The sequence below is a fragment of the Dyella sp. genome (assembly GCF_035503745.1).
GTDB lineage: Bacteria > Pseudomonadota > Gammaproteobacteria > Xanthomonadales > Rhodanobacteraceae > Dyella_B.
The window spans coordinates 115,344-171,863 of the sequence record NZ_DATJTC010000025.1 but is presented as its reverse complement, the minus strand read 5'-3'; the positions used below and the strand labels follow the sequence as shown (position 1 = coordinate 171,863).

Here is a 56,520-nt window from a genome sequence, read left to right as displayed (position 1 = left end):
TGAAGCTGCCGTACAAGATCGGCGTGAAATCGGAAATCAACGGACGCTCGGTGATGCGTTCGAGCTACCTGTTCGCGCCGACCGTGGTGGTGCTGGATGACGCCTTCCAGCCGATCGACTCCCAAGACGTGAAGCTGTGCGAATACATGGGCTGGACCAACAGCGACAGCGGCGCATTCGGCAGCGTGCAAGTCTCGGACAAGCGCGCACGCTACGTGGTGGTCTATAGCTCCAGCAAGCAGCAGTCGAGCAACACCTACTGGGAACAATCGGCCAGCACCTTCTCCACCGCCAGCAGCACCACGCCGACCGCCGTCAGCACCGGCGGCAGCTATAAGATCGCGCATGGCCCCGACGGCGTCGTGTGGGTGGGTATGATGGACCGGAAATACGACGAGGCAGTGAGCAAGGCGGTCTGCGGCAAGCCGCCGCAAGGCGATGGCGTGCTGCATTCCCTGCGCACGGATCTGCCGCGCATCACCTGGAGCAGCCTTTGATCCTGTTGGCGGTCTACATCGGCCTGCTGCTGATCGGCCTGGCCTGCTTCATCGCCTATGCGGTATTGCCCTTGCGTATCGCCAAGCGTCTGCGCGAGGGCTATCCACAACACTGGCAGGTGATCGTGGACACCGGCACCGGCGCAACCGCACGTGGGCCGCAGCTGTGGTTGCGCATGCAAAGCGTGTTGCGTTCGCCCGCCATCGCCGCGATCGACGATGCCGCCATCACGCGCTTATGGCGGATGTGGCGCTACAGCCAATGGGTGGCGTGGACGTGCTGGATCGCCGCACTGGCATTGCAATGGCGTAGCCGGGCCTGAGCCGGCCCTCCAAGGAGACCTCATGGAGTTGAATCTCAGCGGGCGTCACGCGGTGGTATGCGGCGCATCGCAAGGCATCGGCCGCGCGACGGCGATCGAGCTGGCCGGACTGGGCGCCGACGTCACTGTACTGGCGCGCTCGGTCGATGTCCTTGAAGAACTGGCGCAAAGCCTGCCACGCAACCATCCCGCGCAACGGCACGACTGGCGCGGCGTGGACATGCACGACACCCATGCCCTGCACGCCGTGGCGCACGATATCGTGGCCACGCATCCGGTGCATATCCTCATCAACAACACCGGCGGACCGCCGGGCGGCCCCGCGCACACCGCCGAGGCCGCCGCCTTCGAAAACACCTTCCGCCAACATCTGCTGGCCGGCCAGGTATTGATGCAAGCCATGCTGCCCGGCATGCGCGAGGCGCGTTTCGGCCGTCTGGTCAACGTGATCTCCACGTCGGTCAAGGAACCCATTCCCGGCCTTGGCGTCTCCAACACCGTCCGCGCCGCCGTGGCCGCGTGGGCGAAAACCCTTTCCGGCGAACTCGCCGCCGACGGCATCACCGTCAACAATGTGCTGCCAGGCTACACCCGCACCGCGCGACTCGCCGGCCTGCTGTCCGCCCAATCGAAAAAAAGCGGCCGCAGCGAAGAAGAACTGGCAGCGGAGATGGCCGCCGCGGTGCCGGCACGGCGCTTTGGCGAACCGGGCGAAGTGGCCGCGGTGATCGCGTTCCTGTGCACGCCGGCGGCAGCCTACGTCAATGGCGTGAGCATCGCGGTCGATGGCGGTCGCACCAAGGCCCTGAGCTAGGGCCTGTTTACGCGATGGGCGTAGCCCGCGTTGTATTGGAATTGGAGTGGCTGTCAGGTGACAGCGCGTGGCGCCGGCGCATGATGGCCACGCCCATAGTGTAAACAAGCCCCAGGGATGCCCTGATCCGTTCTTCGCAAGTGTCGCCAGCAACCGATACGCACGCGTCCGGTGCAATCGGCGCCCGCAGGCTCTAAGCTTGCATGGATGCCAAGCACACGCCTCGCCAATCTGATTGACGGTCGCCTGCAGGCGCCCATCGACAACCGCTGGCTCGACGTCCATGAGCCCGCCACCGGCGCGGTATTTGCGCACTGTCCCGATTCCACCCGCGCCGATGTCGAAGCCGCCGTGCAGGCCGCGCAGCGGGCGGCACCGGCATGGATGGCGACCCCGTCGGAGGAACGCGCCCGCCTGCTTCATCGCCTGGCCGACCTGATCGAAGCACGGCTCGATGAATGGGCTGAGCTGGAATCGCGCGACAGCGGCAAACCGGTAGCGCTTGCCCGGCGGCTGGACATCCCGCGCGCGGTATCCAACCTGCGCTTCTTCGCCGCCGCCGTGATGGCGTGGGATAGCCAATCCCATGCGATGGAAAGCGGTGCGATCAACTACACCTTGCGCCGCCCGCTCGGCGTGGTGGGCTGCATCAGTCCGTGGAATCTTCCGCTGTATCTGTTTACCTGGAAGATCGCCCCTGCGCTCGCCAGCGGTAACGCGGTGGTGGCAAAACCGTCGGAAATCACGCCATGCACGGCAGCGCTGCTGGGCGAGTTGAGCATCGAAGCCGGCTTTCCCGCCGGCGTGCTCAACATCGTGCACGGACGCGGCCCGACGACGGGCCAGGCCATCGTCGAGCATCCGCTCGTCAAGGCCATCTCCTTCACCGGCAGCACGCGCACCGGCGCCGGCATTGCCGCGACGGCCGCACCGCATTTCAAGAAAATATCGCTGGAACTTGGCGGAAAGAATCCTGCCATCGTCTTCGCCGACGCGGATTTGAGCGAGGACAATCTGGACATCATCGTGCGTTCGGGCTTCGCCAACCAGGGCGAGATCTGCCTGTGCGGCTCGCGCCTGCTGGTGCAGCGCTCGATCTATGACAGCTTCCGCCAACGCTATCTGGAACGCGTCAACGCCTTGCGCGTGGGCGACCCGCAGGACGCCGGCACGGACTTGGGCGCGCTGGTATCGCGCGAACACTTCGAGAAAGTGATGGGCTGCATCCAGCGCGCGCGCGACGAAGGCGGGCAGGTGCTCACCGGCGGGCATGCGCTGACGCTCAACGGTCGCTGCGCGGAAGGCTGGTTCGTCGCGCCGACCGTGGTGGAAGGCTTGTCGAACGACACCGCCACCAATCAACAGGAAATCTTCGGCCCCTTCGTCACGCTGATCCCGTTCGACGACGAAGCCCAGGCGCTGGCCATCGCCAACGGTACTGGTTATGGCCTGGCCGCTTCGGTGTGGACCGGCGATCTGTCGCGCGCCCACCGCATGGCCGCGCAATTGGAATTTGGCATCGTGTGGATCAACTGCTGGCTGCTGCGCGATCTGCGCACGCCGTTCGGCGGCAGCAAGCAATCGGGCGTCGGGCGCGAAGGCGGCACCGAGGCGCTGCGCTTTTTCACCGAGCCACGCAACATCTGTATTCGCTATTAAAGGAACGTGCCGTGAGCAGTCCCCTGCAAGATCTGATCGACAGCAACCGCCGCTGGTCGAGCGCCGTAACAGAAGCCGATCCGCAATTCTTCGAGCGTCTGGCCAAGCAGCAATCGCCCAAGTACCTGTGGATCGGCTGCTCCGATTCGCGCGTGCCGGCCACGCAGATCGTGGACCTTCCGCCCGGCGAGATCTTCGTGCAGCGCAACGTCGCCAACGTGGTCTCGCACACCGATCTGAACTGCCTCAGCGCCATCCAGTTTGCCGTGGACGTGCTCAAGGTCGAGCACATCATCGTGGTCGGCCACTATGGCTGCGGCGGCGTGCAGGCGGTGCTGGACGAACGGCGCCTGGGCCTGGTCGACAATTGGCTGCGTCACGTTGGCGACGTGGCGCACAAACACGCCGGCACGCTCAACGCGATCGGCTCGATGCCCTTGCGCAACACCCGTCTGTGCGAACTCAATGCGATCGAGCAGGTGCTCAACGTGTGCGCCACCACCGTCGTGATGGATGCCTGGGAACGCGGCCAGCCGCTGGCCGTACATGCCTGGTGCTACAGCCTGTCCAACGGGCACATGCACGACCTGGACATGCACGTAGACTCGCGCGAAACGGTGCGCCCCAGCTACGAGCAAGCGCTGGAACGACTGATGCGCCGTGCCGGAGAGCCGCGGTGAGCGAGGCGATCCGCACGGATACGGCGCCAGCCCCTGTGGGCGCATATCCGCATGCGCGGCGCGTAGGCGATCTGCTGTTCCTGTCGGGCGTCGGCCCCCGCCAGCCCGGCAGCAACGTCATTCCCGGCAACGTTCACGACGCCGACGGCAAGTTGATCGCTTACGACATCGAGCAACAATGCCGGCAAGTGTTCGCCAATGTCCGCGCGGTGCTGCATGCCAGCGGCGCGCGCTGGGAAGACCTGGTCGATGTCACTGTGTACCTTACCGACATGGCGCGCGACTTTGCGGTCTACAACCGCCTTTATACGGAATATTTCGCGGGCGTCGATGCCTGCCGCACGACGCTGGGCATTACCGCCCTGCCAACACCCATCGCCATCGAACTGAAGTGCGTCGCCGCGTTGCCGGCGACCGGCAGCGGACATTAAAAACCCCGGCTGGCCGAGCCAACCGGGGTTATCGGTATACCGAACCGTCTTGCTTGCGCGATTACTTGCCAGCCGTACCGCTGGAAGCCGGCGCGCTGCTGGTCTTCTTGTGGGACTTGTGGCTGGTCGAGGACGAAGATTTGGACTTGTGGTGCTTGGCGGTCGTCGAAGAGGACGACGATGCCGAGGACGGAGCGGTCGACTGGGCAAAAACGGAACCGGACAGAGCCACACCTGCAACGAGCAGAGAAGCGATCGCAAGTTTACGGATCATGATCATGAGCCTCGAGATTTTAATTGCCACGGACCCGGCCGGAACCCGGCAACCTCGGGCGGCATGGCGGTATCAACAATGCCTTGGATTCGGCATACCGGAACTGAACGGCGAGAAAAATTCATCAATAAATGCTGATGATTTAAACAATCGGTCAAATTTGGCGTTTAAGCCCCGCCCCTCACTCTAGACATTTTTGTAACAACTGGCGGATCGTGCCCTGCACCATCGGCGCCTTGGTCGTATCCCAGGCAAAGCTCTCCTCATTCATGTACTGGCTCTGCGCCAGCTCCAGTTGTACCGCCTCGATACCATGTGCAGGATTGCCGTAATGGCGGGTGATATAGCCGCCCTTGAAGCGGCCGTTGAGTACGAAGTCGTAGCGTGACTGCGCTTCCATCACGCCGGTCAGGTTCCACTGCAGCTGGGCACCGCAACTGGCGCCATCGGCGGTGCCGAGATTGAAGTCCGGCAGGCGCCCCTCGAACAGCATGGGCACATGGCTGCGGATCGAATGCCCGTCCCACAGCACGACATGGCCGTGCTGCGCTTTAAGGCGTTCGAGTTCCGCCGCAAGAGCTTGATGATAGGGACGCCACCAGGTTTCGATCCGCTGGCCGATCTCCTCGGCGTCCGGTTCCTGGCCGTCCAGATACAACGGCTCGCCATCGAAGCCAACGGTCGGCACCAGGCCGGTTTCGCGGCGGCCCGGATACAACGCATGCCCGTCGGCAGGTCGATTCAAATCGACCATGTAGCGCGACACCACCGGCTTGATCACGCTGGCGCCCAGGTCCTTGGCAAGCGGTTCGTAGAGCTTGGCCACGTGCCAGTCGGTATCGGGCGCTCGGCGCGCGGCGGGGCGCAGGCGCTTGGCAAGATCGGCAGGAATGTGGCTGCCATCGTGCGGCAGGCTGATCAAAAGCGGCGCAGTGCCGCGCTCGAGGTTGAAGGTCTCCATGTCCGGAGTGTGACCGGTTACCCACTAACGCAGCAACAGCAACTCCTCCGCCGCGGTGGGGTGGATGGCTATCGCCGCCTTCAGGTCGTGCCAGTACAGACCCTTTTGCAGAGCGATCGCAAAACCTTGCAGCAATTCGTCGCTACCTGGCCCCAATACGTGGATTCCTACGACGCGGCGCTCCGCGCCAACGGTCAGCAGCTTCACGACGCTTTGTTCCGAACGGCCCGCCACCATCCATTGCAGCGGGGTATAGCGGCCGCTGTGCACGTTGACCGCATCGCCATGGCGTGCGCGTGCCTGCTGTTCGGTCAGTCCGACCATGCCCAGCGGCGGTTCGGAGAAGACCACGCTGGGAAGGACGCTATCGTCCAGACGGGCATCGGCATGGCCGCCGATCAGGCGATCGGCCAGGGCGCGCCCGGCCGCCACCGCCACCGGCGTGAGCGCCTTGCGATCGGTGACGTCGCCGATGGCGTAGATGCCCGCCACGCTGGTGTTTTGATAGGCATCGACCAGCACGTGGCCGCGCTCGTCGCATGCCACGCCAAGGCTTTCCAGCCCGATGCCGTTGCTGTTGGGCGTGCGGCCGATCGCCCATAGCACCGCGTCGTAGCCTTCGAATGCCGCACCGCCGCCGGTCTCCAACGTGACATCGCCGCGAACGCCGCGTGCGCCTGTCACCTGCACGTCCCGCAGCAGGCGAATGCCTCGCGCCTGCATGTGCGAGGACAGCGCATCGACCATCTCGCGGTCGAATCCGCACAAGAGGTCGTTGCGCACGAACATATCAACCTCGCAGCCGAGCGCATGCAGGACGCCGGCGAATTCCACCGCGACGTAACCACCGCCGACGACACCGATGCGCCTGGGCGCAGATTCCAAAGCGAAGATGTCGTCCGACAGCATGCCCAGCTCGAAGCCGGCGATATCCAGGCGGCGCGGGCGCGCGCCAGTGGCGATCACGATATGCGGTGCCCTCGCGCGCATGCCGGAGCCGGTCGCGACCGTATCGGCCGACACCAGGCTGGCGGCTTCCGGCACGACGGTAATGCCGGCTTGCGCCAGGCGCGCGTCGTAGCGCCGGCGGATGCCGGCGATGTAGTCATCGCGTAACCGCCGCAAGCGCGCCCAGTCCAATTGCATCGGCGTGGTTTGGAAACCGTATTGCGCGGCGAGGCGATGCATGTCGGCCATTTGTGCGGCAAACCACATGGCCTTCTTGGGTACGCAACCGCGATTGACACAGGTACCGCCCATTTCGTGCGGCTCGAACATCGCAACCTTCGCCCCAAGTCGCGCGGCGTGCTGGGCAACGCTCAATCCGCCGGAACCCGAACCCAGGACGATCAGGTCGAAACTATCGCTCATCATCCTTCTCCCTTGCCGCGGCGAGTCTGCCCTTGCGGGATTACAACCAGCCTGATTACAACATGCCCGATCGGCACAGGCGTGATCACAGACCGAAGCGGGCAGGTGCGTAAGGCGCCGGGTCGAAGGCCGGCGTCGTGCCGCCCAGTTGCGCGGCGACCAGCTCCCCGGTCGCGGCCGACATGCTGACACCGAGCATGCCGTGCGCAGTCGCCAGATGCAGGTTGGACCAGCGCGTGCTCGGGCCGATGATCGGCACTTCGTCCACGCTCATCGGCCGCCAGCCCCACCACTCTTCCTGCAGTTGCGGCCCTTCCGGCTCGTGCAGGTTGGCCGCGGCGCTGCGGCGCAAGGCATCGATGCGGGTGCGGTTGAGCCCCTGGGCGTAACCGGAAAACTCCATCGTGCTGCCCAGGCGAAAGCCGCTGTCCCAGGTGGTGACGCACACCGCCGCCTCTCGCAACACCAGCGGATACCGGGGTACGCGTACCGGACGGCTATAGGTAAGCGAATAGCCTTTGCCCGGCTGCATGGGCAGGCGCAACCCAAGCTGCCGGCCCAGCAAGGGCGACCAGGCGCCGAGCGCAAGCAGCACGCGTTCGCCCGAAAAATCACCGCCGGTAGTGCCCACGCTTGCGATGCGCGGGCCATCGGTTTGCAATCGCTCGATACGCGCACCCGTTTCGATCACGCCTCCGCGTTCGAGCACCCGCCGCGCGAGCTCGGCCACGTAGCGATCCGGACGCAAGCGCGCGTCTTGCGGATGCAGCAGGCCGCCCTGCACGCCCGGCTTGAGCGCCGGCTCGATCGCCTGGACCTCTTCGCCGCGCAAGCGCTGCACCGCAATACCCAAACGATCGAGCAGCTCGGCATGATGGCGCTCGTCCGCCGCCAGCCGGGCCGCGCTGCGATAGACGTAGAGCCCCCCCGATTGGACGAATTCACAATCGAGCTTTTCCGCACCGATCAGTTGATCGAGCAGATCGCGGGACCGTTGCAGGATGGCTGCCCGCGCTTTTGCGGCAGCTTCGAAATCGCGCCAGTTGCAGTGCCTGGCAAAACCCAGCAACCAGCGCAGGCGCGGGCCATCGAAGCGGGGGTTGAGGTAGAGCGGTGCGTCGGAGCGAAGCATCGAGCGCAACGCCACGCCCACCATGCCCGGCATCGCCAGCGGTGCCGCATGGCTGGGGGTGATCGTACCGCAATTGCCATGCGAGCTGCCGCAGCCGGGCGTGCCCTGCTCCAGCACACGCACGCTGGCGCCGTTGTTGAGCAGATAGAGCGCGCTGGCAAGGCCAATGACACCGCCACCGAGAATCAATACATCACTGCGGGAAGCATCCATCAGGCCATTGTAGCGACCTGGACCGCGGAAATTGGTACTTGCGCCCGGCCGGGCAACGTCGCAGGCTGGTATCGCGCAACCACGACATCACCGCCATGCCGATGCGTATACCGTTTGTGATGTGCCTGTTTTGCACGACCGTGCTACTGGCAGCCGCCGGTGCGCGCGCGCAGACTCCTGCGCCGTCCACCCGCGAACTGGTGACCCGCTTCGGCGCCGCGCCCAATGGCCTGGCGCGCTACAACTACCTGAAATCGGTCATGCCCTTGCTCGACAAGGACGAAAAAGTCTTGGCGCTACAACTGCTCGCCACCGTGGAAAGCGAACTGGGGTTGTACACCGAAGCAACGATAACCTTTCCGTTCGACAACCGCATCGCGCCCCCCAAGTCAACGGTCCTGCCGCAAGACGACGACTGGCAAGCCGTCAGTGCCAGCGAAGCGGTAGCCGAGCTTGCCGCGCAGCGCCACATCGTGATGATCAACGAGGCCCATCACGATGCGCACACGCGCGAGCTGACGCTGGCCTTGCTGCCGCGCCTGCGCGCGCTGGGTTATCGCTACTTCGCCGCCGAGGCGCTAAGCACTCAAGACGTGGACCTGATGCGGCGCGGCTACCCCATCGACACGTCCGGCAGCGAATACCTGCTTGAACCGCTTTACGGCGAGATCATTCGCCAGGCCATCAAGCTCGGCTACATCATCGTGCCGTACGACTCCGACGATGCCTCGCTCGAGGACCGCGACACGCTGCAGGCACGCACGCTCTACGAGAAGGTGTTCGCCAAGGATCCGCAAGCCAAGCTGTTCGTGCACGCGGGCTACTCGCATATCGACAAAGCCCCCGGCAATCTGGGCGATGACATCAAGCCGATGGCCATGCAGCTGCAACAGCTGAGCGGCTATGACCCGCTTTGCGTGGACCAGGTGCAATTTCGGGACGTGGCGCCAGGCGGCCTGGACTTCGGCTATTACGCCGAGGTTGCCTCGCGTTTTTCCTCGCAGTTGCCCATCGTTCTGCAGAATCGCAGCACGCATGCGTACTGGAGTTCCGATCCACGCATGCACGACATCTCCGTCATTCTTCCACCCGCTTCGCCAATGGATCTGCGCAGCGGCGACGGAACCAGCACCGACGTCTTGCGGCGCATCATCGTGCTGGTGCAGCCGCCCCTCAACCTCGACATACGGCCCTACTGGCTGTCGCTGGGCGGCACGCGCTTTACCTACAAGATTGACACCGATCTATGCGCCGGGCAGATCCCCTGCGTGGTGGATGCCTACTATCCGAACGAGCCCGACAACGCCATCCCGGCCGACCGCTACACCTTCATCAAGGCCCGCGCCCATAACGTGCTGTACCTCTACCCCGGCCATTACCGCCTGCGCGCCTGGGATGCCCAGGGCAAGACGCTTTCCGAGCAGCCGATCGACGTGCTGGCGCACTGATCGCTTTCGCGGTACTTGCGCCCCAAGGATTACGCATGTAATCTCGATTCGAGACTACACTTGTAATCCAATCGGAGCCGATCGATGCCACAGGCCCATACGCCCATCAGCGACGCCGAGAGCCGCGTCATGGAAGCACTGTGGAAGACAGCGCCGCTGTCCTCCGAACAGATCGTCGCCGCCGTGCAGGCCAACAGCGACTGGCACGAAAAAACCATCCGCACCCTGCTCAATCGCCTGCTGGGAAAAGGCGCCGTAGAAGCCACGCGCGATGGCCGCCGCTATCTCTACGCGCCCTTGCTCAGCCGCGCGCAATGGCAGGCGCAGGAAAGCCGCAGCCTCTTGGACCGCGTGTTCGGCGGACGTGTCGGTCCGTTGCTTGCGCATTTCAGCCAGCACGAAAAGTTGTCCCCCAATGACATCGCCCAATTGCGCAAACTGATCGATGCCATCGAGCGCAAGGAACGATGATCATGAACGCAATGCTTTTACGGATGCTGCTTACCGCCACCTTGGGCCTGGTGCTGGTCCTGGTGCTGCGCAAGCCATTGCGCCGCGCGTTCGGCGCCGGCCCCGCGTTTACGCTGTGGGCGTTGCCCTGCGTGATGGCGGCGATGCCGTGGCTGCCCGCGCCCATCAAAGCGTCGCCGTTGCGGCCGGTCATTTCCATGCTGCCGACGCCGTCGCTGCCGATCACTTACGTCGCCGTGTCCGATGCGTATGCCTGGCTCGTGGCGATATGGCTGCTCGGCGTCGCCTACGGCGCATTGCATCTGGCCTTGCGCTACATGCGCCTGGCACGCGGTTGCACCGCGATGCCGCCTGCCATGCGTCGCCAACTGATCGCCGAATATCCGGCGCTGCTCACGCGGCGATTGCGCTTGCATGCGGCCGGCCCCGCCGTGATGTGGGCACCGCGCGCGCGCCTGCTGCTGCCCGCGGACTTTCTTGAGCGCTACGACACCGATGCACGCGAGATGGTGCTGCGTCACGAATGCGCACATCTGCGCCGTGGCGATGCGTGGTGGAGCCTGCTGAGCGAATGCATTCTCGTGTTGCTGTGGTTTCACCCGCTGGCCTGGTTCGCGCTACCCCGCTTCCAGCTGGACATCGAGCTTGCCTGCGACGAAAGCGTGCTGCGTGCAGCGCCCCAGCACGAGCTGTGCTACGCACAAACGCTTATGCGCAGCACCAGCGTGGATGCCCAACCCGCCATGATCCCCTGGCTTGCCGAACCCCAATTGAAGGAGCGCCTCACCATGATCAGCCGTCCATTCCTAAGTTCCTGGCGCCGTCGATCCGGCTATGTCGCCTTGACGGCGCTGCTTGCCTGCGGCGCCGCCATGGCGCAATCGGCATCGGCGCCGCCGGCCGACACACCACCCAAATTGGACTGGCACGACCGCGGCCCCATGCCGCCGCCGTACCCGCCTGATGCGGTGAAGAATCGCGAGCAAGGCACGGTGATGTTGAAAGTGCTGGTGGCCGCCGATGGCACGGCGCGCAAGGTGGATGTCGACAGCGAAGGCAGCAAGACGTCTCCGGAACTTGCCAAGGCCGCCAGTGATGCGGCCATGAAGTGGCACTTCCATCCGCAGATGGCGGACGGCAAGGCGGTGGAGGGATGGGTGAAGGTGCCGGTGCTGTTCAGCCTGTCGCCGTTACCGCCCAAGCCGCCTGGCGCGCCGGTGCCGCCACCGCCACCCGGCGTCATGCCGCTGCCTCCGCCCTCGCCGCCGCCTCCGCCTCCAGTCCCGGCGGCCGGCTCGACTTCGTCCAACTCCTGAGAACTTCCCTTCAACTTATTGATTTGATATAACCTCGGCGCAGCCAACGCCGAGGTTTTTTTATGACCCTGGCTAACACAGGGGATTGGAGCAAGCACCACTTTTTCCGCCGCGCACTGCGCGCGGCGGCACTCGCCGGCGTGCTGCTGTTGCTCGCCGCGTGCGCCAGCAGTCCGAGGCGGGAAGCCACGTTCAAGCCGTCGCATTCGGAACTGGCCGACGAGCCGGCCCGTGCACCGGAAAATTCCATCGGCACCGCCAATGACGTGCTGTTCCGCGCCATGGCCCTGGTCGGCACGCCCTACCACTATGGCGGCAACACACCCGCAGGCGGTTTCGACTGCAGCGGACTGGTTGATTACATCTATCGAAACGCCGCCAACATCCTTCTGCCGCACAGCTCCCGCGACATGTCCGAAATGAACGGCCAGAAGGTGCGCCGCATGGATGAGCTGATCAGCGGCGACCTGGTCTTTTTCAGTATCGGCGGCGGCATCAGCCATGTGGGCGTCTATGTCGGCAAGGGCCGCTTCGTGCATGCGCCCAACAGCGGCGGCACGGTGCGCCTGGACGATATCGACGGCCCGTATTGGCGCGACCACTTCGCCTACGGCGAACGCCTGCTCGACTGATTTGCACCCCTCTGCCACCTTCCCGCCATCTCATGCAAAAAATTATATTGTGCACAATTAAATTTGATGCTATTGTTTTCCCATGATGGCAACCCCCGAACCCACCCTGCTTCTGGACGAACAGCTCTGCTTCGCGCTGTACGCTGCCTCGCGCCGCATGACGGCCACCTACCGCCCCATGCTGGAGGCGCTGGGTCTGACCTACCCGCAATACCTGGTCATGCTGGTGCTGTGGGAGCGCGACGGCCTCACCGTGCGTGAACTCGGCGAACGGCTGCAGCTCGATTCAGGCACCTTGACGCCTCTGCTCAAGCGCCTGGAGCAAGCCGACCTGGTCGGCCGCCGCCGTCGCCAGCGTGACGAGCGCGAGGTGGAAATCACCTTGACCCAGGCCGGCCGCAACCTGCACGAGCGTGCGCTGGACGTGCCGCGCTGCCTGGCCAACCGTCTTTGCATGTCCGCCGACGACTTCATCCGCCTGCGCGACGAACTCAAATCCCTGGCGGCCCAGCTGGCCGCACCCACCCAAGAGCGAGACCAAAACCCATGAGCAACCCCGCCAAGATCCTCTATACCGCCACCGCCACCGCCAAAGGCGGCCGTGAAGGCCACATCCACAGCAGCGACGGCGTGCTGGATTTCGACCTGAAACTGCCCAAGGAATTGGGCGGCCCCGGCGGTCACGGCAGCAACCCGGAACAGCTGTTTGCCGCTGGCTATTCGGCGTGCTTCGAAGGCGCCATCCGTTTCGTGGCGCGTGAGAAGAAAATCGCGCTGAAGGAAGCCTCGGTGACCGGGCACGTCGGCATCGGCCCGCGCGAACCCACCGGTTTCGGCATCGCCGTGAAGCTGGAAGTGAGCCTGCCGGGCATCGACCGCGCCGTGGCGCAAGAGCTGATCGACATCGCGCATCGCGACATCTGTCCGTACTCGCACGCCACGCGCGGTAACGTGGACGTGCAGATCACGCTGGTCTGATCGCACGCACGATCGGAAAACGGCAACGGCGCCTGGGGGCGCCGTTGCTTTTTGCTCTTTATGCTTTCCGTGCCGACACGGGAAGGAGCCAGCGTTCAGTGTGCCTGGGCACCCGGCGGATGCGCGTGGCCGTGCTGGATTTCTTCCTCGGTGGCCTCGCGCACATCCTGCACGCTCACGTCGAAGTTGAGCGTTTTGCCGGCCATGGGGTGATTGAGGTCCACGTCGATCGTGCTCATGCCCACCTTCTGCACCGTCACCGCGCGCTGTCCGCCTTCCTTGAGCGAGAGCACCGTCACCATGCCGGGCTTGAGGCGATTGCCTTGCTGGAAGTATTTCTTGGGTACGCGCTGGATCTGGCCTTCCTGGCGCTCGCCATAGCCTTCGGCCGGCGGAATTTCCACTTGCAGCGTGTCACCGGCGGCGTGATCTTCCAGGGCCTTTTCCAGGCCGGGAATCAGCTGGCCATGGCCCAGCAGGATCCACAACGGCTGCCCGCCCTCGTGCGAGCTTTCCACCTTCTCGCCGTCCACGGTAAGCGTGTAGTGGAACGCGATGACCTTGTCCTTGCCAGCCTTCATTGCCTTTCTCTCGGTAGATAACGAAAACCGCCATTCTATCAGCTGCCGGGCCGGCCCAAGCCGACGCCGCGCGCCTCCGGCCCCAGCCAGACCAGCAACGCCAGCAACACGGCCACCGCGGCAATCCATAGTGACATCACCAGAGGCAGGTTCAGGCCATCCCGGCTGGCCAGCCACGATTGCGCCGTCGCGGTGCCGGCCGCCAGCAGGTTGCCCATCTGGTAGGCAAAGCCCGGCAGCGTGCCGCGCACGCCATCGGGCGAAAGTTCATTCAGATGCGTGGGCACCACGCCCCACGCGCCCTGCACCATCACCTGGATCAGGAACGCACCGACGCCCAGCCATAGCAGCGAGCCGCCATAGGTCCACAGCGGGATCACCGGAATGGCAAGCAGCGCGGCGATGATCATGGCGCGGCGACGGCCGATCTTTTCCGACCAGGCGCCGAAGTAAATGCCACCCACCAGCGCGCCCAGATTGAGCAGCGCCACCAGCACGAACGCCGCGCTGGAGCCGGTCGGCAGATGCAGGCTCACTTCCTCGAAGGTGTGATACATGTCCTGCGAGCCATGGCTGAACATGTTGAACGCCGCCATCAAACACATCAGATAGATGGCCAGTTTCCATTGGCCGCGCATCGCTTTCCACAGACTGAGCTTGCCCTGGCTTGCCTGCCACCCCGGCGATTCGGGCACCTTGCGCCGGATGTACAGCACCAGCAGCGCCGGCAATGCGCCCACCACAAACAAGCCGCGCCAGCCGATGTGATCGACCAGCAGCCAGTTCACCAGCGCACCGAGAAAGAAGCCGCAGGGATAACCGCTCTGCAGCAAGCCTGACACCAGTCCGCGCGACTTCGGCGGAATCGACTCCATCACCAGCGATGCACCGATACCCCATTCGCCGCCCATCGCCACGCCAAACAGGAAGCGCATTACCAGCAGCACCGTGATCGAGGGCGAAAACGCGGTCGCCAGTTCAAACAGCGAAAACAGGATCACATCCACCATCAGCACCGGCCGGCGGCCGAAGCGGTCGGCAAGCCGGCCCAACAGAAAGGCGCCGATGGGACGCGCCGCGAGCGTCAGGAAAATGCCCAGCGTGACCCGGGTCCGGTCCACGTGGAATTCGTTGGCGATGGCCACCACCACGAAGGTGTAGATGAAATAGTCGAACGCATCGAGCGTCCAGCCCAGGAAGCTTGCCAGCACGGTATGCCGTTGCTCGTGATTCAACTCGCGCAGGGCGGACAGGACGGACATGCACAACTCCCGGTTCGTGACCGCAGGACGCTATCACGCCCCACCCGCCGACCGGCGAAGCATGCCCCGTTCATGTATAATGGGCTTTCGGACCAGGCCCGTTCGGGCCAAAAACCCCGGTCCTAAACGGTAAATTTCAACGAGGCGACGCGGTTCTGCATGAAGGCTCCGGGTTGCATGGGAGCTATGAATGTCATTCGAATCGCTGGGCCTGGCGCCTGCGTTGCTGCGCGCGCTTGCCGAACAAGGCTATACCGAACCCACCCCGATCCAGGCCGGCGCCATTCCGGTGGTGCTGGAAGGCCATGACCTGCTCGCCGCCGCGCAAACCGGCACCGGCAAGACGGCCGCCTTCTCGCTGCCGCTGCTGCAGCGCCTGTCCAGCGCGGCGGGCACCGGCGCGCGCCGTCCGCGTGCGCTGATCCTTACGCCCACCCGCGAGCTGGCCGCGCAGATCAACGACAACATGCGCGACTACGGCAAGCATTTGCGCGTAAGCACGGCAACGATCTTCGGCGGCGTGAGCATGGGCCCGCAGGTGAATGCGCTGCGCCGTGGCATCGACATCGTCATCGCCACCCCCGGCCGCCTGGTCGATCATATGCAACAGCGCACCATCGACCTGCGCGGCATCGAGGTGCTGGTGCTGGACGAAGCCGACCGCATGCTGGACATGGGCTTTCTGCCCTCGCTCAAGCGCATCATCGGTGCGCTGCCCGCCGAGCGTCAGACGCTGCTGTTCTCGGCCACGTTCGCGCCGCAAATCAAGTCGCTGGCCATGCAGTTCATGAACGCGCCGCGCGAAGTGTCGGTGACGCCGGCCAACACCGTCGCCACCACGGTGAGCCATCAGGTGCATCCGGTCGATGCCGCGCGCAAGCGCGATCTGCTGCTGCACGTACTGAGCCAGGACAGCCGCCGCCAGACGCTGGTGTTCAGCCGCACCAAGCACGGCGCCGACAAGCTGGTGCGCTACCTGGAGCAATCGGGCCTGCGCGCCGCGGCGATCCACGGCAACAAGAGCCAGAACGCGCGCACGCGCGCGCTGGCCGATTTCAAGAGCGGCCGCGTCACGGTACTGGTGGCGACCGATATCGCCGCACGCGGTATCGACATCGACCAGTTGCCGATCGTGATCAACTACGACCTGCCGATGGTGGCCGAAGACTACGTGCACCGCATTGGCCGCACCGGCCGCGCCGGTGCCGACGGCGTTGCACTGTCGCTGGTCTCGCACGAGGAATCGGGTCTGCTGCGCGACATCCGCAAGCTGCTTGCGCAGGACATCGCCATCAACGAAGTGCCCGGTTTCGAGCTTTCCTCGCCGCTGCGGCTGGACGCGCAGGCACCTCGCCCCAAGCAAGGCCAGCGCCAGCCGCGTCCGCAGCGCCAGGGCGGTTCGTCGCATCGTCCGCATGGGCATGCACAGAACAAGAGCAACGGCTCGGGCGAACATGCGATGGGCAATCGCAAGCATCGTGCGCGTCGCGGGCGACCGGCGGCGAAGGCGTAAGCCTCTTTAACTTGCGCAAACCCGTATCCATGCCATCACTCCGGTGCCCACCGGGGTGATGGCGCGATGCATGCGGTTTGCGTACAAACGCTAGGCGTCGGGGCGAACCCGCGCAGTAAGCACGTGGTCTTCCCACACTCCCGCAATCTGCAGATAACGCTTGGCGTACCCTTCACGCTCGAAGCCAAGCTGCGCCAGCAGGCGCGCGCTGCGCACGTTGCGCGGCATGTAATTGGCCATCACCCGATGCAGGCCCAGTTCGCCCCACGCCCAGGCGATGCCCGCCTCCAGCACTTCGCGCATCAGTCCCTGCCCCTGCATGCGCGCCGCCACGCCATAACCGAGATGGCAGGCTTGAAACGCACCGCGCACGATGTTGGCGAAGGTCAAGGTGGCCAGCACGGCTTCTTCGTCGACGTCCAAAGCCATCAGCGGATAAGCGCGATCGAGGCTTGCCTGCTCACGGCCGTGCTCGATCGTCTGCAGACAATGGGACAACGTGAAGTAATCCGATTCGCGCAACGGTTCCCACGGCGCCAGGTGCGCGCGATTTTCCACCCTGTATTGCAGCAGCTTCAGCGCATCGGACGTATCGGCCATGCGAATGCGCGCACGCGGCGTCTGCAGATCAGGCCATGCGATCACAGCGTCTCCCAGGCGACCGCTTGCAACGAAAACGGGTCGGCGTTGCCGGGCTTGCCTCGGCTTCCGTGCCACGCCGCGATAGCTACCCTGCCCCCGATCGGCCAGGGCCGGCGCGGCGGCGTCCGGATGCCCGAAGAAACCTCGGTCACCCGAGCAACACGGCCTTTCAAGCGGTTGGGCATGGCGTCTTCTCGATCGCTGAATATGGCAGCGGGTGAAATCCAGGGCCTGTTTACCCTATTGGCGTAGCCCACGTTGCATGGGAGTGGCCGCCAGGTGGCAGTGCGTGGCGAGGGCTACGCCAATAGGGTAAACAGGCCCAAGGGTATGAGCGCCGCGGGCTGTTACAATAGCGCCTATTCTCCCGCATGCCCTCGCGCATGCCATGTCGAGGTTTCCCCATGTCTTCCCCGTCCTCCGACTCCGCTCCGGCCTCCGCTGGATTCTCTGCGCTTGCGCTCAAGCCGGAAGTGCTCAAGGCACTGGCCGACGTGGGCTATGAAGCACCCTCGCCGATCCAGGCCGCGACCATCCCGCCGTTGCTGGAAGGACGCGACGTGCTTGGCCAGGCGCAAACCGGCACCGGCAAAACGGCCGCATTCGCGCTGCCGATCCTCTCGCGCATCGAGTTGCGTCCCGGCAAACCGCAGGCACTGGTGCTGGCGCCGACGCGCGAATTGGCCATCCAGGTGGCCGAAGCCTTCCAGCGCTACGCCGCGCACATGCCCGGCTTCCAGGTACTGCCGATCTACGGCGGCCAGAGCTACGGCCCGCAGCTGCATGCGCTGCGGCGCGGCGTGCACGTGGTGGTGGGCACGCCTGGCCGCGTGATCGATCACCTTGACCGCAAGACGCTCGATCTTTCGGAGCTGCGCTTCATCGTGCTCGACGAAGCCGACGAAATGCTGCGCATGGGTTTCATCGACGACGTGGAAAAAGTGCTGCAGGCCACGCCGCCGGAACGCCAGGTGGCGCTGTTCTCCGCCACCATGCCCCCGCCGATCCGCAAGATCGCCCAGCAGCACCTCAAGGATCCGGTGGAAGTCACCATCAAGGCGGCCACCACCACCGCGGCGAATATCCGCCAGCGTTACTGGTGGGTAAGCGGCATGCACAAGCTCGACGCGATGACGCGCATCCTGGAGGCCGAGCCGTTCGACGCGATGATCATCTTCGCGCGCACCAAGCAGGCCACCGAGGAGCTGGCCGAAAAACTGCAGGCGCGCGGCCTCGCCGCCGCGGCCATCAACGGCGACATCGCGCAACCGCAGCGCGAGCGCGTGATCCAGCAGCTCAAGGAGGGCAAGCTCGACATCCTGGTGGCCACCGACGTCGCCGCACGCGGCCTGGACGTGGAACGCATCAGCCACGTGCTGAACTACGACATTCCCTACGACACCGAAAGCTACGTGCATCGCATCGGCCGCACCGGCCGCGCGGGCCGCAGCGGCGAGGCGATCCTGTTCGTCACCCCACGCGAAAAAGGCATGTTGCGCGCGATCGAACGCGCCACGCGCCAGCCGATCGAGGAAATGAAACTGCCCACGGTCGAGGCGGTGAACGATCGCCGCATCGCGCGCTTCAAGCAGAGCATTGCCGATTCGCTCGCCGTCGGCGGACTGGAGCAGTTTCAGCAGCTGATCGAACAGTTCGAGCAGGAACACAACGTGCCGGCCGTCGAGATCGCCGCCGCGCTGGCGCGCATTGCGCAGGGCGACCGCCCGCTGTTGCTTGAAGCGCCGGCAAAACGCGAACACGCACGCAGCGCGCCCGAACAGGATGGCGAGAAGCGCCGTCCCGCACGCGAAACGCGTCACCACCAGGAAGGCCACGCACAGCGCGACTTCGCGCCACGCCAGACGCGCCCGCATGCCACCGAATCGGGCAAGCGCACCTACCGCATCGAAGTGGGGCACGAGCATGGCGTGAAGCCGGGCAACATCATTGGCGCGATCGCCAACGAAGCAGGATTGGACAGCCAGTACATCGGCCGCCTCAGCATCCGCGGGGACTACAGCCTGATCGACCTGCCCGACGGCATGCCGGGTGAAGTCTTCCAGCACCTGAAAAAGGTGTGGGTGAACCAGCAGATGCTGCGCATCAGCGAATGGGACGGCAACGAGGATGGCGGCGGCGAGCAACCGCCGCGCAAGGCCGGCTTCAAGCCGCCGCATGCGCGCGGCCACGGCGGCAAGCCACGCGGCACGCACGGCCATGGCGGTGGCAAGCCGCCGCGCCGCAAGTAAGGCGTATTGTTCGGTATCGGCAACGCTGCGTTCCGTAGCGTTGACCGATGCACGCGGCGGCGTCGCCCATACTTGCGGATAGACGCCGCTACGAGTTGCCGCCATGAACGCGCTTCCCAGCTTGTACATTTCGCACGGTTCGCCCATGACCGCCTTGCACCCAGGCAACGTTGGCGAGCGTCTTGTCGAGCTGGCGGCGACGCTGCCCCGTCCCAAGGCCATCGTCATCGCCACCGCGCATTGGCTGGCGCATGCGCCGACGGTGGGCGGCGCGGCGCAACCGGAAACGATCCACGATTTCTACGGCTTTCCACCCGCGCTGTTCGACATCCGCTACCCCGCACACGGTGCCACCGACGTGGCCGCCCAGGCGATGCGATGCCTTGAGCGCGCGAACCTTTCGCCGGCACTGGACACCGTCCACGGCCTGGACCACGGCGCCTGGGTGCCGTTGCGCCTGCTTTACCCCAAAGCCGATATCCCAGTCGTGCCGCTGTCGATTCAGCCGGAGCTGGGGCCTGCACACCATTACGCAGTAGGGCGCGCACTGGCGCCGCTGCGCGAGGAGGGCGTGCTGATCATTGGCTCGGGCAGCATCACCCACAACCTGCGCGATTTTCGCGCGGGCTATGGCGCGCAGCGCGAAGCGCCTTACGTGCGCCCGTTCATTGGATGGGTGGAGCAGAAACTCGCACGCGGCGATATCGATGCGCTGCTCGATTACCGCCGCCAGGCACCCTTCGCCAAGCGCGCGCATCCCACGGATGAACACTTCCTGCCGCTGTACGTCGCCCTCGGCGCCGCGGGCGAGCACGCCGGCGCGCGACGCATCGACGCCGGCATCGACCTTGGCTTCCTTGCGATGGACATCTATCGGTTCGACGCCAAGCAAGCCGCACTCAGTGCACCGTGATGGTTCCCACCATCATGGGGTGGATCGAGCAGTAATAGGTGTAGGTTCCAGGCTTTGAAAACATCACCGTGTGGCTATCACCCGTATCCAGCGCACCGGACGATGGGAACAATGCACCGGCACTGGTCACCACATGCGGCTCTTCATCGCGATTGGTCCACACCACGTAGGCACCGCTTGGTACGGCCAGGTTTTTTGGCTCGAACGCAAAGTTGTGGATAGCCACTTGATACACCTTCGCACCTTTCGGCGGCCCGGCCTCCAGCGCCGAAGCATTTCGCATGGCGTTAGGCAACGCTGCCACAACCAGCAGCACGCATAAGACTTTGAATGCGTTCGGCGCGTTCATGCCAGCACATCCTCGGTCACGGCCAGCACACTGGAGCCGCGTACGTGGCGCACATCGCGCACCCCCAGGTAGCGGTGCAAGGCATCGGCCGTCACGGTCTGCAGCGGCCCGGGGCCGGGGCCCACGCCGGGCGCGGGTTGCGGATAGGCGGTGGAACGCGCGGTGTAAAAGGTAACGGTGCCTTCCACCTTTTGCTGGATCTGATGGATGTGCCCGTTCAACACCGTGACCGATCCGAAACGGCGCAGGTAAGTCATCAACTGCGCACTGTCATCGGTCCCCCAGCCCCAGGACGGATAGACCGACCACAACGGCATGTGCGCAAACACCACCAGCGGCGTTTCCGCCGATAGGCCCGCCAGATCGTTCTTCAGCCAGGCAAGCTGGTCGGCCCCCAGGTAGCCCAGGCCGCCGGCCTTGAGGTTAAGCACGTTGATCAACCCGACGAAATGCACGCCGCCGTGATCGAAGCTGTACCACCCGCCGGCCTGCTGCCGTTCGCCGAAACGGCGAAAGAATTCGGCGCCGTTGTCGCCGATGACATCGTGTTCGCCGGGTACGTAGAAAACCTTGCCGGCCTGACCTTCTTGCATCAACCCGGCCAGCGTGTCGAATTGCTCCGGCTTGGACAGGTGCGTCAGATCCCCCGTATGCATGACGAAGGCCGGACGAATGGCCTGGCTCCTGATCGCCGCCAGCGATTGGCGCAGGGTACCGGAGACATCCATGTTCGGCGCCTTGTGAAAGCCGATGTGCGAATCGCTGATCTGCACGAAACTGAAACTGGCGTCGCCGGTTGCCGCCTTGCCGTCGCTCAACGGCCGTGCCTGGAGCACGCCGCCCTTCATCAACCAGAGCGTGCCGGCCCCGGCGGCCATGCAGGCGAGGAAATGCCGCCGGTCCTGGGCCGGCTCGTCGTGAGTGTTTTGCATGATCGGTTCTCCGTGCGGGTAAGGCGCCACTGCGCCCTTGCCTGCATTACCGGCTTTTACCGTGGCCTATTCCGGCTTTCCGGCGAAGGGAATAAAGTCGCCGCGACAGCGGTAATACCTTTCATGCCAGCTGATTTTCATCCAACTGCCCCGGCCCGGCCCAGCGCTGCAAGCGAACGCTTCCAAGCGCAGGTGCTGCCGTACCTGGATGCGGCCTACAACCTGGCGCGCTGGCTGGCGCGCGATGAGGCCGATGCCCAGGATGTGGTGCAGGAAGCCATGCTGCGCGCGCTCCGCTATTTCGACAGTTTTCGCGGTGGCGATGCGCGGGTATGGCTGCTCGCCATCGTGCGCAACACGTATTACTCGCTGCGCATGAAGACGCCGCCCGATGGCATGCACGATGCCTTCGATGAGGATGCCCACACCGCAGTAGACGAACAACCCACGCCCGAAGCGCGCGTGCTGCTGGCGCTCGACGTCGGCGCTTTGCAGAAGGCGCTGGAGAACCTCCCCCATCCGCTGCGCGAGGCGATCGTGCTGCGCGAAATCGAAGCCTGTTCCTACAAGGAAATCGCCTCGATCACGGGACAGAAAATCGGTACGGTCATGTCGCGCCTGGCGCGTGCGCGCGAACGCTTGAAAGCCGACTTGAGCGGTCACTCCAAGGAGGTGCGCCGTCATGATGTGCAATGACGCCAGGCTGTTGCTGCACGCCTACCTCGACGACGAACTCGACGCGGCGCAAAGCGTGGCCGTTACCCGGCACATGCATGGCTGTCCGGCGTGCGCGGCTAGCTATGCCGACTACGCCCGGCTGCACAAGGCACTGGCGCAGCCGGCACTTTACCGGCGTGCGCCCGACGCGCTGCGTGCGCGTTGGACGGCGCCTGGCTCACCCGCCGCCGGCAACGCCAGGACGCGCCGGCGATGGCCCGGCTTGGCCATGGCTGCCGGCTTTATCGGCGCGCTGCTGCTGACCGCACCGGCCTGGTTCTATCTATGGCAGCAACATGGCATCGGCGCAAACCCGCTGGCCGGCGAAGTCGTCTCCAGTCATGTCCGTTCGCTGCAACAGCAGCACCTGATGGATGTGGTGTCGACCGATCAGCACACGGTGAAGCCATGGTTCGAAGGCAAACTCGATTTTTCGCCACGCGTGAAGGATCTGGCCGGCGTGGGCTTTCCGCTGGCCGGAGGACGCCTCGATGCGCTGGATGGCCACAGTGTCGCCGCGCTGGTCTACAAGCGCCGCCTGCATGTCATCAATCTTTATCAGTGGCCTTCCACGGTGACAACTTCGGCGGCGGTCGTCACGCAATGGCATGGTTATACGGTCATTCGATGGATCGCCGGCAACATGAACTATGTCGCCGTGTCCGACGTCAACGAAACCGATTTGCGGCAGTTTGTCCTCGCCTTCCAGGACGACGCCGCCACGCCGCCGATGCGCTGAAGGCAAGATACGCGCTCACGTTTGCGAAAAGGCCGGCCAGTCGTCGGGCGTCAGCGGAGCCAGTCCGTGCGCCATGCGTGCCTTGTCGCATTGCGGACTTGCCGCACCCGTTTCCCACGATGGCAGTACGTCGTGGCATACGGAGGGGCGCTGCGCATAGATGCCGCAATGCACGGCCTGTCCCACCGCGCCCTGCAACGCTATGCAATGCGGATGCGCCGCCCAGGTGCCGCGCATCGCCAGCCGATGCGCATCGATCTGCTCGGTAAGCGCCCGCGGCACCTTGCCGCCAAGGGACGGCTCCGCTTCGGACCAATGAAGGCTGACGCGAAAATGCGCGCAGCAAGCACCGCAACGCAGGCACGGATGAATCATGGCGGCGGACACGGGCACCCTCGGGCACGTGCGGCAAAGATGCCGCAACCTGCGATAACGGCCAATCGAAGCCACCCACCTAGCAGCATGCCGACCTCAAAGCGAACCGCTGAACGTGTCGCATTGCCGGATATCTCCGCCCTGCAGTCCCGTCTTGAACCATTTCACGCGTTGCGCGGAGGTGCCATGGGTGAAGGAGTCCGGCACCACCGTGCCGCGCGCCTCGCGCTGCAAGGTATCGTCGCCGATCTGGCTGGCCGCATTGAGCGCCGATTCCACGTCGCCCGGCTGCAACCACTGCAGCCGCTGCTGCGTACGGTTGGCCCACACGCCGGCGAAGCAATCGGCCTGCAGCTCCTGCCGTACCGACAAGCCATCGGCGCCTTCCATGGGCACGCCCTGCCGTTGCAACTGGCGGACCTGGTCGAAAATGCCAAGCTGGTTCTGCACGTGATGGCCCACCTCGTGCGCAATCACGTAAGCGCGCGCGAAATCGCCGCTGGCATGGAAGCGCGTCTGCAGTTCGCGAAAGAAATCCAGATCCAGGTATACCTTCTGGTCACCCGGGCAATAGAACGGCCCCACCGCGGTGGACGCCGCACCGCAGGCGGTGTTGACGCCGCCACTGAAAAGTTCGAGCTTGGGATCGACGTACGTGCGTCCCATGTTGCTGAACAGGTCGCCCCAGGTCTTTTCGCTCGACCCCAGAATTTTTTCGACGAACAGCTTCTGCTGCGGATCGACCTGGGCGGGCTGTCCGGCGGGTGCATACGCGCCGGGCTGGCCGCCGCCCTGGTCCAGCAGCGCCAGCGGATTCTTGAAGAAAATCCAACCCAGCAAGGCCAGGATGATCAGGCCGCCCAGGCCCATCCGTCCGCCGCCGAAGCGCGGGCCGCCGCTATCGACTTCGACGTTCTGACTCTGCTCGCCTTTCTGCCAGTCCATAGACCCTCCGACGTGCCCGGTGCGGCTGTCGGCCGCTTGGGCGATGCCCCACAGCATCGCACCAAAAAGCTACAGTGGCATCTTCTTTCGACATGAGCGACACCATGATCCAGAACCTACCCGCCCTGGTCGTCCTGCTGACGGTTTTGCTGCAATTGGGCACCATGTACGCGGTGGGCCGGGCGCGGGCGAAGTACCGCATCGACGCCCCGGCGATCAGCGGCCATCCGGCCTTCGAACGCGCTTATCGCGTGCAGATGAACACGCTGGAAAGCACCGTGATGTTTCTGCCCACGCTATGGCTGGCCGTGCACGGCGGTTATGTGTTGTGGGCGGGCGTGGCTGGACTGGCTTGGATCGTGGGCCGCGTCTGGTACGCGCTGGCCTATCTGCAGGATGCCGGCAAGCGCGGGCCCGGCTACATGCTGGGCATGGCGGGTTGGGCAGCGCTGCTGGTGATGGCCCTGATGGGACTGGGCCGCCCGCTGCTGGCCGGCTGACGCCCCGCGCTCATGCGCCTGCCCGCTTCCATGCCCGATGGTTCCGCCGATGCATCCACGCCGCTGCGCATGCCCGGCGTGACGCATGCGATGGGGCTGGTGGTGATGTATTTCATCCTGCAGGCGGCGGCCGGACTGCTGGTCAGCTTCGTGGCCGGCGCGATCGAGCGGCACCGCCATCCGGAACTGTCGCCGGCCCTGGTGCATCAGCACGTCATGGCGGTGCTGCATGGGGCCGACAGCAATGCCCTGTTGATCATCCTCGCACTACCGCTGATCGCCCTGCTGATGCTGGGATGGGTGCACCACCGCTGGCCCGCGCTATGGGCGATGCCGCGGCCGCCGGGTTTGGGTTTCTGTGCGCCGCGCTCGGCGCACTGGTACGTGCTGGCACTGCTGGTGGGCGTGACGATGCCGCCGCTTGGCGCATTGCTTACCGAGCTTGCCGCGCACGGGCATGCCGTCGCGCAAAACGTCGAGGACATCAGCCGGCATGCATCCTGGAACCTGCGCCTGCCATTGGCGATCGTGATCGTCACTGTCGGTCCGCTGGTGGAAGAATTGATGTTTCGCGGCGTGCTGCTATCGGCGTTGATGCATCGCCTCTCCACCGGTTTATCCGTAGCGATCTGCGCCACGCTGTTTGGCGTGGTGCATCTGGCCGGGCTGGATTTCCAGTGGTATGCGCTGCCCAACCTGATCCTGCTCGCCGCCGCGCTGTGCTGGCTGCGCCTTAACTCGACGTCGCTATGGCCGGCGGTGGTGGCGCACGGCGTGTACAACCTGTTCGCACTGGTCGCCCTGTTCGAGACGACGCCCGCTCACTCCTAGGGATGCTCCGCTTAATTCTTCGCAACACGATCGGCAACGCTGCGAAGTATTAAGCAGCGCATCCCTGGCTCGATCCATCCGCATCCACGCCCAGCGCACGCAGCAGGCGCGTGGTTTCGAACAGCGGCAACCCCATTACGCCCGAGTAGCTGCCCTCCAGATGCTCGATCAAGCTCGCGCCGCGACCTTGAATGGCATAGGCCCCCGCCTTGCCGAAGGGCTCCTTGCCGGCTATGTAGGCATGAATGGTCGCCTCGTCCAGCGCGGCAAAGCGCACGCGCGATACGCAGACATCGCCGACCGCGCGATCGGCGCGAACCAGCCACACGGCGGAGACAACTTCATGCGTACGTCCGCTCAGGCGACGCAGCATCGCTGTCGCATCGGCTGCATCGCGGGGCTTGCCGAACACCTCTCCATCCAGCACCACTTCGGTATCCGCGCCAAGCACCACGGCATCGGCGCGCCGATCATCGTGCAGCATGGCAAGACCGGCCTGCGCCTTCTCGCGTGCAACGCGATGGACGTAATCCTGCGGCAATTCCTCCGCCCGGCGCTGCTCGGGAATATCCACGCCGAGCACGGAAAACACCGCGCCGATCTGTGCAAGCAGTTCGCGCCGGCGTGGCGACTGCGAGGCCAGGTAAAGCATGCGCCGTCCTCAGGAATGACCTAGATCGCCAGAGCATAGCGGTACAGCGGCGCATCGACACGCTGGCGCGATACTGCGCATGGACCCAAACACAACCGTACGGCCGACGCCGATGTCGCGTGTGGCAACGTTCCGGGCGCGATTTCGCCCAGCCCCAGATAGCCATCCATAGGCCCGATCGATGGATCGCTTTTTATTGCGATCCCCATGCAGAATCTGGTCGAGCGGATGTCCCTAGCCGGCCATGGCCTAGCCATGGTCACTTGTACCGGCATTTCGAACGGTGCTAGCGTCGGCAAGTACCCGGCGGCGTTGAACCGTCGCCCGGTTTTGGGGAACGACGCATTGCAAGCCTGATCCGGGACGCCCAGCCCCGGCGAACAGGGAGTGTCATGGCATAAGCGGCCAACTCATGGAAGCAAAAGCAAAAACGGCTTTGAGCACACACATCGAATGATGTTCGGCGCATGACACGCCGGCGGGTTCGATGCTTTTGAATTTTCTGCAGGCAAACAGGGAGTTTTATGAAAAGCATCCGGCAGTTCGTCTCCAACGCGCATGCTCGTCGCAACCGGCATCCGGCACCAAAGTGGTTGCCTGTCTTTGCGGCGGGCCTCCTGGCAACGGTGGGAGTAGCCACCGCGCACGCACAGGAGACCAGTTCGCATATTTTTGGCCACGCTCCTGCGGGCGAAGTCATCACCGCCCAAAGCGATACCGGCCTTCGCCGCCATGCCACGGTCAACGACAAGGGGCGTTACAACCTCAACTCGCTGCCTCCCGGCACCTACAGCGTAATGCTGGAGAAAGACGGGCATACCGTCGACACGCGGGCCAACATCCCCCTGGGCATCGGCGGGGGTGCCGAAGTCGACTTCGCCTGCCCCAAGGATCAATGCGCCGCATCCGGCGGTTGATGCCCTGATCGCCACGTTGCGCGTGGACATGGCATGCCCGGCGCCAATAGTGCCGGGCATGCCGGGCCGCGCGGCGTCACCGGCGTCAACCCGGGCTAGCCAAGCGTAAGCCGGTAATCGCAAAAGCCTTCGTCGCGGCGCCAGCCCAGCGATTGGTAAAGCGCCTGCGCAGGTTGGTTGTCCTTCGCGGTGGACAGCAGCAGATCGGCCGCGCCCAGTGCACGCGCATACTCGGCCGATGCCGTCAACAAGGCGCGCGCCACCCCACGTCGCCGCGCGTGCCCGGCCACGAACAGATCGTTGAGAAGATACACGCGCACCGCGCGCACGGACGAAAAGAGTGGATAGAGCTGGGTAAATCCAAGGCCCTCGCCCCGATCCTCGCAAGCGACCAAGATCAGCGATTGATGGTGGGCAAACCGTTCCGACAGAAATGCGCGTGCCAGCGCCGGATCCGAAGGCTGCAGGTAGAACTGACGATAGCCATCGAACAACGGCACCAGCACATCCAGGTCATGGACGCTGGCCTGGCGAATCTGCAAACACATACGCGCTCCCGTTGCGATAAAGCGGCGCACCGGCGCCGGAGCTTTTCGCTCGCCCGGCGCTCAGGCGCGATGGTAAGGGTGTCCGGCCAGCAAGGTCGTGGCGCGGTAAAGCTGCTCGGCAAGCACCAGCCGCACCAGCATATGCGGCAAGGTGAGCGGACCCAATGACCACTTTTGATCGGCGCGCGCCAAAACCTCGGCCGCATGGCCATCCGGACCGCCGATGAGAAAGGCCAGGTCGCGTCCGGCCATGCGCCACTTGCCCAACTGTTCGGCCAGCTCTTCGCTGGACCAGCTCTTGCCGCGGCCGTCGAGCGCGACGACGTGCGTGTCGCGCGGCAATGCGGCGAGTATCGCAGCGCCCTCTTCCTGCATGGCGCGCGCATCGTCGCGGCCCTTGCCTCGTGCGCCGGGCTTCAATTCGATCAATTGGAGAGGCAAATCGTGGGAGAGCCGTTTGCGGTATTCGGCAAACCCTTCTGCAACCCATGCGGGCATGCGTTCGCCGATGGCGATCAGGCGGGCATGCATGTCGGCAACTTCAGCTGGCTAAGGCGGCTTCGCCCCGCTCGTCGCGATCGGCGACGGTCCACAGGCGTTCGAGCCCGTAGAACTCGCGGATGCGCGGCAGCATCACGTGCACGATGACGTCGCCCAGGTCCACCAGCACCCACTCCGCTTCCTGTTCGCCTTCGACGCCCAGCGGCATCACGCCCGCCTTTTTGGCGAACTTGACCACTTCGTCGGCGATGGATTTGACGTGGCGTGCCGAGGTGCCGGAAGCAATCACGAGCAGGTCGGCGATGGAAGTCTTGCCGCGGACATCGATCTCGCGGATGTCCTTGGCCTTGAGGTCTTCAAGCGCGGCAATAACGGTCTTGCGCAGGGTGGCCGTGTTGACGGCCTTGGCATGGCGGGTGGTGGTCAAGAGTTGGGGCCTCGCGGCGTATCGGCTGCGCGGAATGGCGCAGATGCAGTATATCCGCCCGAACGTGACGGCACGTCAAGCGATTGTTGGCTTTCCCGCCGTCCATCCGGCAACCGCCCGGGTGTAAGGATTCTGCAACCCGCGCGCCGGCTGCGCGGCTCAGGCCTTGGTGAGCAGCCTGCCGCCCATCGCCATGTTGGCCACCACCACGATCGCCACCGCCAGCGCATGCATGACCAGATCGCTGGCGGCCGCATCGACGTTGTGGCAGATCTCCAGCAGGCTGGCCGAGGCGGCGGCGCTGGCAAGGCCCACGATCACCGCCGTCAGCACCGGGCGCAGCGGGTAGGCGCGCCGCAGCAACCAGATCAAGAGGCCCGAGAGCGGAATCGAGAAACTGATGATGAACATCAGGCAATGGTTGGCCTCGCGCATGTCCAGCACGGCCATGCCGGGGATGTGGGCACGCAGGCAGCCCATGCCGCTGGCCGAGATCCACAGCACCGCGCTGGGTACCGGCAGCAACGCCCAGCGGATCGAGCGCCCGGGGACTGCCAGCGCGAACGCCGCCAGGGCGGCGGTAATGGCGGTGGTAACCGCGCCGAAGGCCGCCAGGCACAGGTCGGGCGCGGCCTGCCAGCGATGCAGCATGGTGTGGGCGCCATAGCGCTGCAACAGCACCGCCGCGATGGCCGCCACCACCGCCAGCCAGCCGAGCGTGCGCAGCCACGGCGGCGGCAGGCGCCGCACAGGCGTCAGCTGCGCGCCGAGCGCGTCGATCAGAGCATCATGGCGTGGTGCGTCGGACATCGGGCTCAGGGTTCTCCATGCATTCGATCGCGCAGCGATTTCAGCGCGCGATGCAGATTCACTTTCAAGGCGCCGGTACGGCGGCCGGTCTGTTCGGCGGCCTCGGCCAGCGAACGCTCTTTCAGGCCAAGCTGCTCGACCGCCTCGCGCTGGCCGGGCGGCAAGGTTTCGATCGCCTCGCGCAGACGCTGCGCCTCCTGCTCGCGCTCGGTGCCCGTGCTGGCGTCGTCGCGGTCGGCGTAATGATCGATCGCCAGCTCGTCGTGCACCTCACGGCGGTCGCGGCGGCCGTGGCTGCGCAGCGCATCCACCGCGCGCCGGCTGGCGATGGCCGACAGCCAGGCGTCGTAGGAACGTGCCGGGTCGAACGTGTGACGCACGCGATGCACGGCAAGCAGCGTTTCCTGCACCACGTCATCGAGCGCATCCACCGGCACGCCCTGCCGCCGCGCCACGGCGCGGATCAGCGCGACCGAATCGCTCAGCAGCCGCGTGTAGGCGCGCTGGTCGCCCGCCTGCGCGGCAGCCATCCACGCCGCCCGCTGCCGGTCGGCCTGATCGCTGGCGCTGGTCGATTCCGTTGGCAAGACCTTATCGATAACCGTAACCCCCATCGTGGGCTGCGGTAGTAGTACCCACCGCCCCGCAAAGGTCAAGGTGCTCAAGGTCAGGGTTTGCGCCATGATCGATCCTGCATTGCTCCACAGAACCTCATTCGCTGCGCACAAGGCGGCGGTTACTTCGTGCACGGCAGATAACTGGGCAGGTAACCGCTGCGCGTCGCAGGACGAATACCCGTGCAAGCGACACATTCCAACCGGAACGACGATTCATGATCTTGCTGATTCTCGCTTTTCTCGGCGGCGTGCTGACCATTCTCAGTCCGTGCATCCTGCCCGTGCTGCCGTTCGTGTTTTCGCGTGCGGATCGGCCGTTCGCGCGCAACGGCCTGCCGATGCTGATCGGCATGGCGCTGACTTTTGCGCTGGTAGCCACGCTGGCGGCGGTGGGCGGCGGCTGGGCGATACGCGCCAACCAGTTCGGCCGCTATCTGGCGCTGGCGGTGCTGGCGGTGCTGGGCATCACCCTGCTCTCTTCGCACGTTGCCGAATGGGTGAGCAGGCCATTCGTGAAGCTTGGCAATCGCCTGACGGAGCGCTCCGCCACGCAGGCGGATTCGCCCTGGTCGGCGGCGGGCTTGGGTATTGCCACCGGCTTGCTGTGGGCGCCGTGCGCGGGGCCGATCCTGGGCCTGCTGCTGACAGGTGCCGCCCTGAAGGGCGCCAGCGTACAGACCACGTTGCTGTTGTTGACTTATGCCATGGGCGCGGCGGTGTCGCTGGGACTTGCGTTGCTGGTGGGCGGGAAGGTGTTTTCCGCGATGAAGCGCTCACTCGGCGCCGGCGAGTGGATTCGCCGCGCGCTGGGCGCGCTGGTGCTGTGCGGCGTGGCGGCGATCGCGCTGGGCGCGGATACGGGCCTGCTGACACGCGTGTCGCTGGCCAGCACCAGCGGTATCGAGCAGAAGCTGATCGATGCGGTGCGCCCCGCGCCCGCTAACCCGCCACCGCCGCCCAAGGCCGGCCAGCCGCTGCCCGTGGAAGGCGAGCTGCCGTCGCTGGCCGGGGCCACGCAGTGGTTCAACAGTGCGCCGCTGACGCCGCAATCCCTGCGCGGCAAGGTGGTGCTGGTCGATTTCTGGACCTATTCCTGCATCAACTGCATCCGTTCGCTGCCCTACGTGAATGCGTGGGCGCAGAAATACCGCGATCACGGCCTGGTGGTGATCGGCGTACACGCGCCGGAGTTCGCGTTCGAGAAAGACCCTGCCAACGTGGCCAAGGCGATCAAGGATTTCGGCATCACCTATCCGGTGGCGATGGATAACGATTACGCCATCTGGCAGGGCTTCAATAACGAATACTGGCCCGCGCACTACTTTATCGATGCGAAGGGACAGATTCGCGCGCATCATTTCGGCGAGGGCGATTACGCCGCCAGCGAAGACACGATCCGCCGCCTGCTGAGCGATGCCGGCTACACGAACCTGCCGGGCGGCTACGTGCAACCGGATGCTTCGGGCGCAGAAGCAGCCAGCTCCGGGGACATGGCGCGCTCGCCGGAAACGTACGTCGGCTATGCACGCAGCGAAAACTTCGCGGGCGGCCAGGTCGCGCATGACGAAAGCTGGGATTACCACGCGCCGGCATCGCTCTCGCCCGATCAATGGGCTTTGAATGGCCACTGGACGGTCGACGAACACGACGCCGTGCTCAATGCGCCCAACGGCGGCATCGTCTATCGCTTCCGTGGCCGCGACCTGCATCTGGTGCTGGGTCCGGGCAAGGACGGCAAGCCCGTGCGCTTTCGCGTCACCCTCGATGGCAAGGCGCCGGGCGCCGACCATGGCGCGGATATCGATGCCGACGGCAACGGCACGATCACCGGCCAGCGCCTTTACCAGCTGGTGCGCCAGGCGCACGGCGACGGCGAGCGCGTCTTCGAAATCACCTTCCTCGATCCCGATGCCCGCGCTTATGCCTTCACGTTCGGCTGAACCTACCTAGCTGAATGCACCTAGATGAACCCCGCAATGGAGATCCCCATGACATCCACCTTCGATAGCCCGGCGCTGGAGCGCCGCCGGTTTTTGCTGCTGACCCTCGGCGGCGGCAGCGCATTGGCGCTGGGCGGCGTGGCCGCGCTGCGCTTGCTCGGCCCCAACAGCGGCGACGCGATGGCCGCCGCGCCGCCGGCCAGCACGGACGCGCAAGTGCTGCTGGAATGCTTTGCCGACGACGACGGCCATCGTCTTGGGCCGTGCTATGTGCACAAGCTGGTGTTGACGGATGCGCAGTGGCATCAGCGCCTGTCCGACGAAGCGTTCGATGTGATGCGCCGCGCGGGCACCGAGCGGCCCTTCAGCGGCCCCCACGAGCGGCCCAAGAGCAAAGGGCTGTACCGCTGCGCCGGCTGCGATACCGCGCTGTTCAACGCCGCCACGCAATTTGATTCCGGCACCGGCTGGCCGAGCTTCTTCCGCCCTATCGCGCCGCAGAACGTGATCGAATCGAGGGACCTCAGTTTCGGCATGGTCCGCACGGCAGTCAGCTGCGCCGGGTGCGACAGCCATTTGGGACACGTATTTACCGATGGCCCGGAGCCGACCGGTCTGCGTTATTGCATGAACTCGGTGGCGATGCGTTTCGTGGCGTATCGGGTCAGTTAGGGCCTAACCCAGGCGATCAGCCGCGATAGGGCGCGAGCAAGGCCGGATCGTCGAACAGGCCGGCCGGCAGCAGATAACGCGGATCGCGCCCGGCGGCAAGCAGTTCGCGAATGCGCGTGGCGGAAATTTCCAGCGGCGTCACCGCCAGCTCGATCACGCGGCCGCAGGGCTGCGCGCCGATCACAGCGGGATCGTCGGTGCGGCGCGGGGCCACGATGCGCTCCAGTTCCAGCGGGATGCAGGCATCCACGCCGGGACGATTGAGCACGCCGATATGCGTGACATCGAACAACTCGCGCCAGCGATGCCAACTGCGCAAACCGGCAAACGCATCGGCGCCCAGCAGCAGCACCAGCGGGCGGGCGCCCCATTCCTGCCGGAATTCGTGCAGCGTGTCGATGGTGTAGGAAGGGCCGCTGCGATCGAGTTCGCGCGTGTCCAGCGACAGCCGCGATTGTCCGCGCAGGGCCGCGCGCAGCATGTCCACGCGCTGCGGTGCGCTCGCCGTCGGCGAGGAACGATGTGGCGGGATGCTGGCCGGCATCAGCCTCACTTCGGCGTCGAGCAGCTCGGAGGCTTCCCAGGCAACGCTGAGGTGGCCCAGGTGGATCGGATCGAAGGTGCCGCCGAAAATCGCGAGTGGTTTCATCGATAAGTGTCTCGCTTCAGCCCCGCGTCCATGCCCAACCGCGGGGAAAACCGGCATGCTTGTTCATACTAGCGCGGCGGCGGCCCTGGGTTCGGCGATCATGGCGATCAGGCGTTGCGCTTCCAGCCACGCATCGCCCGCCTCGCGCCCCTTCGCCATCCGGTCGATGCGCGCCGCGCGGGCCAGGCATTGCATCCAGTGCTCGCGCGGCGCGCGGCGCAGGGCCTTGCGGAACAGTTGTTCGCGCGCCGGCCACAAACGTTCCGCGCGCACCTGGGCGCTCAAATCGTGGGCATTGGCCAGGCGCATCGCCAGTTGCAGCTGATTGACCACCCAGCCCATCAAGGCAATCAGCTCCTCGCCCTCAGCGTGCAGGCCATCGAGAATGCGTAGCGCACGCGCGCCTTCGCCGCCCAGCGCGGCGTCGGTCAGCTTGAAGGCATCGTAGCGGGCGCTGTCGGCCACCAGATGTTCCATTTCCGCCGCATCGATCTTGCCCTGCCTGTGCAGTACGGCAAGCTTGTCGATTTCCTGCGCGGCGGCAAGCAGGTTGCCTTCCACGCGCTCGGCGAGCAACGCGGCCGCCTCGCCGGTGGCGGCAAGCCCGCGCGAGGCCAGACGCGCGCCGATCCACCCCTGCCATTCGTTCGGGCGCGGGGCGTTGAATACCGCCATGGTGCCGGTGTTGTCGACCTGTTTGGTCCAGGCGCCCTCGTGCTTGTTGCTCCACTCCACGGCAGTGATCAGCAAGGTGACATCCGGTGGCGGATTGGCGCAGAACTCGACGATCGCCTTGGCACCCTCGGTGCCTGGACGCCCGGTCGGCAGGCGCAGGTCGAGCAGCCGGCGACTGGCGAACAGCGACATGCCGGCCGCCGCGCGTGCCAGCTCATCCCAATCGAAATGCGCGCCGACGTCGAGCACGTCACGCTCGTTGTAGCCGAGCTTGCGCGCCTGGGCACGCAACGCGTCCGCCGCTTCCAGCACCAGCAGCTCCTCGCCCGCCAGCAAATACACCGGGCTCAAGCGATCGGCCGCCAGCGCCTTTTGCCACTGCGCTTGGTTCACAGGCATGCGGTTTTATTCGATGGAGGGCGAATACTGCGGCGGTTCGGGCGTGCTGCTCGCCGATGACGGCTGCGTTCCCACGGCCTTGATCGCCGCTTCCTTGCCATGCCGCGCAACCGCCTGCAGGCGGAACAACAAGGCCTGCACGGAGTCGTCGATCAGGCTGGCCTGGATCTGCTCGACCTGCGCGGCCGTACCCACCGGCTGGCCGGCGTCGTAGCTGAATTCGCGCTGCAGATCGATGTTTTCCACAGGTACCAGGGTCGCGCCATTGGAATCGGTGGCGGTAAACATCACGTGGTAGTGCACCGCGAACTCGGTGACCTGGGCGGCGCCGTTCACGGTGAGGATCTGCATGGTGAAGTTTTGCGCCGGCACATGCAGCTCGGCAATGCCCGGGCCAGGCTTGTCCTCAAGCACCACGTTGGAGGCCAGCAAGGCACGCGCCAGCTTGCGCTGGAAATCGCCGCCGCCGCCCACGGTGAGGTGCACGCGCTCCATGCCCTTGGGCAGCGCGGCGCTTCCACGCAGATGAAAGCCGCAGGCCGCCAGTGCGAGCAAGGGCAGCAGCGAGACGATTTTCAGGGTGTGGTTCATGAAGTCATCCTGCGACGATATTGACGATCTTACCCGGCACCACGATCACTTTGCGCACCGTCTGCCCTTCCAGGAACAACGCCACCTGGGGATGCGCCAGCGCCAGCGCCTGGGTTTGCTCATGGGACGCGTTGGCCGCCACCTCGATGGTGCCGCGCAACTTGCCATTGACCTGAACGGCCAGGGTCAGCGAGTCGCGTACCAGCGCCCCGGCATCGACGCCGGGCCAAGGCTGGTCGTCAACCACCGTCCGCGTATGGCCCAGCGCCTGCCACAACGCATGGCTGACGTGCGGCACGACCGGATTGAGCAGCAGCACCATGGTTTCCAACGCCTCGTGGCGCACGGCGCGGCCCTGGTCGCTCAGGTCGGTGAACTTGTTCAGCGCGTTGAGCAGCTCCATCAGCGCGGCGATGGCGGTGTTGAAGGCGTGGCGGCGGCCGAAGTCGTCGCTGACTTTCTGGATCGTCTCGTGCACCTGGCGGCGCAGCGTTTTCTGCGCGGCATCCAGTGCGGAAGGATCGACGTGCGGGTGATCGGGCTGGCCGACGTGGGTGATCACCTCGCGCCAGAAACGGCGCAGGAAACGGGCCATGCCTTCCACGCCCGCCTCGCTCCATTCCAGCGATTGCTCCGGCGGCGCGGCGAACATGGAGAACAGGCGCACGGTGTCGGCGCCGAACTTGTCCACCATCGTCTGCGGATCGACGCCGTTGTTCTTGGACTTGGACATTTTCTCGGTGCCGCCGATCTGCACCGGCTGGCCATCGGCCTTCAGCACCGCGCCGGTCACGCGCGCCTTTTCGTCGCGATGGATTTCGACGTCGGCCGGGTTGATCCAATCCTTGGAGCCATCGGCGTTTTCGCGGTAGAAGGTTTCGGCGATCACCATGCCCTGGCACAAGAGGTTGGTGGCCGGTTCATCGGACTTCACCAGTCCCGCGTCGCGCATCAGCTTGTGATAGAAGCGGAAGTACAAAAGATGCAGGATCGCGTGCTCGATGCCGCCGATGTATTGGTCCACGGGCAGCCAGTCATTGGCGCGCTCATCGACCTGGCCGTTCGCGCCGGGGCTGGTGTAGCGCGCGTAGTACCAACTGGACTCCATGAAGGTGTCGAAGGTGTCGGTTTCGCGCTCGGCCGGGCCGCCGCAATGGGGACAGGTGGTCTTGCGCCAGGCCGGATCGGCCTTGATCGGCGATTGCACGCCGGAGAACGCGACGTCTTCGGGCAGCACCACCGGAAGCTGGTCTTCCGGCACCGGCACCGCTTCGCAGGTGGGGCAATAGATCACCGGAATCGGGCAACCCCAATAGCGCTGGCGGCTCACGCCCCAGTCGCGCAGGCGCCAGTTGACGCGGCGCAGGCCGTTGCCTTCGGCTTCCAGCTTGCCGGCCAGGAAATCGAACGCCTCGCGATAGCTCTTGCCATCGAGTTCGCCGGAGTTGACCACGCGCATGTCGGCGCGGGTCTTGTCCGAATACCAGTCTTTCCACTGTTGCGGATCGTAGCCGGCGTCGGCGCCTTCAACCGCAATCACCTGCTTGATCGGCAACTGGTATTTGTGCGCGAACTCGAAGTCGCGCTCGTCGTGGCCGGGCACCGCCATCACCGCGCCGGTGCCGTAACCCATCAGCACGAAGTTGGCCACCCACACCGGCACTTGCTCGCCGCTGATGGGATGGATGGCGAAAAAGCCGGTGGCCATGCCGCGCTTTTCCTGCGTTTCCAGCTCGGCTTCGGAGATGCCGCCGTGCTTGAGTTCATCCAGGAAGGCAGCCAGCTTCGGATCGCGTTCGGCGGCCTTCAACGCCAGCGGATGCTCGCCCGCGATCGACACGAAGGTGACGCCCATCAGGGTGTCCGGGCGCGTGGTGAACACGGTCAGCGGCTCGGCCTCGTTTTCAACCTGGAAATGGATTTCCAGGCCTTCGCTACGGCCGATCCAGTTGCGCTGCATGGTTTTGACCGCGTCGGGCCAGCCCGGCAAGGTGTCCAGGCCGTCGAGCAGTTCCTGCGCGTAGTCGGTGATTTTCAGAAACCACTGCGGGATCTCGCGCTTTTCCACCACCGCGCCGGAACGCCAGCCGCGGCCGTCGATCACCTGCTCATTGGCGAGCACGGTCTGGTCGACCGGGTCCCAGTTCACCACCGCGTTCTTGCGGTAGGCCAGGCCCTTTTTCATCAGCCGCGTGAACATCAGCTGTTCCCAGCGGTAGTACTCCGGGCGGCAGGTGGCGAACTCGCGCGACCAGTCGATGGCATAGCCCAGCGACTTGAGCTGGGTGCGCATGTGGTCGATGTTTTTGTAGGTCCACGCGGCCGGCGCGGTGTTGTTCTTGATCGCGGCGTTTTCCGCCGGCAGGCCGAACGCATCCCAGCCCATCGGCTGCAGCACGTTCTTGCCGTTCATGCGCTGGTAACGGCTGATGACGTCGGCAATGGTGTAGTTGCGCACGTGGCCCATGTGCAGGGCGCCGGACGGATACGGCAGCATCGCAAGGCAGTAGAACTTGGGGCGGGAGGGGTCCTCCTTCACCTCAAACGCGCGCTGCGCGTTCCAATACTGCTGCGCGGCCGATTCCACCGCCTGCGGGTTGTATTCGTGGGGGGAGCCCTGGTCTTGAATGTCCTGCATGATCCGCTGCCGTTATGCGTTTTTGGCAGCGCAGGGCGTCCGTCGCCATGCGCTGCGCTGAACGCGGCAGACTAGCAGAACGGGCTCAAACGTGGGCTGGCACGTGGGTCGGCGACGACGGGCCGCCGTCCGCCCGGGGACAGCGTCTCAGCGCACCGGACACGCCGGCACGCTGCCAGCCGCCAGCGATGGCGCCACACTCGCGATCTGTTCGGCCAGTTCGCCCAGCGCCTGCTGATGGCCGGCCACCAGGCCCGGGTAACCGGCCCCTACGTTCTCGTTGATCCGGCTGCTGCAGGTCAGGACGGCCTCGCCCTTCAACGGGCGGATCGTCCAGGTGGCCTCCAGCAGCGCATAGTTGCCCGGCGAGGAATCGAACCGGTTCACATCGACCTTGATGCGCAACACCGGCTTGCCATCCACGGACAAACCGCCGCTGATGTCCTGCGCATGCAAGCGGCGCGACAGGTCCGCCGACAATGCACTGCGCACTTCGTCGGCCAATGGCGCGATCCAGCGCTCGCCATCGAGCAGGTCCACCGCCTGCCCGCCCTGGCGCACCACCAGCTGCGGCACGTCGTCCTGCGCCGGAACGCCGACGGGCAGCAGTTGGAACTGGAACGACGCCGGCGGCACGCCGCCGGCGGCCGGTGCGGTGTCCGGCGCGGGAACCAGCGTGTAGTAGTGCACGGGCGCAGAGGAACACGCCGCCAAGGCCGCCGCAGCGAGCGCCGCCACCACAGGTCGTACACGAATCATGGCTTGCTCCCTTGCGATGGCGTGGCGGCAGGTGCGGCGGCGGGCGCCGGGGCGGTCTGTGCCGGCGGCGCATCGGCGCCGCGGCCACGGATCAGCGCACTGGGATGGGCGCTGAGGTAATCGGTCAGCGCGCGCAGCGAACGGGCCATGCGCTGCAGCTGCTCCAGCGTGCTGCCAAGGTTCTGCTGCAGCGGCGAGTCGGCGGACAAGGCGCTGTTGGCCGTACCGAGGGTCTGGTTGGCGCCCTTGAGCGTGTTGCGGAACGCCGGCAGCACCTCGCCGTTGACCTGCTTGAGCGTCTTATCGAGCTCGGCCAGCGAATTATTGAGGTTGTTGCCGATGCTGTCGAAGGGAATCTTCTGGAGCTTGTCCACAATCTGCGCCAGCTGCTCCTGCAGCTTGTCGAAATTGCCCGGCGCGGTGGGAATTTCGATCGGCCGCGCATCCGGATCGTAGGTGGCCTTGGGCGGGTTCGGCAGGAAATCGAGCGAAATGAACAACTGGCCGGTCAGCAGATTGCCGACTTTCGCCTGCGCGCGCAGGCCGTGTGCCACCAAGGTACCCATCATGTGCGACAGATCGTCGTTGTCGCCTTTGGACTTGGCCTGCGCGAGCAGTTTTTCGTGCGCCTTGCCCAGGCGATCCGGATACACCACCGCGCCGACGTAGATCGGGAAGCGTCCGGTCTTCTGGTCGTAATCCATGCGGATCGACACCACGTTGCCGATGTTGATGCCCAGGAATTCCACCGGCGCGTTCACGGCCAAGCCACGCACGGGCTGGTCGAAGCGCATGCGGATGTAATGCGGCGGGCCATCCGGCGGCGCCATCGCTTTATCTTGCGTGTCGAACAAGGTGAAGCTTGCGTTCTCCGCCGCCGAGGCGGTGTTCGGGTGAGGACCCGGCGCATCGAGAAACGCAACCCCGCCGGCCAGCACCGTGGCCAGCGACTGCGTGTTGAGCTTCAGGCCGTCGGCACCCAGCGACACATCCACGCCGCTGGCATTCCAGAAGCGCGAATCGGCGGTCACGAATTTGTCGTAGGGGTGCTCGATGAAGATCTGCAGCGAGACGCCCTTGCCGTCGTCATTGAGCCGATAGGAAGCGACACGCCCCACCTGGATACGCCGGAAATACACCGGCGAACCGATATCCAGCGAGCCCAGGTCGCCCGATTGCAGGATGAAGCTGCGGCCCTGCGCGTCGTGCGTCACCGAGGGCGGATTTTCAAGGCCCGTGAAGTCGGTTTGCGGCTGCGTGGAATCGCCCACGTCCACGCCGATGAAGGAACCGGACAGCAGCGTATCGATGCCCGACACGCCACCCAGCCCGATGCGCGGACGCACCACCCAGAAGCGCGAATCGGACACCGCGATGCTGGACGCACTTTTCTCCAGGTCGACCTTGACGATCACCTTGTGATGATCGGGCGTGAGGCGGATGGTGGTCACCTTGCCGACCACCACGTCCTTGTATTTCACCACCGTCTTGCCGGGCTCCAGGCCCTGGGCGGTCTGGAAGCTGATGTAGATGACCGGGCCGCGCTGCACCCAGGCATTGATGACCAGCGACAGGCCCACCAGCGCCGCCACCGCCGGCACCAGCCAGATCAGCGAGGGGCTGACGCGACGCCGCCGCACCACCGGTTCGGGCAGGTCGCCCTGGATACTTGGTTTGGTTTGGTCAGTCATCTTCGTCCTTGCAATCCCAGATCAGGCGCTGGTCGAAACTCATCGCCGCCAGCATGGTAAGTACCACGGTCAGGCCGAAATAAACCACGCCCGGCAAAGGCTCCACCTCGCTGAAAAACCCAAACTGCACCAGCGCGGTGAGCAGCGATACGACGAATACGTCCAGCATGGACCAGTAGCCGATCAGCTCCACCAGCCGGTACAGCTTCGCACGCTGCGTGCGCGCCCAGTTGGTGCCGCAATGCACGGTCAGCAGCAAGGTAGCCATGACCAGGAATTTCAGCATCGGCACCACGATGCTGGCCGTGAATACGATAACCGCAAGGTCGGGCGAGCCCTTCACCCACAGCTCCACGACGCCGCTCAGGATGGTGTTGTCGTCGGCGTCGCCCAGGCTCGCCGTGCGCATGATCGGCAGGAAGTTGGCCGGAATGTAGAAAATGAACGCGGCGATCAGCAGCGCCCAGGTGCGCGCGCGGCTGCCCGGCACGCGCCGGTGCAAAGCGCTCTCGCAGCGCGGACAGACCCCTTCCGGCAAACCGGTGTCGCGGCAGACCAGTCCGCAGACATGGCAACCGATCAAGCCCAGCTCGTGCGCGCGCGGCAATGCGCGGCTCATGGCGCGGCCTGCGGGATCTTGTCCCACAACTGACGCATGTCGATGCCGGAAAAAACGGTGATCAAAAGCGCCAGCGCGGCATAGGCAAACGCCCCGGCATCGGCGGTGACGTCGAAATACAATTGCGCCTTGACGATCGACACCAGGATGCCAAGCACGAATACCTCGCTCATCGTCCAGGGTGCGATGTAGTGCAGGATCACCATCAGACGCCGGAAGCCGGGCGCGCGCCGTCCGCGCCGCCCGTAGGCGAGCAGCCAGCCCAGCAGCAGCATTTTGCACAGCGGGAAAAAGAACAGCGTGCCCGCGGCCAGCACCGCCACGATCTGCGACTGCCGCTCCCACATCATGATGATGATGCCCCACAGCGTGGCATGGATCTGCGTGCCATTGAGCCCCAGCGTGATGATCGGCCAGACATTGGCCTGCACGAACACCACCATCACCGTCAGCACCAGCGCGAACATGGCATCCAGCCCGATCCGCTGGTGTCGCTCCAGCACCGCGTGGCAGCGCTGGCAGCGCGCCACCTCACCCCGCGCCAGCGGACGGCGGCGATAGACCGTATCGCAGTGCTCGCAGATCAGCAGCGCCGAGGCGAACGCTTGCTGGGTGTCGTCGGCGCGGGTAATGGGTTGACTCATGTTCGCGATTCTCGCAAATCCTCGATGACCGTGCCTGCACCAAATGCGCCCTGATCCATTTTAGGTAGGCGGCATGATGCGCATGCATCGCCTGAATGGGTTTCCCTTGATCGGTCAAGGTCGGTCCTGTCTGTCAGCATCCCTTGATATGCTCGGCCAAGCCCCGATGTGTCGGGGGACAATCTTGGGAGCCTGTTTGTGAACGCCACCGTGACCTCGCATATTTTCGATGTGGATCAGAACAACTTCGAAGCCGAGGTGCTGCAGGCGTCGCTCGACACCCCGGTCCTGGTGGATTTCTGGGCGACCTGGTGCGGTCCGTGCAAATCGCTGGGGCCGATGCTGGAAAAGCTGGCCAACGAATACAACGGTGCCTTCCGCCTGGGCAAGGTAGACGTGGACAAGAACCAGGATTTGGCGGGCGTATTTGGCATCCGCAGCATTCCCACCGTCATGCTGGTCAAAGACGGGCAGATTTTGGATGGCTTTGCCGGCGCCCTGCCCGAGGGTCAGCTGCGCGAGTTCCTTTCCCGCCACCTGCAGCCGCTGGACGGCGCTGCCGATGAAGCGCCCGAACAAGCGTTGCCCGAATCCCCCGAACAGGCCATCAACCGGCTGCAACAGGCGATGGCCGCCGAACCGGAACGCGCCGAACTCAAGCTCGACCTGGCCATTGCGCTGGCGCAAGCGGGCCAAGCATCGGCGGCTGAAACCGAGCTCAATGCCCTGCCCGCCCATCTCGCCACGGACGCGCGCGCGGTTCGCCTGCGCAACCAGCTCGATCTTGCCCGTTCGCTCGAAGGCGCACCCGCGCTGGAAACGCTGCAACATCGCGTACAGGCCAACCCACAGGACTGGGAAGCGCACGACCTGCTAGGGGTGCGCCTGCTGCTTGGCAACGATCCTGGCGCAGGTCTTGAGCATTGGCTGCTGTTGTTGGAGAAAGCCCGTGACTGGAACGAAGGCCACGCCAAGAAACGCCTGCTGGCGGCTTTCAATACGCTCGATGACGCCGAACTGGTGAGCCGCTATCGCCGGCGCATGGCCTCGCTGCTGTTCTAAACGCTGCAAAGGGCTTTCGCACCAGGGCGGCAGCATCCATACGGATGAGTATGGTAGGCTGCGCGAAGCCCCTCCCTGGATGCTTCGATGCGCGCCGCCACCTTCCGCCGGCTGCTGAACCTCTGGCCGCCGTTTTTCTTCAACAGCATTCGCCTGCTCAGCCTGGATGAACACTACACCGAGGCGCGCGTGGTGCTGCGCCTGCGCCCCTGGAACCGCAACTACGTGCGCACGCAGTTCGGCGGCAATTTGTTCGCGATGGCCGATCCGTTCTGGATGCTGTTGATCCTTCAGCACCTGGGCAAGGACCACTACGTGTGGGACAAGGCCGGCGCGATCGATTTTGTCGCACCCGGACGCGCCGACGTCTACGCGCACTTCAAACTCGAACCGGGTGTGATCGACGAACTGCGCGCCGCGGCCGCCGGCGGCGAGAAAGTGCTGCGCTGGTTCGAGATCCCGCTCAAGACCGACAGCGGCGAAGTTGTCGCACTCGTGCGCAAGCAGATCTACGTGCGCCTGAAACCGCGCGAGCGCTAGGGATGCTCTGACTAGTGCTTGGCCCCATCAAGTAAAATTCAAAGTGCTGGGGCCCGCCCTGTCTGTCCGCACGCCTTCGGTCCATCGTCTTGACAGACAGCCCGTCTGCCGGCGCCGATGGCCCTGTGGCCTGCGAACAGACAGCGCTGGTGACACCTGCCAAGAATTAATCAGAGCACCCCTAGGCATCCATCGCCGGCATCGCGGCGCGGCGGGAAGGATGCCGCCGTCGATGTTCAACTCCGCGTTGGCGTCCCGAACGCGCGATGGTGTCCCGGGCACCCCACCCGCCCAAGTGTCCGATGCCGTTTTTGCGTAACGGTTGCCCATCCTTATGTGCGCCAGTGCCGGTCCCCTACAATGAGCCTCCCCTCCTGCCGCCCGTAGCCCCCATGTCGCGGTTTCGCCTGAAACGTTATCTATTTACCGGACTACTGACCTTCCTGCCGCTGTGGGTCACTTGGCTGGTCTTCAAATTCATATTCAACTTGCTCGCCGACCTGGGCGCGCCGCTGGTGGCCGGCGTGGTCGCGGCCCTGAATCTGTGGGAGCCGCGCATCGCCGCGCAGCTCAATCAAAGCTGGATGATCTACGCGCTGGCGTTGCTGCTTACGCTGACCGCGCTGTACCTGATCGGCTTTCTCGCCACCCGCGTGATCGGCCAGCGCCTGCTGCATGCCTTCGACACCCTGCTGCAGCGTATTCCGCTGGTGCAGACCATCTATGGCGGCACCAAGAAACTGATGGCGGTGCTGCAGAAGAAACCCAGCGGGCTGCAACGCGTGGTACTGGTGGATTTTCCGCGCAAGGGCATGAAGGTGGTGGGCCTGGTCACGCGCGTGATGATCGAGGAAGGCACCGGCCGCGAGATGGCCGCCGTCTACATTCCCACTACGCCCAATCCCACCGGCGGTTATCTGGAAGTGGTGCCGGTGGAAGAACTGACGCCCACCGACTGGACCATGGACCAGGCCATGGCTTTCATCATTTCCGGCGGTGCGGTGGCACCGGAAACCTTGCCGGCGCCGCCCGGCACGTTATCGGCGCAAACACCCGGGGATCATGCATGAGCGCATTGTCGAGGCTGCTGTTGGTTGTATTGGGAATCACCGCCATGAGCGCTCACGCCGCAGGCCCGCACGACACCGACTGGACCACGCCCGCGGAAACCTCGCACTTTCGCACTACGCCCAGTTACGCGCAGACGCTGGCCTATCTTGAACGCTTGCAGCAGGCCGCACCCGGCAAGATCAAGCTGGAAACCTTCGGCATCACGCCACGCGGAAGGCCGATGACGGTGGTGATCGCCAGCAGCGACGGCACCTTTACGCCCGAGGCCGCGCGCGCCGCGCACAAACCCATCGTGTTGCTGCAGGCGGGCATCCATCCCGGCGAAATCGAGGGGAAGGACGCAGGCCTCATGCTGCTGCGCGATATCGCCGTCACCGACAAGTATCCGCACCTGCTCGATCGCGTGGTGCTGGTGTACATCCCGGTCTTCAGCGTGGACGGCCACGAAAACAGCTCGCCGTACAACCGCATCAACCAGAACGGCCCCGAGCGCATGGGCTTTCGCGCCCAGTCGCAATACCTCAACCTCAACCGCGACTACATCAAGGCCGACGCACCGGAAATGCAGGCGTGGCTGAAGCTGTGGCAGAAGTGGCTGCCGGATTTCCTCATCGACGTGCACACCACCGACGGCGCCGATTACCAGTACGACCTGACCTGGTACACCGAGGATCCGCACAAGCTCGATCCGGCGATCGACGCATGGCAGCACAAGACCATCGTGGACGAAGCCATGCCGGCGTATGAAAAACACGGCCATCTCGCCTCGATCTACCTGGAATTCAAGGACGGCCGCGACCCGCGCAAGGGCATCGAGAATTTCGGTTCCGGCCCACGCTTCTCCACCGGCTACGCCGCGCTGCAAAACCGCCCGGCATTGCTGATCGAAACGCACATGCTCAAGTCCTACGCGGTGCGCGTCTACGCGGTCTATGATCTGGTGCACCTGCTACTTGAGGACATCGACCGCGACCCCGGCGCGTTGCTTGCCGCCACCGCCAAGGCCGATGCCGACACCATCGCGCGAGCCCAGGATCCCACCGCGCGGGTGCCGCTGACGTTCAAGCTTGATCCTGTCCCCACGCCGTACGAGCTGAAAGGCTATGCGTTTACGCAGACGCACAGCGAGATCTCCAACGACATCTGGATCCAGTACGATCCGACGCGGCCGCAAACCTACCGCATCGACAACTGGAACAAGCTGCTGCCGGATCTTTCGATCACGCCGCCGGCCGCCTATGTGGTGCCCGGCGAATGGACGTCCATCATCCAGAAGCTCGACGAACACGGCATCGCGTATCGCCGCATTGGCCATCCGATGAAGCAGGTGGATGCCACCGCTTACCGGCTGGACGATCCGCAATGGGCCAGCAAGCCGTTCGAAGGCCGCCTGATGCTGCGCAGCTTCACCCTGCGTGCGGTGCCCACGGAGGTGACGCTGCCGGCAGGCTCGGTGATCGTGCCGATGAACCAGCGCGCCGCCAACGTCGCCATCGCGTTGCTGGAACCGCAGGCACCCGATTCGCTGCTGCGCTGGGGCTTCCTTAACGCCATTTTCGAGACCAAGGAATACGGCGAACCGCGCGTGCTGGAAAAACTGGCGCGCGACATGCTGGCCAAGGATCCCAAGCTCAAGACCGAGTTCGAGCAGAAGCTGCACGACGACCCCGCGTTCGCCGCCGACAGCCGTGCGCGACTGGCGTTCTTCTTCGAGCGTTCGCCCTGGTACACCGTGCAGAACGTCGGTGCGTATCCAGTACTGCGGCTTGATGCCGCGCAGTTGGGGATTCTTGGTACGAAGTAGGCCGCAAACGCCTGCTTGCAGGGGCCGTCCGAAGATGTTTCGGCGATGGCGTACCGCTGTCCTTCCGGTCCACCTGCACGACCCCTGACCTTTGACACTGTGGCGCTCATGACCTATGGCCTAGCTTGGGCGGTCATGGCCGGGATACGGGGACATTCCACAGGAACGGCCGGCACAACCACCGCGCCTGCGGGCGATTCGTTGAAACCATCGAGGGATATCCATGACCTACAAACACTTGAAGCCTCTGGTGCTCGCCGCGAGCGTCACCCTGGCACTGGCCGCCTGCGGCAAGCAGGAGTCGGCCCAGGCCCCCGCCCCTGCGCCGGCCCGCGCCTCCACCGCCCCGGCCGCCCCGGCCGCCGCGTCCACCGCCGCCAGCGCCGCCAAGCCGACCAGCGTCTTCAACGTGGCCGAGCTGGATAACGGCATCAACGCCTGCCAGGACTTCAACGGTTTCGTCAACGCCAAGTGGATCGCCGCCAACCCGATTCCGAACGACCGCACCCGCTGGGGCGCGTTTGACCAGCTGGCCGAAAAGAGCCTCAACACCCAGCACGACATCGTCGATGCCGCTGCCAAGAACGTCGCGCAGGCAAAGGCTGGCTCGATCGAGCAGAAGATCGGCTACCTGTACCAGGCCGGCATGGACCAGGATGCGCGCGACAAAGCCGGCTTCGACCCGATCAAGCCGCAGCTGGACAAGATCGCCGCGCTCAAGAACAGCGCCGACGTCGTGTCCTTCATCGACGACAGCTTCGCCCAAGGCGACCAGCAAGTGTTCAACTTCGGCTCCGGCGCCGACTTCAAGGACGCCAAGATCCAGATCGGTTTCGCCAACCAGTCGGGCCTGGGCCTGCCCACACCCGACTACTACACCAATCCCAAGCAGGCCGACATCCGCGAGGCGTACAAGGCCTACATCGCCAAGTCGCTGACCCTGGTAGGTGTGACCGATGCGGACGCCAAGAAGCAGGCCGACGAAGTGCTGGCGTTCGAAACCCAACTGGCCAAGAGCTCGCTCTCGCCCACCGAGTTGCGCGACCTGGATAACGAATACCACTTCGTCAGTGTGGGTCAGGCCGACAAGGTGACGCCGCACTTCAACTGGGAGAAATTCTTCAGCGCCCAGGGCCTGACCATCGACAAGGGCTTCTCGCTGTCGCAGCCGAAGTTCTTCGCCGAATTCGACAAGCTGCTCGCTTCGGCACCCATCGCGCAGTGGCAGGCATACCTGCGCTTCCACGCGGTCGACGATGCCTCGCCGTACCTCAGCACCGCCTTCCAGGACAATCGCTTCGACTTCTACGGCAAGACCCTCGCCGGCCAGCCGGAACAGAAGCCGCTGTGGAAACGCGTGCTCGGCACGGTCAACAGCTCCATGGGCGAAGCGCTGGGCCAGCTGTACGTGGCCAAGGAGTTCACCCCCGAAGCCAAGCAGCGCGCCGAAGAGCTGGTGACCAACGTGCGCGCCGCGCTGAAGGATCGTATCGAGCATCTGGACTGGATGAGCGATGCCACCAAGCAGAAGGCGATCGACAAGTGGAACAAGTTCCTGCCCAAGATCGGCTATCCGGACCACTGGCGCAGCTGGGACGGCCTGGATGTCAAACAGGGCAATTTCTACGGCGACGTGATGGCCGCCGCCAAATTCAACTACGACTGGGACATCGGCCACATCGGCAAGCCGACCGACCGCACCGAGTGGGGCATGACGCCGCAGACGGTCAACGCCTACTACGACCCCAGCACCAACACTATCAACTTCCCGGCCGCGATCCTGCAGGCGCCGTTCTTCTATGCCAACGGCGACGACGCGATCAACTACGGCGGCATCGGCGCGGTGATCGGCCACGAATCCAGCCATGGCTTCGACGACCAGGGATCGCAGTTCGACGGTGACGGCAACAAGGCCGACTGGTGGACGGCGCAAGACAAGGCGAAGTTCAAGGAACGCACCGGCAAGCTGGTCGAGCAGTTCAACGATTACGCGCCACTCAAGGACAAGCCTGACGTGCACGTCAACGGCCAGCTGACCCTGGGCGAGAACATCGCCGACCTCGGCGGCCTCAATGTGGCCTATGAGGCGCTGCAGGACGCACTGAAGAAAAACCCGTCCGAAGCGCAGGAGAAGATCGACGGCTACACCCAGGACCAGCGCTTCTTCCTGAGCTGGGCACGGGTGTGGCGCAACAACACGCGCGAGAAGCAGGCACTGCTGTACCTGAACATCGACCCGCACGCACCCGCATCGCTGCGCGCGATCGGCGCACCGTCGAACATGACCGCCTTCGCCGAAGCCTTCCAGTGCAAGCCGACCGACCCGATGGTCCGCTCCGGCGACAAGCAAGTGAAGATCTGGTAATCCACGCGCCCGCGGCGCTATCGGCCGCGGTTGGAAAGTCCGAAGCCCCACATGGCCACATGTGGGGCTTTTTTTGCGCCACGCGCCGGCGAGGCCTACCAGGCTGTGCCGGAGGCCATCTTCACAACTTTGTAATAGCATGTGATAATAACAACGATTCGCATTTACTCGAACGTGATGGGGCAGCAAGCGGGATGGAGGTGGTCGCGGGCAGCGCGCCTGGCGGCCCATTCATGCGAGCCAACCACGTTGTTCGGGCTCCCTTCAACTTATTGATAGCCCACCATGCCCGCCCATTTCCGCACATCTCCCCTTCAAGCTGCCCTGCTTCTGGCCCTCACGGTTCCCGCCCTGGGCCATGCGCAAACCACCAGCACCGGCACCAGCTCCAACCCCGCCAGCCCCTCCAGCAACAGCACCCACCCCGCTACGCAGCCGCCCAATCCCGGCAAGCCCGAAACGCTCGACTCCGTACATGTGACCGGTAGCGTGCTGGGCAACGACTACGACACCGACACCTCCACCGTCGGCGCGAAGATCCCCACCTCCCTGCGCGACATTCCGCAAACCGTGGTGGTGGTCAATCGCGACCTGATGGAGGCCCAGGGCGCGACCTCGCTGCAGGATGCGCTGCGCAATGTCCCGGGTATCACCATCGGCGGTGCCGAAGGCGGCCAGATCGGCAACAACATCAATTTGCGCGGCTTCACGGCGCGCACGGACATCTACCTCGACGGTTTCCGCGACCCGGGTCAGTACTATCGCGACACCTTCGACCTGTCGGCGATCGAGGTGCTCAAGGGCCCCTCGTCCATGCTGTTCGGCCGCGGCTCGACTGGCGGGGTGATCAACCAGGTATCCAAGGAACCGCAGTTGACCCCGTTCGGCGAAATCACCGCCACCGTCGGCACCAGCGACCGCTTCCGTTCCACCGCCGACATCAACGAGCCGCTGTCGGCCACCTCGGCCGTGCGCGTAAATGTGTACGGCCAGGACATGCAGACCACCCGCAACGTGCAGGAGAACCAGGACAGCGGCATCGCCCCCTCCGTGCGCTTTGGCATCGGCACGCCCACGCAGATCACCTTGTCCGCGCTGATCCAGCGCAACCACGACATGCCCGACTACGGCCTGCCGCCGGTCAACGGCCATCCGGCGGACGTGAGCTACCGCAACTGGTATGGCCTCACCGACGACCGCACCAACCAGTACGTCAACGAATTCAACGCGCGCATCGAGCACAGTTTCTCCGACAACATGAACCTGCGCAGCCAGCTCGACTACAGCGACTACACCACCGATGCACGCGAAACCGCCGCCAACAGCGTAGTGACCGCCGGCGGCGTGACGCTCAACAAGACGCTGGGCAATCCCACCGACCTGCCGCTGCAGGATCTGTTCGTGCAATTGGCCAGCCACGACCGCGTCATCCACGACAAGATCCTGGACAGCCAGACCGACCTCACCACCAAGTTCGACACCGGCAGCCTGCAGCACACGCTGGTCACCGGCGTGGAACTGGCGCGCGAGACTTACGACAACCAAGGTTATACGCGCAACGGATTGCCGCTGCTCTCGCTGGTCGATCCCGTGCAGGAAGCCACGCCGTCCAATGTCACCACGACTGTCGGCAACCATGCGCAATCGGTCGGCAAGACCGCGGCGGTGTACGCCAACGATTCGATCCGGCTCAACGATCAATGGATGGTGGTCGCAGGCGTGCGTCGCGACGAATTTGACGCGCACATCAGCAACACGGTGTCGCTGCCGTCCTACGCGCAGCAGACGGTGTACTTCACCAGCGTGCGCGGCGGCGTGATCTACCAGCCCAGCGAGAAGCAGTCCTACTACGTTTCCTACGGCACCTCGTTCGATCCCTCGCTGGAGCAGCTCACGCTCACCAACGGCACGCAGGATCTGGCACCGGAGAAAAACCGCTCCTACGAGATCGGCGGCAAGTGGAATCTGCTGGACGATACGCTGTCGATCACCTCGGCACTGTACAACCTCGAACAAACCAACGCGCGCTCGGAAACCTCGTCCGGCGAATACACGCTGGACGGTGACATTCGCGTGCGCGGCGCGGAATTGGGCGCAGTCGGACACATCACCAAGAACTGGCAGATCTTCTCCGGCTACAGCTACATGGACGGCAAGGTAGTCAAGGCGGTGGACGGCACCCAGGGCAACGTCCCGGCCAATACGCCACGCAACACCTTTACCACCTGGACGACCTACACCTTCGCGCAAAACTGGGAAGCAGGCGGCGGCCCCACCTACATGTCGCAACGCTACGCGGCCAACACCGACATGGTCAGCGTCGGCGGCTACACGCGCTGGGATGCCACCCTGGCGTACCATCAGCCGCATTACGACATCCGCCTCAACGTGATCAATCTCACCGACAAGCGCTATTTCGATGCATTGATCCAGTCGGACGGCGGCCGTTCGGTACCGGGCATCGGCCGCACCGAAATGGTGACGTTCACCTATAAATTCTGACGGAGTACAGCGCAATGCTGGTGCACGTGCCCGCCCTGCTCAACCACGAACAACTGGCGCATTTCCACCGTCAGCTGGATGCCGGCGATGCGCCATGGGTGGACGGGCGCGTCACCGCCGGGCACCAGGGCATCCACGTCAAGCAGAACCAGCAGATCGCGGAAGGTTCACCCCTCGCGCGGGAGCTGGGCGACATTGTGCTGGCCGCGCTGGAACGGCATCCGCTGTTCATCAGCGCGGCGTTGCCGCATCGCGTGTATCCGCCGATGTTCAACCGCTATCAAGGCGGCATGCATTTCGGCAGCCACGTCGATGGCTCGGTGCGCCTGCTGCCCGGCACCGGCGAGAAGATCCGCACCGATCTCTCCGCCACGCTTTTCCTGATGCCGCCGGATAGCTACGACGGCGGCGAACTGTTGATCGAAGACACCTACGGCACGCAGACCGTCAAACTCGCCGCCGGCGACATGATCCTCTACCCGGCCAGCAGCCTGCACCGCGTCAACCCCGTCACCCGGGGAACCCGGTTGGCGTGTTTTTTCTGGGTGCAAAGCATGGTGCGTGACGACGGCCAGCGCACCTTGTTGTTCGATCTGGATAGCGCGATCCAGCGGCTGGCCGCCACCGGCGCGGATGAATCGGCGCGCACGCACCTTACCGGCTGCTATCACAACCTGCTGAGGATGTGGTCCAACCTATAGGGAACCCGGGGCGCGGCGCCATAAGGGTTGCCCTGCGCATTCCACCTTGGCGGGCGCCCCGGTTTCAACGACCGATTTTGCCCACCCCGCGCTCCCGCATTCGCATGTTTCGCCGGCCGGAATGCCCCGGCGATTTCTTGACGCACGTCATAGTTCCGCCGACGGGCGGCCATGGTTTCCCGACGAACGGCATATCTTGTAGGCATAGGCCTACCCTAGAATGAGCCCACAAGGGATTGACTTCTGTCCGTTTAGTTTTTCCGCGGGATGGCCATCGCCGCCCAGGACGAGCTGGCAACGAAGGAGACCATCCCTGCGGGGTCTTTAAAGGGGTATCAAACGATCTTTCGGGCACCGCCAGCGCAGACGGGGCCAGCCCGGTCGTTCCAGAGGGGAAGATGTATGCGCACAGCGCGTCCGTACCGAACTACCGCGACCGGTTTCACCTTGATCGAACTGGTTGTCGTCATTGGGATCATCGCGATCTTCATGCTCTACGGCATGCCGCAGTACAAGAGCGTCACGACCCAAAACCGGATGGCGGGCGAGATCAACGATCTTGCCAATGACGTGGAGGTGGCACGCTCCACCGCCATTTCATCGGGCCTTTCGGTGGTCATCTGCCCGTCTGCCGCGCCGACTGCGGCTACGCCAAGCTGCAGCGGAAGCAACAATTGGGCAACCGGCTGGATCGTTTTCACCGATGCGGGGAATAACCAGACCTTCAACACCACCGGCGATACCCTCGTCCATATTCATACGGCGCTGAGTACCGACACGCTTACCGGATCGGCCAGCGACGCTGTCGCCGGCCCATACACCGGAGATGTGGCGCTGCTGGAATTCAACCGCATGGGCGGTGCGTCCAACGGCACCGGCACCAACGGCACGCCCTATACAGCCCTGAGCCTGCACGATTCGAGCAATACGTCGACCTGGCAGCGATGCGTGATCGTTTCCGGCGTAGGTACCAGCACCATCGCCTCCAACGCATCGCCCGGCACGCTCAATTCCACCACCCTGACCGGCGCCAATTGCCCATGACTCGCATCGCACCCCGTCTATCGCGTGGCTTCTCCTTGCTTGAGGTGCTGATCGCCGTGGTCGTTCTTTCGATCGGCCTGATCGGCGTTGCCGCCATGGGCGCCACGGCCATCGTCAATACACACTCTTCGCAAGAAGAGTCGCTGATGGCGGCGCAGGCGCGCAGCATTGCAGACGCCATGCAGGCCAATTATGGCTATTGGGGGGTGGCGGGCAGTGCGCCGGCCAGCCTTGCCGTAGCGTCTTCCACCTTGAGCGACAGCACCCTTGAGGGCATCACTACCAATTGCAGTTCAAGCACCTGCACCCCGCAGGCCCTGGCCAGCTACGATCTCAAATCCTGGGGCAAGGAATTGAGCGCTCAGATGTCCGGCGCGCAGGGGCAAATCAATTGCATTTCTGGTGCGCCGGTCATTTGCACTATCCGGGTGACGTGGACGCCGCAGTCTTCGGTGGCACTCAACAGCGGTACGCAAGATACCTCGCCGGCTACTGCCGCTACGGTTGGTTACACGATTACCAACCAGATTTCCAACCACCAATACTACTAGTGGCCATCATGCATAAGCTTCCTGCCCACCAACGCGGCCTGAGCCTTATTTCGCTGATGATCGCGATGCTTATCGGCGCCTTTCTTATCGCCGGGCTGTTCCAGATGTGGTTTCAGACACGCCAGACCTTCGGCGCGCAATCGCAGCTTGCGAAATTGCAGGACGATGAGCGCATGGCTTTGACCACCATGGCCAATACCGTGCAGACGGGCGGCTACTACCCGATCTACCTCAACTATTCGGCAACGCCGCCCAACCCGCTTTACTCACTAAGCAATTCGTTTCCCGTCAGCGGATCGTTTGCCACCGTCGGCCAGGTTATTTACGGTACACATGACGGCACCACTGCCGGCGAGTCGCTTTCGGTTCGCTTTATCGCCGATAAAACCAGCGCCAATCCAACCCTCGATTGCCAAGGCCAGATCGAGGCCACGGGCACGCTGGTGGTCAATACCTACCAGATCAACAACAACCAGCTGCAATGCTCCAGCGACGGCGGCACAACGTGGCAGTCCATCATCACCAGTAGTGTCTACAACATGACCGTGCTCTACGGCATCGACACCAAGGGAGACGATACAGCGCTGCAATACATGACCGCCGATCAGGTCCAGGCCAACAGCGACTGGAACAAGGTTTTTTCCGTAGTGGTCCAGTTGACCTTCAACAACCCGTGGTACGGGCAACCCGGCCAGACCGTGGCGCAGCTTCCCCTGGTCAGTCGTTCCATCGCCGTTGAACAACCTATCTCGACTTCGCTATGACCTACGCAAACCACATCAAGCATCGCGCTGAAGGCGGCTACATACTGATTGCCAGTCTGTTGATGCTGCTTGTCCTGACGTTTCTGGCCATCGGCATGTACCACAGCTTTACCGAACAGGAATTGATGGCCGCGAACACGAAGGAAAAGTCGCGCGCCTTCCAGATGGCGCAAAGCACGCTAGAGTACGGCGAGTACCTTCTGCAAAACGACACCAACGGCAATTCGATACCGCAAAGCTCTAGTTGCACGGCGGTCATTACCACCCCGACCATCTGCACCAATGCCGTGAGCATCGCATCCCCGACGGCCACCAAGCCCATGACGCTCACCAATGGCATGGTCTATTCGACGATGACCAATAGCCCCACCATCTCCACGACGGGCGGCAGCAGCAGCAGCTACTACGCGTATCCGCAAGTTTATCTGCGCTATCTGGGCTTATCGACCGACGGCCTGGGACAGGTTTACCAGGTTACCGCCCTTGGGTATGGCGGCAATAGCAACGCCGTGGCGGTTGTACAAAGCACCTATGAACTGACGACCAATACCAAGAACCTTGGGGGCCTGTAATGAAAGCCACGTTCTCGCCACGCGCGAAAGCTTTAATTGCCGGCCTTGTCGCCACGCTCGGCATCGCGATGCTACCGTCGCCGGCCTCGGCGCAAACCGTCATCCAAGATAGCTTCACCGGTACGCAACCGCAGTTGGACTGGCTCGCTTACGGTAACGCCTGCATGACCGCGGGCAACGGCGCCACCAACAGTCTGGGCGGAAAAATTCCCGCTTGTACCAACATCACCGATACCTCCGGCTCTGGCGCATTGCGCTTGACCGATGCGATAAACAATGAAGCCGGCGCCATTGTCGACCAGACGCCTTATTCCACGGCATCGGGCCTGCAGATTACCTTTACCACTTATACCTACAACGGCAATTCCGGCGGTGCCGCGGCGGATGGCGCGGACGGTATTGGCTTCTACTTGCTTTCGTCCATTTATCCCACCGGAACGCCGGGCGGAACCAACCCCTATCAGCTTGGCGCTTTCGGCGGCAGCCTTGCGTATTCATGCTCGAACGTCAACAACAGCTCAGGCAATTCCTCGATCAGCATCCCCGCCAATCACTACAACGGCATGCCCAGCGCCTATCTGGGCCTGGGCATCGACGAGTACGGCAACTTCCTCAATGCCGGCGACAATACGGGGACGGGTTCGGCCGCAAATGGCACCTGGGGCAGCAGCACCAGTGGCTCCATAGCCTCCGGCAGCGGCCCTGAATACCAGCCCCAGCGCATCGGCCTGCGCGCATGGGGCAATGTCACGTTGACGGCATTGCAGAGTGTAAATTCGGGCGCCACCGATTCGAACGTGCAGAGCACGTGCCAGAACAACGGCATCTATACCGGCAAAACGTATACGTCCACCACGTCCAACAGCGGCAATACCGCTACCGTCGGGACGTACTCCTACACCGTCAGCAGCAGCATTACCAATTACACCTATACCTCCGGTAACGGGAACAACGCGCAAACCACGACTTACTACGGCTATCAAACCGATACCTACGGCAGTGCGTCGCCGATCAACACGGTTTCAACCAGCGTGTCCAGCGGCACAAAGCTGTACTCGGGGTCAACGTGTTCTTCTTCCACCGCCTATACCACCTCCGGTTCATCCATAAACCTTCCACCATTCGGATCGAACACCAACATCTATACGAAGATAAATAACAGTTGCAAACAGCTGACGTCATCGACCAACAGCAACAACAAGACCGCGGGCGGCATTTCCACGGGCACGCTTAGCTATGGGACCACCAACACATTCAATGCCACCTCAGGAGCGCCGTCCAACACGTCCTCGGGAGGCACCCTGTATGCGACGTCCAGCTGCTCGGGCAACTACTCCAGCGGCACCGCTTATGGCTCGGTGAGCATCGGCAGCAGCGGCAGCAATGTGTGTACGTCCTTGACGCAAAGCTCCAGCATTTACCCCTGGTTCCCGGACTACACGGCCATTGTGGGCGGCTCGGCCATTCTTCCGTATACGGCGGGCGGCACCAACAATCCCATCGCCAATGAAAGCGTATCGACACGCACCAAAGCCACGCCGATCGCCTACAAGCTGACCATTACGCCATCGCCCAACAGCATGTTGAGCCTGCAGTACAGCTATAACGGCGGCAGTTACCAAACCATCCTGCCGCCCACCGCCATTACGACATCCAATCCGGCACTCCCCTCCAACCTTTACTTCGGCTTTGGCGGGTCCACCGGCGGCAGCAACAATGTCCACGAAATCACCTGTTTCCAGGTAACGCCTTCCGATCAGGCAGCCAGCTCCGCGGGCGTTAACGTGACGCAGGCCGGCGAAGTGCAAACGGGCACCCAGGTGTACCTGGCCTCCTACCACACCAATAACTGGTGGGGTCAGCTGACCTCGCAGAACCTTGTCGTCAACAACGGCGTCGTGTCGATCAGCTCCACCTACAATTGGGATGCTTCGTGCGTGTTGACCGGCGGCAATTGCACCAGCACCGGTGCAACCGGCATGACGGCGGAAGCCTCGCGCACCTTGCTCACCTGGAATGACTCGGCCGCTTCCGGCGAAACACTGAC

Annotated in this window: 59 protein-coding genes (2 of these 59 running past the window's edge); 35 read left to right on the top strand and 24 right to left on the bottom strand. The window is 64.2% G+C overall.

Annotated elements, in window-relative coordinates; genetic code table 11:
- From VME63_RS10155 to VME63_RS10125, 7 genes are all read left to right on the top strand, one after another.
- A protein-coding gene (locus tag VME63_RS10155; RefSeq protein ID WP_325432858.1) for a MalM family protein crosses the window boundary here: on the top strand, positions 1–497 show its 3' portion. The gene continues 283 nt to the left of window position 1, outside the view; 497 of the gene's 780 nt are visible here — the last part of the coding sequence; its start codon lies beyond the left edge, outside the window; the stop codon is at positions 495–497.
- Entirely contained in the window at positions 494–820 is a 327-nt protein-coding gene (locus tag VME63_RS10150) for a hypothetical protein (RefSeq protein ID WP_325432856.1), read from the top strand. Before VME63_RS10155 ends, VME63_RS10150 begins: the two co-directional genes overlap by 4 nt.
- Positions 821–842: 22 nt before the next feature.
- Positions 843–1,634: an SDR family oxidoreductase gene (locus VME63_RS10145; RefSeq protein ID WP_325432854.1), complete on the top strand. Its 792-nt coding sequence runs from the start codon at positions 843–845 to the stop codon at positions 1,632–1,634.
- Positions 1,635–1,841: 207 nt separating this feature from the next.
- Positions 1,842–3,293 carry an aldehyde dehydrogenase gene (locus VME63_RS10140; protein WP_325432852.1) on the top strand — a complete coding sequence of 484 codons (1,452 nt, stop codon included), beginning with the start codon at positions 1,842–1,844 and terminating at the stop codon, positions 3,291–3,293.
- Positions 3,294–3,304: 11 nt separating this feature from the next.
- Positions 3,305–3,973, top strand: a complete 669-nt coding sequence (gene can / locus VME63_RS10135; RefSeq protein ID WP_325432850.1) for a carbonate dehydratase — start codon at positions 3,305–3,307, stop codon at positions 3,971–3,973.
- Positions 3,970–4,404, top strand: a complete 435-nt coding sequence (locus tag VME63_RS10130; RefSeq protein WP_325432848.1) for a RidA family protein — start codon at positions 3,970–3,972, stop codon at positions 4,402–4,404. The genes can and VME63_RS10130 overlap by 4 nt, the downstream gene beginning before the upstream one ends.
- Before the next feature lie 53 nt (positions 4,405–4,457).
- Positions 4,458–4,868 (top strand): hypothetical protein, encoded by a 411-nt coding sequence (locus VME63_RS10125; RefSeq protein ID WP_325432846.1) that lies wholly within the window; start codon positions 4,458–4,460, stop codon positions 4,866–4,868.
- Here VME63_RS10125 and hutG read toward each other — a convergent pair.
- From hutG to VME63_RS10110, 3 genes are all read right to left on the bottom strand, one after another.
- Entirely contained in the window at positions 4,860–5,639 is a 780-nt protein-coding gene (hutG, locus tag VME63_RS10120) for an N-formylglutamate deformylase (protein WP_325432844.1), read from the bottom strand. The two genes, VME63_RS10125 and hutG, sit on opposite strands and share 9 nt — an antisense overlap.
- A 24-nt stretch (positions 5,640–5,663) precedes the next feature.
- Positions 5,664–7,010, bottom strand: coding sequence for a glutathione-disulfide reductase (gene gorA, locus VME63_RS10115; protein WP_325432842.1), 1,347 nt, complete (start codon positions 7,008–7,010; stop codon positions 5,664–5,666).
- Positions 7,011–7,095: 85 nt separating this feature from the next.
- A complete protein-coding gene (locus VME63_RS10110; RefSeq protein ID WP_325432840.1) occupies positions 7,096–8,355 on the bottom strand; it encodes an NAD(P)/FAD-dependent oxidoreductase in 1,260 nt (419 codons plus the stop codon).
- Between the two features lie 101 nt (positions 8,356–8,456).
- Here VME63_RS10110 and VME63_RS10105 point away from each other — a divergent pair, with 101 nt between their 5' ends.
- The 6 genes from VME63_RS10105 (at position 8,457) to VME63_RS10080 (ending at position 13,200) form a co-directional block, all read left to right on the top strand.
- A complete protein-coding gene (locus VME63_RS10105; RefSeq protein ID WP_325432837.1) occupies positions 8,457–9,803 on the top strand; it encodes a hypothetical protein in 1,347 nt (448 codons plus the stop codon).
- Between the two features lie 84 nt (positions 9,804–9,887).
- Positions 9,888–10,274, top strand: a complete 387-nt coding sequence (locus VME63_RS10100; protein ID WP_325432836.1) for a BlaI/MecI/CopY family transcriptional regulator — start codon at positions 9,888–9,890, stop codon at positions 10,272–10,274.
- A gap of 2 nt (positions 10,275–10,276) precedes the next feature.
- Complete coding sequence (locus tag VME63_RS10095) at positions 10,277–11,590, top strand: M56 family metallopeptidase (protein WP_325432834.1); 1,314 nt, start codon at positions 10,277–10,279, stop codon at positions 11,588–11,590.
- 62 nt (positions 11,591–11,652) lie between these two features.
- Positions 11,653–12,222 carry a C40 family peptidase gene (locus tag VME63_RS10090; protein WP_325432833.1) on the top strand — a complete coding sequence of 190 codons (570 nt, stop codon included), beginning with the start codon at positions 11,653–11,655 and terminating at the stop codon, positions 12,220–12,222.
- 82 nt (positions 12,223–12,304) lie between these two features.
- Positions 12,305–12,772 carry a MarR family winged helix-turn-helix transcriptional regulator gene (locus VME63_RS10085; RefSeq protein WP_414648237.1) on the top strand — a complete coding sequence of 156 codons (468 nt, stop codon included), beginning with the start codon at positions 12,305–12,307 and terminating at the stop codon, positions 12,770–12,772.
- Positions 12,769–13,200, top strand: a complete 432-nt coding sequence (locus VME63_RS10080; protein WP_325432832.1) for an organic hydroperoxide resistance protein — start codon at positions 12,769–12,771, stop codon at positions 13,198–13,200. Before VME63_RS10085 ends, VME63_RS10080 begins: the two co-directional genes overlap by 4 nt.
- A gap of 95 nt (positions 13,201–13,295) precedes the next feature.
- Here the strand turns inward: VME63_RS10080 and VME63_RS10075 are convergent, their stop codons facing one another.
- Complete coding sequence (locus VME63_RS10075) at positions 13,296–13,781, bottom strand: peptidylprolyl isomerase (RefSeq protein ID WP_325432831.1); 486 nt, start codon at positions 13,779–13,781, stop codon at positions 13,296–13,298.
- A 38-nt stretch (positions 13,782–13,819) separates the two neighbouring features.
- A complete protein-coding gene (locus VME63_RS10070; RefSeq protein ID WP_325432829.1) occupies positions 13,820–15,043 on the bottom strand; it encodes an MFS transporter in 1,224 nt (407 codons plus the stop codon).
- A 190-nt stretch (positions 15,044–15,233) separates the two neighbouring features.
- On the opposite strand from VME63_RS10070, the gene VME63_RS10065 reads away from it, so the two are divergent.
- The gene (locus tag VME63_RS10065) at positions 15,234–16,556 is read left to right on the top strand and encodes a DEAD/DEAH box helicase (protein WP_325432827.1); all 1,323 of its coding nucleotides are present in this window, start codon (positions 15,234–15,236) and stop codon (positions 16,554–16,556) included.
- A 90-nt stretch (positions 16,557–16,646) separates the two neighbouring features.
- Here the strand turns inward: VME63_RS10065 and VME63_RS10060 are convergent, their stop codons facing one another.
- Complete coding sequence (locus tag VME63_RS10060; RefSeq protein WP_325432825.1) at positions 16,647–17,201, bottom strand: GNAT family N-acetyltransferase; 555 nt, start codon at positions 17,199–17,201, stop codon at positions 16,647–16,649.
- A 401-nt stretch (positions 17,202–17,602) separates the two neighbouring features.
- On the opposite strand from VME63_RS10060, the gene VME63_RS10055 reads away from it, so the two are divergent.
- On the top strand, positions 17,603–19,447 hold the full coding sequence (locus VME63_RS10055; protein WP_325432823.1) for a DEAD/DEAH box helicase: 1,845 nt from the start codon (positions 17,603–17,605) through the stop codon (positions 19,445–19,447).
- 103 nt (positions 19,448–19,550) lie between these two features.
- Entirely contained in the window at positions 19,551–20,360 is an 810-nt protein-coding gene (locus tag VME63_RS10050; RefSeq protein ID WP_325432821.1) for a class III extradiol ring-cleavage dioxygenase, read from the top strand.
- Here VME63_RS10050 and VME63_RS10045 read toward each other — a convergent pair.
- Both VME63_RS10045 and VME63_RS10040 read right to left on the bottom strand, forming a co-directional pair.
- Entirely contained in the window at positions 20,347–20,709 is a 363-nt protein-coding gene (locus VME63_RS10045; protein WP_325432819.1) for a cupredoxin domain-containing protein, read from the bottom strand. The two genes, VME63_RS10050 and VME63_RS10045, sit on opposite strands and share 14 nt — an antisense overlap.
- On the bottom strand, positions 20,706–21,641 hold the full coding sequence (locus VME63_RS10040) for a metallophosphoesterase (RefSeq protein ID WP_325432817.1): 936 nt from the start codon (positions 21,639–21,641) through the stop codon (positions 20,706–20,708). The genes VME63_RS10045 and VME63_RS10040 overlap by 4 nt, the downstream gene beginning before the upstream one ends.
- 123 nt (positions 21,642–21,764) lie before the next feature.
- On the opposite strand from VME63_RS10040, the gene VME63_RS10035 reads away from it, so the two are divergent.
- Both VME63_RS10035 and VME63_RS10030 read left to right on the top strand, forming a co-directional pair.
- Positions 21,765–22,337, top strand: coding sequence for a sigma-70 family RNA polymerase sigma factor (locus tag VME63_RS10035; RefSeq protein WP_325432816.1), 573 nt, complete (start codon positions 21,765–21,767; stop codon positions 22,335–22,337).
- Positions 22,324–23,097, top strand: a complete 774-nt coding sequence (locus tag VME63_RS10030; protein ID WP_325432814.1) for an anti-sigma factor — start codon at positions 22,324–22,326, stop codon at positions 23,095–23,097. Before VME63_RS10035 ends, VME63_RS10030 begins: the two co-directional genes overlap by 14 nt.
- Positions 23,098–23,112: 15 nt before the next feature.
- Here the strand turns inward: VME63_RS10030 and VME63_RS10025 are convergent, their stop codons facing one another.
- Together VME63_RS10025 and ypfJ are read right to left on the bottom strand one after the other, a co-directional pair.
- A complete protein-coding gene (locus VME63_RS10025) occupies positions 23,113–23,472 on the bottom strand; it encodes a YkgJ family cysteine cluster protein (RefSeq protein WP_325432924.1) in 360 nt (119 codons plus the stop codon).
- A 96-nt stretch (positions 23,473–23,568) separates the two neighbouring features.
- Entirely contained in the window at positions 23,569–24,417 is an 849-nt protein-coding gene (ypfJ, locus tag VME63_RS10020; RefSeq protein ID WP_325432812.1) for a KPN_02809 family neutral zinc metallopeptidase, read from the bottom strand.
- A 107-nt stretch (positions 24,418–24,524) separates the two neighbouring features.
- Here ypfJ and VME63_RS10015 point away from each other — a divergent pair, with 107 nt between their 5' ends.
- Positions 24,525–24,917 (top strand): MAPEG family protein, encoded by a 393-nt coding sequence (locus tag VME63_RS10015; protein WP_325432922.1) that lies wholly within the window; start codon positions 24,525–24,527, stop codon positions 24,915–24,917.
- Between the two features lie 12 nt (positions 24,918–24,929).
- Complete coding sequence (locus tag VME63_RS10010; RefSeq protein WP_325432810.1) at positions 24,930–25,748, top strand: CPBP family intramembrane glutamic endopeptidase; 819 nt, start codon at positions 24,930–24,932, stop codon at positions 25,746–25,748.
- A gap of 49 nt (positions 25,749–25,797) precedes the next feature.
- Here the strand turns inward: VME63_RS10010 and VME63_RS10005 are convergent, their stop codons facing one another.
- On the bottom strand, positions 25,798–26,400 hold the full coding sequence (locus VME63_RS10005) for a Maf family protein (RefSeq protein WP_325432808.1): 603 nt from the start codon (positions 26,398–26,400) through the stop codon (positions 25,798–25,800).
- A 524-nt stretch (positions 26,401–26,924) separates the two neighbouring features.
- Between VME63_RS10005 and VME63_RS10000 the strand changes: the two genes are divergently transcribed.
- Complete coding sequence (locus tag VME63_RS10000) at positions 26,925–27,317, top strand: carboxypeptidase-like regulatory domain-containing protein (protein WP_325432806.1); 393 nt, start codon at positions 26,925–26,927, stop codon at positions 27,315–27,317.
- A gap of 95 nt (positions 27,318–27,412) precedes the next feature.
- Here VME63_RS10000 and VME63_RS09995 read toward each other — a convergent pair whose 3' ends face one another.
- From VME63_RS09995 to VME63_RS09975, 5 genes are all read right to left on the bottom strand, one after another.
- Positions 27,413–27,865, bottom strand: coding sequence for a GNAT family N-acetyltransferase (locus VME63_RS09995; protein WP_325432804.1), 453 nt, complete (start codon positions 27,863–27,865; stop codon positions 27,413–27,415).
- Positions 27,866–27,925: 60 nt separating this feature from the next.
- Complete coding sequence (gene rlmH / locus VME63_RS09990; RefSeq protein ID WP_325432802.1) at positions 27,926–28,396, bottom strand: 23S rRNA (pseudouridine(1915)-N(3))-methyltransferase RlmH; 471 nt, start codon at positions 28,394–28,396, stop codon at positions 27,926–27,928.
- Positions 28,397–28,406: 10 nt separating this feature from the next.
- The gene (rsfS, locus tag VME63_RS09985; RefSeq protein ID WP_325432800.1) at positions 28,407–28,793 is read right to left on the bottom strand and encodes a ribosome silencing factor; all 387 of its coding nucleotides are present in this window, start codon (positions 28,791–28,793) and stop codon (positions 28,407–28,409) included.
- 159 nt (positions 28,794–28,952) lie between these two features.
- On the bottom strand, positions 28,953–29,603 hold the full coding sequence (locus tag VME63_RS09980) for an NrsF family protein (RefSeq protein WP_325432798.1): 651 nt from the start codon (positions 29,601–29,603) through the stop codon (positions 28,953–28,955).
- 5 nt (positions 29,604–29,608) lie between these two features.
- On the bottom strand, positions 29,609–30,133 hold the full coding sequence (locus VME63_RS09975; protein ID WP_414648240.1) for a sigma-70 family RNA polymerase sigma factor: 525 nt from the start codon (positions 30,131–30,133) through the stop codon (positions 29,609–29,611).
- Between the two features lie 302 nt (positions 30,134–30,435).
- Between VME63_RS09975 and VME63_RS09970 the strand changes: the two genes are divergently transcribed.
- Both VME63_RS09970 and msrB read left to right on the top strand, forming a co-directional pair.
- Positions 30,436–32,160: a cytochrome c biogenesis protein DipZ gene (locus VME63_RS09970; protein WP_325432794.1), complete on the top strand. Its 1,725-nt coding sequence runs from the start codon at positions 30,436–30,438 to the stop codon at positions 32,158–32,160.
- Between the two features lie 48 nt (positions 32,161–32,208).
- Positions 32,209–32,832, top strand: coding sequence for a peptide-methionine (R)-S-oxide reductase MsrB (msrB, locus tag VME63_RS09965; protein WP_325432792.1), 624 nt, complete (start codon positions 32,209–32,211; stop codon positions 32,830–32,832).
- A 16-nt stretch (positions 32,833–32,848) separates the two neighbouring features.
- Here msrB and nadD read toward each other — a convergent pair whose 3' ends face one another.
- The 8 genes from nadD to VME63_RS09925 all read right to left on the bottom strand — a co-directional run bounded on the left by nadD (position 32,849) and on the right by VME63_RS09925 (position 41,497).
- Positions 32,849–33,481 carry a nicotinate-nucleotide adenylyltransferase gene (gene nadD / locus VME63_RS09960; protein WP_325432790.1) on the bottom strand — a complete coding sequence of 211 codons (633 nt, stop codon included), beginning with the start codon at positions 33,479–33,481 and terminating at the stop codon, positions 32,849–32,851.
- Positions 33,482–33,544: 63 nt separating this feature from the next.
- A complete protein-coding gene (holA, locus tag VME63_RS09955) occupies positions 33,545–34,555 on the bottom strand; it encodes a DNA polymerase III subunit delta (RefSeq protein WP_325432788.1) in 1,011 nt (336 codons plus the stop codon).
- 6 nt (positions 34,556–34,561) lie between these two features.
- A complete protein-coding gene (gene lptE / locus VME63_RS09950) occupies positions 34,562–35,146 on the bottom strand; it encodes an LPS assembly lipoprotein LptE (RefSeq protein ID WP_325432786.1) in 585 nt (194 codons plus the stop codon).
- A 4-nt stretch (positions 35,147–35,150) separates the two neighbouring features.
- Positions 35,151–37,784 carry a leucine--tRNA ligase gene (leuS, locus tag VME63_RS09945; RefSeq protein ID WP_325432784.1) on the bottom strand — a complete coding sequence of 878 codons (2,634 nt, stop codon included), beginning with the start codon at positions 37,782–37,784 and terminating at the stop codon, positions 35,151–35,153.
- 147 nt (positions 37,785–37,931) lie between these two features.
- A complete protein-coding gene (locus VME63_RS09940; protein WP_325432782.1) occupies positions 37,932–38,543 on the bottom strand; it encodes a PqiC family protein in 612 nt (203 codons plus the stop codon).
- The gene (locus tag VME63_RS09935) at positions 38,540–40,234 is read right to left on the bottom strand and encodes an intermembrane transport protein PqiB (protein WP_325432780.1); all 1,695 of its coding nucleotides are present in this window, start codon (positions 40,232–40,234) and stop codon (positions 38,540–38,542) included. The genes VME63_RS09940 and VME63_RS09935 overlap by 4 nt, the downstream gene beginning before the upstream one ends.
- Positions 40,227–40,853 carry a paraquat-inducible protein A gene (locus tag VME63_RS09930; protein ID WP_325432778.1) on the bottom strand — a complete coding sequence of 209 codons (627 nt, stop codon included), beginning with the start codon at positions 40,851–40,853 and terminating at the stop codon, positions 40,227–40,229. Before VME63_RS09930 ends, VME63_RS09935 begins: the two co-directional genes overlap by 8 nt.
- Positions 40,850–41,497 (bottom strand): paraquat-inducible protein A, encoded by a 648-nt coding sequence (locus tag VME63_RS09925; protein ID WP_325432776.1) that lies wholly within the window; start codon positions 41,495–41,497, stop codon positions 40,850–40,852. Before VME63_RS09925 ends, VME63_RS09930 begins: the two co-directional genes overlap by 4 nt.
- 198 nt (positions 41,498–41,695) lie before the next feature.
- On the opposite strand from VME63_RS09925, the gene trxA reads away from it, so the two are divergent.
- The 12 genes from trxA to VME63_RS09865 all read left to right on the top strand — a co-directional run.
- Positions 41,696–42,559 (top strand): thioredoxin, encoded by an 864-nt coding sequence (gene trxA / locus VME63_RS09920; protein WP_325432774.1) that lies wholly within the window; start codon positions 41,696–41,698, stop codon positions 42,557–42,559.
- An 87-nt stretch (positions 42,560–42,646) separates the two neighbouring features.
- A complete protein-coding gene (locus tag VME63_RS09915) occupies positions 42,647–43,099 on the top strand; it encodes a DUF4442 domain-containing protein (RefSeq protein WP_325432772.1) in 453 nt (150 codons plus the stop codon).
- A gap of 392 nt (positions 43,100–43,491) precedes the next feature.
- On the top strand, positions 43,492–44,169 hold the full coding sequence (locus VME63_RS09910; RefSeq protein ID WP_325432770.1) for a DUF502 domain-containing protein: 678 nt from the start codon (positions 43,492–43,494) through the stop codon (positions 44,167–44,169).
- A gap of 44 nt (positions 44,170–44,213) precedes the next feature.
- Positions 44,214–45,974 carry a M14 family metallopeptidase gene (locus tag VME63_RS09905; RefSeq protein ID WP_325432768.1) on the top strand — a complete coding sequence of 587 codons (1,761 nt, stop codon included), beginning with the start codon at positions 44,214–44,216 and terminating at the stop codon, positions 45,972–45,974.
- A gap of 223 nt (positions 45,975–46,197) precedes the next feature.
- Positions 46,198–48,339, top strand: coding sequence for a M13 family metallopeptidase (locus VME63_RS09900; protein WP_325432766.1), 2,142 nt, complete (start codon positions 46,198–46,200; stop codon positions 48,337–48,339).
- A 285-nt stretch (positions 48,340–48,624) separates the two neighbouring features.
- The gene (locus tag VME63_RS09895; RefSeq protein ID WP_325432764.1) at positions 48,625–50,841 is read left to right on the top strand and encodes a TonB-dependent siderophore receptor; all 2,217 of its coding nucleotides are present in this window, start codon (positions 48,625–48,627) and stop codon (positions 50,839–50,841) included.
- A 14-nt stretch (positions 50,842–50,855) separates the two neighbouring features.
- Positions 50,856–51,542 (top strand): Fe2+-dependent dioxygenase, encoded by a 687-nt coding sequence (locus tag VME63_RS09890; protein ID WP_325432762.1) that lies wholly within the window; start codon positions 50,856–50,858, stop codon positions 51,540–51,542.
- Between the two features lie 402 nt (positions 51,543–51,944).
- Positions 51,945–52,586 (top strand): GspH/FimT family pseudopilin, encoded by a 642-nt coding sequence (locus VME63_RS09885; protein WP_325432760.1) that lies wholly within the window; start codon positions 51,945–51,947, stop codon positions 52,584–52,586.
- Positions 52,487–53,137: a type IV pilus modification protein PilV gene (gene pilV / locus VME63_RS09880; protein ID WP_325432758.1), complete on the top strand. Its 651-nt coding sequence runs from the start codon at positions 52,487–52,489 to the stop codon at positions 53,135–53,137. Before VME63_RS09885 ends, pilV begins: the two co-directional genes overlap by 100 nt.
- A gap of 8 nt (positions 53,138–53,145) precedes the next feature.
- Positions 53,146–53,901 (top strand): PilW family protein, encoded by a 756-nt coding sequence (locus tag VME63_RS09875; protein WP_325432756.1) that lies wholly within the window; start codon positions 53,146–53,148, stop codon positions 53,899–53,901.
- Positions 53,898–54,473 (top strand): pilus assembly PilX family protein, encoded by a 576-nt coding sequence (locus VME63_RS09870; protein WP_325432754.1) that lies wholly within the window; start codon positions 53,898–53,900, stop codon positions 54,471–54,473. The genes VME63_RS09875 and VME63_RS09870 overlap by 4 nt, the downstream gene beginning before the upstream one ends.
- Positions 54,473–56,520, top strand: the beginning of a protein-coding gene (locus tag VME63_RS09865) for a PilC/PilY family type IV pilus protein (RefSeq protein WP_325432752.1). Its footprint extends 2,086 nt past the window's final position; the window shows 2,048 of its 4,134 coding nt (coding positions 1–2,048); the start codon lies at positions 54,473–54,475; its stop codon lies beyond the right edge, outside the window. Before VME63_RS09870 ends, VME63_RS09865 begins: the two co-directional genes overlap by 1 nt.

Bases quoted from the DNA above. Each gene is read 5' to 3' on its own strand.
- nadD (WP_325432790.1), bottom strand. From the start codon at position 33,481: ATGAAACCACTCGCGATTTTCGGCGGCACCTTCGATCCGATCCACCTG.
- VME63_RS10100 (WP_325432836.1), top strand. From the start codon at position 9,888: ATGCCACAGGCCCATACGCCCATCAGCGACGCCGAGAGCCGCGTCATG.
- VME63_RS09980 (WP_325432798.1), bottom strand. From the start codon at position 29,603: ATGTCCGACGCACCACGCCATGATGCTCTGATCGACGCGCTCGGCGCG.
- VME63_RS09895 (WP_325432764.1), top strand. From the start codon at position 48,625: ATGCCCGCCCATTTCCGCACATCTCCCCTTCAAGCTGCCCTGCTTCTG.
- VME63_RS09970 (WP_325432794.1), top strand. From the start codon at position 30,436: ATGATCTTGCTGATTCTCGCTTTTCTCGGCGGCGTGCTGACCATTCTC.
- VME63_RS09885 (WP_325432760.1), top strand. From the start codon at position 51,945: ATGCGCACAGCGCGTCCGTACCGAACTACCGCGACCGGTTTCACCTTG.
- ypfJ (WP_325432812.1), bottom strand. From the start codon at position 24,417: ATGGACTGGCAGAAAGGCGAGCAGAGTCAGAACGTCGAAGTCGATAGC.
- VME63_RS10145 (WP_325432854.1), top strand. From the start codon at position 843: ATGGAGTTGAATCTCAGCGGGCGTCACGCGGTGGTATGCGGCGCATCG.
- VME63_RS10025 (WP_325432924.1), bottom strand. From the start codon at position 23,472: ATGATTCATCCGTGCCTGCGTTGCGGTGCTTGCTGCGCGCATTTTCGC.
- pilV (WP_325432758.1), top strand. From the start codon at position 52,487: ATGCGTGATCGTTTCCGGCGTAGGTACCAGCACCATCGCCTCCAACGC.
- msrB (WP_325432792.1), top strand. From the start codon at position 32,209: ATGACATCCACCTTCGATAGCCCGGCGCTGGAGCGCCGCCGGTTTTTG.
- holA (WP_325432788.1), bottom strand. From the start codon at position 34,555: ATGCCTGTGAACCAAGCGCAGTGGCAAAAGGCGCTGGCGGCCGATCGC.
- VME63_RS09900 (WP_325432766.1), top strand. From the start codon at position 46,198: ATGACCTACAAACACTTGAAGCCTCTGGTGCTCGCCGCGAGCGTCACC.
- VME63_RS10110 (WP_325432840.1), bottom strand. From the start codon at position 8,355: ATGGATGCTTCCCGCAGTGATGTATTGATTCTCGGTGGCGGTGTCATT.
- VME63_RS10140 (WP_325432852.1), top strand. From the start codon at position 1,842: ATGCCAAGCACACGCCTCGCCAATCTGATTGACGGTCGCCTGCAGGCG.
- VME63_RS09940 (WP_325432782.1), bottom strand. From the start codon at position 38,543: ATGATTCGTGTACGACCTGTGGTGGCGGCGCTCGCTGCGGCGGCCTTG.
- VME63_RS10070 (WP_325432829.1), bottom strand. From the start codon at position 15,043: ATGTCCGTCCTGTCCGCCCTGCGCGAGTTGAATCACGAGCAACGGCAT.
- VME63_RS10030 (WP_325432814.1), top strand. From the start codon at position 22,324: ATGATGTGCAATGACGCCAGGCTGTTGCTGCACGCCTACCTCGACGAC.
- VME63_RS10095 (WP_325432834.1), top strand. From the start codon at position 10,277: ATGAACGCAATGCTTTTACGGATGCTGCTTACCGCCACCTTGGGCCTG.
- VME63_RS10010 (WP_325432810.1), top strand. From the start codon at position 24,930: ATGCGCCTGCCCGCTTCCATGCCCGATGGTTCCGCCGATGCATCCACG.
- VME63_RS10050 (WP_325432821.1), top strand. From the start codon at position 19,551: ATGAACGCGCTTCCCAGCTTGTACATTTCGCACGGTTCGCCCATGACC.
- lptE (WP_325432786.1), bottom strand. From the start codon at position 35,146: ATGAACCACACCCTGAAAATCGTCTCGCTGCTGCCCTTGCTCGCACTG.
- VME63_RS09975 (WP_414648240.1), bottom strand. From the start codon at position 30,133: ATGGCTGCCGCGCAGGCGGGCGACCAGCGCGCCTACACGCGGCTGCTG.
- VME63_RS09925 (WP_325432776.1), bottom strand. From the start codon at position 41,497: ATGAGTCAACCCATTACCCGCGCCGACGACACCCAGCAAGCGTTCGCC.
- VME63_RS10085 (WP_414648237.1), top strand. From the start codon at position 12,305: ATGATGGCAACCCCCGAACCCACCCTGCTTCTGGACGAACAGCTCTGC.
- hutG (WP_325432844.1), bottom strand. From the start codon at position 5,639: ATGGAGACCTTCAACCTCGAGCGCGGCACTGCGCCGCTTTTGATCAGC.
- VME63_RS09995 (WP_325432804.1), bottom strand. From the start codon at position 27,865: ATGTGTTTGCAGATTCGCCAGGCCAGCGTCCATGACCTGGATGTGCTG.
- leuS (WP_325432784.1), bottom strand. From the start codon at position 37,784: ATGCAGGACATTCAAGACCAGGGCTCCCCCCACGAATACAACCCGCAG.
- gorA (WP_325432842.1), bottom strand. From the start codon at position 7,010: ATGAGCGATAGTTTCGACCTGATCGTCCTGGGTTCGGGTTCCGGCGGA.
- VME63_RS09905 (WP_325432768.1), top strand. From the start codon at position 44,214: ATGAGCGCTCACGCCGCAGGCCCGCACGACACCGACTGGACCACGCCC.
- VME63_RS10080 (WP_325432832.1), top strand. From the start codon at position 12,769: ATGAGCAACCCCGCCAAGATCCTCTATACCGCCACCGCCACCGCCAAA.
- rlmH (WP_325432802.1), bottom strand. From the start codon at position 28,396: ATGCATGCCCGCCTGATCGCCATCGGCGAACGCATGCCCGCATGGGTT.
- VME63_RS09935 (WP_325432780.1), bottom strand. From the start codon at position 40,234: ATGACTGACCAAACCAAACCAAGTATCCAGGGCGACCTGCCCGAACCG.
- VME63_RS09890 (WP_325432762.1), top strand. From the start codon at position 50,856: ATGCTGGTGCACGTGCCCGCCCTGCTCAACCACGAACAACTGGCGCAT.
- VME63_RS09930 (WP_325432778.1), bottom strand. From the start codon at position 40,853: ATGAGCCGCGCATTGCCGCGCGCGCACGAGCTGGGCTTGATCGGTTGC.
- VME63_RS10005 (WP_325432808.1), bottom strand. From the start codon at position 26,400: ATGCTTTACCTGGCCTCGCAGTCGCCACGCCGGCGCGAACTGCTTGCA.
- VME63_RS10075 (WP_325432831.1), bottom strand. From the start codon at position 13,781: ATGAAGGCTGGCAAGGACAAGGTCATCGCGTTCCACTACACGCTTACC.
- VME63_RS10000 (WP_325432806.1), top strand. From the start codon at position 26,925: ATGAAAAGCATCCGGCAGTTCGTCTCCAACGCGCATGCTCGTCGCAAC.
- VME63_RS10055 (WP_325432823.1), top strand. From the start codon at position 17,603: ATGTCTTCCCCGTCCTCCGACTCCGCTCCGGCCTCCGCTGGATTCTCT.
- VME63_RS09875 (WP_325432756.1), top strand. From the start codon at position 53,146: ATGCATAAGCTTCCTGCCCACCAACGCGGCCTGAGCCTTATTTCGCTG.
- VME63_RS10065 (WP_325432827.1), top strand. From the start codon at position 15,234: ATGTCATTCGAATCGCTGGGCCTGGCGCCTGCGTTGCTGCGCGCGCTT.
- VME63_RS09915 (WP_325432772.1), top strand. From the start codon at position 42,647: ATGCGCGCCGCCACCTTCCGCCGGCTGCTGAACCTCTGGCCGCCGTTT.
- VME63_RS10045 (WP_325432819.1), bottom strand. From the start codon at position 20,709: ATGAACGCGCCGAACGCATTCAAAGTCTTATGCGTGCTGCTGGTTGTG.
- VME63_RS10090 (WP_325432833.1), top strand. From the start codon at position 11,653: ATGACCCTGGCTAACACAGGGGATTGGAGCAAGCACCACTTTTTCCGC.
- VME63_RS10040 (WP_325432817.1), bottom strand. From the start codon at position 21,641: ATGCAAAACACTCACGACGAGCCGGCCCAGGACCGGCGGCATTTCCTC.
- VME63_RS10105 (WP_325432837.1), top strand. From the start codon at position 8,457: ATGCGTATACCGTTTGTGATGTGCCTGTTTTGCACGACCGTGCTACTG.
- VME63_RS09910 (WP_325432770.1), top strand. From the start codon at position 43,492: ATGTCGCGGTTTCGCCTGAAACGTTATCTATTTACCGGACTACTGACC.
- VME63_RS10035 (WP_325432816.1), top strand. From the start codon at position 21,765: ATGCCAGCTGATTTTCATCCAACTGCCCCGGCCCGGCCCAGCGCTGCA.
- VME63_RS09870 (WP_325432754.1), top strand. From the start codon at position 53,898: ATGACCTACGCAAACCACATCAAGCATCGCGCTGAAGGCGGCTACATA.